Source organism: Caldivirga sp. (genome assembly GCF_023256255.1).
GTDB lineage: Archaea > Thermoproteota > Thermoprotei > Thermoproteales > Thermocladiaceae > Caldivirga.
This window is the reverse complement of record NZ_JAGDXD010000028.1, coordinates 1-57,671: the sequence shown is the minus strand read 5'-3', so window position 1 is coordinate 57,671 and position 57,671 is coordinate 1. Positions and strand designations below refer to the sequence as shown.

Annotated in this window: 51 protein-coding genes and 2 pseudogenes (1 of these 53 running past the window's edge); 25 read left to right on the top strand and 28 right to left on the bottom strand. The window is 43.4% G+C overall.

Going from position 1 to position 57,671, the window contains the following annotated elements; genetic code table 11:
• The 5 genes from Q0C29_RS04690 to Q0C29_RS04670 form a co-directional block, all read right to left on the bottom strand.
• Positions 1-242 carry the 5' portion of a 50S ribosomal protein L14e gene (locus tag Q0C29_RS04690; protein ID WP_291999500.1) on the bottom strand. 73 nt of this gene lie to the left of the window's left edge, so only the first 242 of its 315 coding nucleotides appear in the window; the start codon lies at positions 240-242; its stop codon lies beyond the left edge, outside the window.
• Between the two features lie 155 nt (positions 243-397).
• A complete protein-coding gene (locus Q0C29_RS04685) occupies positions 398-1,177 on the bottom strand; it encodes an HAD family hydrolase (protein WP_291999499.1) in 780 nt (259 codons plus the stop codon).
• A 24-nt stretch (positions 1,178-1,201) separates the two neighbouring features.
• Entirely contained in the window at positions 1,202-2,425 is a 1,224-nt protein-coding gene (locus Q0C29_RS04680; RefSeq protein WP_291999498.1) for a DUF1743 domain-containing protein, read from the bottom strand.
• Positions 2,426-2,503: 78 nt separating this feature from the next.
• Positions 2,504-5,284, bottom strand: coding sequence for an MMPL family transporter (locus tag Q0C29_RS04675; RefSeq protein ID WP_291999497.1), 2,781 nt, complete (start codon positions 5,282-5,284; stop codon positions 2,504-2,506).
• 59 nt (positions 5,285-5,343) lie between these two features.
• A complete protein-coding gene (locus Q0C29_RS04670; RefSeq protein ID WP_291999496.1) occupies positions 5,344-5,928 on the bottom strand; it encodes a hypothetical protein in 585 nt (194 codons plus the stop codon).
• Positions 5,929-6,100: 172 nt separating this feature from the next.
• Here Q0C29_RS04670 and Q0C29_RS04665 point away from each other — a divergent pair, with 172 nt between their 5' ends.
• Together Q0C29_RS04665 and Q0C29_RS04660 are read left to right on the top strand one after the other, a co-directional pair.
• Positions 6,101-7,681, top strand: a complete 1,581-nt coding sequence (locus Q0C29_RS04665) for a hypothetical protein (protein WP_291999495.1) — start codon at positions 6,101-6,103, stop codon at positions 7,679-7,681.
• 103 nt (positions 7,682-7,784) lie between these two features.
• Positions 7,785-7,970 carry a 50S ribosomal protein L37e gene (locus tag Q0C29_RS04660; RefSeq protein WP_291999494.1) on the top strand — a complete coding sequence of 62 codons (186 nt, stop codon included), beginning with the start codon at positions 7,785-7,787 and terminating at the stop codon, positions 7,968-7,970.
• A gap of 7 nt (positions 7,971-7,977) precedes the next feature.
• On the opposite strand, the gene map is transcribed toward Q0C29_RS04660, so the two are convergent.
• On the bottom strand, positions 7,978-8,892 hold the full coding sequence (map, locus tag Q0C29_RS04655) for a type II methionyl aminopeptidase (RefSeq protein ID WP_291999493.1): 915 nt from the start codon (positions 8,890-8,892) through the stop codon (positions 7,978-7,980).
• Positions 8,893-9,137: 245 nt separating this feature from the next.
• Complete coding sequence (locus tag Q0C29_RS04650; RefSeq protein WP_367173625.1) at positions 9,138-11,546, bottom strand: valine--tRNA ligase; 2,409 nt, start codon at positions 11,544-11,546, stop codon at positions 9,138-9,140.
• A gap of 306 nt (positions 11,547-11,852) precedes the next feature.
• Between Q0C29_RS04650 and rrp41 the strand changes: the two genes are divergently transcribed.
• Positions 11,853-12,581: an exosome complex exonuclease Rrp41 gene (gene rrp41, locus Q0C29_RS04645; protein WP_291999492.1), complete on the top strand. Its 729-nt coding sequence runs from the start codon at positions 11,853-11,855 to the stop codon at positions 12,579-12,581.
• A complete protein-coding gene (gene rrp42, locus Q0C29_RS04640; protein ID WP_291999491.1) occupies positions 12,578-13,417 on the top strand; it encodes an exosome complex protein Rrp42 in 840 nt (279 codons plus the stop codon). Before rrp41 ends, rrp42 begins: the two co-directional genes overlap by 4 nt.
• A gap of 23 nt (positions 13,418-13,440) precedes the next feature.
• Here the strand turns inward: rrp42 and dnaG are convergent, their stop codons facing one another.
• Positions 13,441-14,796 (bottom strand): DNA primase DnaG, encoded by a 1,356-nt coding sequence (gene dnaG / locus Q0C29_RS04635; RefSeq protein WP_291999490.1) that lies wholly within the window; start codon positions 14,794-14,796, stop codon positions 13,441-13,443.
• Positions 14,797-15,275: 479 nt separating this feature from the next.
• On the opposite strand from dnaG, the gene Q0C29_RS04630 reads away from it, so the two are divergent.
• Together Q0C29_RS04630 and Q0C29_RS04625 are read left to right on the top strand one after the other, a co-directional pair.
• The gene (locus Q0C29_RS04630; protein WP_291999489.1) at positions 15,276-15,659 is read left to right on the top strand and encodes a hypothetical protein; all 384 of its coding nucleotides are present in this window, start codon (positions 15,276-15,278) and stop codon (positions 15,657-15,659) included.
• 125 nt (positions 15,660-15,784) lie between these two features.
• Complete coding sequence (locus Q0C29_RS04625; protein WP_291999488.1) at positions 15,785-17,131, top strand: glycoside hydrolase family 57 protein; 1,347 nt, start codon at positions 15,785-15,787, stop codon at positions 17,129-17,131.
• A gap of 25 nt (positions 17,132-17,156) precedes the next feature.
• Here Q0C29_RS04625 and Q0C29_RS04620 read toward each other — a convergent pair whose 3' ends face one another.
• Positions 17,157-17,510, bottom strand: coding sequence for a DUF2175 domain-containing protein (locus Q0C29_RS04620; protein WP_291999487.1), 354 nt, complete (start codon positions 17,508-17,510; stop codon positions 17,157-17,159).
• Positions 17,511-18,015: 505 nt separating this feature from the next.
• Positions 18,016-20,700, bottom strand: a complete 2,685-nt coding sequence (locus tag Q0C29_RS04615; RefSeq protein ID WP_291999486.1) for an alpha-L-rhamnosidase — start codon at positions 20,698-20,700, stop codon at positions 18,016-18,018.
• A 138-nt stretch (positions 20,701-20,838) separates the two neighbouring features.
• Here Q0C29_RS04615 and Q0C29_RS04610 point away from each other — a divergent pair, with 138 nt between their 5' ends.
• Both Q0C29_RS04610 and rhmD read left to right on the top strand, forming a co-directional pair.
• Entirely contained in the window at positions 20,839-21,852 is a 1,014-nt protein-coding gene (locus Q0C29_RS04610) for a galactitol-1-phosphate 5-dehydrogenase (RefSeq protein WP_291999485.1), read from the top strand.
• 1 nt (position 21,853) lies between these two features.
• Positions 21,854-23,050 (top strand): L-rhamnonate dehydratase, encoded by a 1,197-nt coding sequence (rhmD, locus tag Q0C29_RS04605; RefSeq protein ID WP_291999484.1) that lies wholly within the window; start codon positions 21,854-21,856, stop codon positions 23,048-23,050.
• On the opposite strand, the gene rqcH is transcribed toward rhmD, so the two are convergent.
• Complete coding sequence (gene rqcH / locus Q0C29_RS04600) at positions 23,047-24,987, bottom strand: ribosome rescue protein RqcH (protein ID WP_291999483.1); 1,941 nt, start codon at positions 24,985-24,987, stop codon at positions 23,047-23,049. The two genes, rhmD and rqcH, sit on opposite strands and share 4 nt — an antisense overlap.
• Positions 24,988-25,320: 333 nt before the next feature.
• Here rqcH and Q0C29_RS04595 point away from each other — a divergent pair, with 333 nt between their 5' ends.
• Positions 25,321-26,337 (top strand): ATP-binding protein, encoded by a 1,017-nt coding sequence (locus Q0C29_RS04595; protein WP_291999482.1) that lies wholly within the window; start codon positions 25,321-25,323, stop codon positions 26,335-26,337.
• Between the two features lie 166 nt (positions 26,338-26,503).
• On the opposite strand, the gene Q0C29_RS04590 is transcribed toward Q0C29_RS04595, so the two are convergent.
• From Q0C29_RS04590 to Q0C29_RS04580, 3 genes and pseudogenes are all read right to left on the bottom strand, one after another.
• A complete protein-coding gene (locus Q0C29_RS04590) occupies positions 26,504-26,659 on the bottom strand; it encodes a hypothetical protein (RefSeq protein WP_291999481.1) in 156 nt (51 codons plus the stop codon).
• A 279-nt stretch (positions 26,660-26,938) separates the two neighbouring features.
• Positions 26,939-28,089: pseudogene (locus tag Q0C29_RS04585) on the bottom strand (MFS transporter).
• Between the two features lie 137 nt (positions 28,090-28,226).
• The gene (locus Q0C29_RS04580) at positions 28,227-29,978 is read right to left on the bottom strand and encodes a chloride channel protein (protein ID WP_291999480.1); all 1,752 of its coding nucleotides are present in this window, start codon (positions 29,976-29,978) and stop codon (positions 28,227-28,229) included.
• A 307-nt stretch (positions 29,979-30,285) separates the two neighbouring features.
• Between Q0C29_RS04580 and Q0C29_RS04575 the strand changes: the two genes are divergently transcribed.
• The 5 genes from Q0C29_RS04575 (at position 30,286) to Q0C29_RS04555 (ending at position 36,044) form a co-directional block, all read left to right on the top strand.
• A complete protein-coding gene (locus tag Q0C29_RS04575) occupies positions 30,286-30,699 on the top strand; it encodes a hypothetical protein (RefSeq protein ID WP_291999479.1) in 414 nt (137 codons plus the stop codon).
• 12 nt (positions 30,700-30,711) lie between these two features.
• Complete coding sequence (locus Q0C29_RS04570; protein ID WP_291999478.1) at positions 30,712-31,227, top strand: hypothetical protein; 516 nt, start codon at positions 30,712-30,714, stop codon at positions 31,225-31,227.
• Between the two features lie 66 nt (positions 31,228-31,293).
• Entirely contained in the window at positions 31,294-34,587 is a 3,294-nt protein-coding gene (locus Q0C29_RS04565) for a hypothetical protein (protein ID WP_291999477.1), read from the top strand.
• Entirely contained in the window at positions 34,577-35,164 is a 588-nt protein-coding gene (locus Q0C29_RS04560) for a hypothetical protein (protein WP_291999476.1), read from the top strand. The genes Q0C29_RS04565 and Q0C29_RS04560 overlap by 11 nt, the downstream gene beginning before the upstream one ends.
• Complete coding sequence (locus tag Q0C29_RS04555) at positions 35,151-36,044, top strand: DNA double-strand break repair nuclease NurA (protein ID WP_291999475.1); 894 nt, start codon at positions 35,151-35,153, stop codon at positions 36,042-36,044. Before Q0C29_RS04560 ends, Q0C29_RS04555 begins: the two co-directional genes overlap by 14 nt.
• Positions 36,045-36,106: 62 nt before the next feature.
• Here the strand turns inward: Q0C29_RS04555 and Q0C29_RS04550 are convergent, their stop codons facing one another.
• The 3 genes from Q0C29_RS04550 to Q0C29_RS04540 form a co-directional block, all read right to left on the bottom strand.
• Positions 36,107-36,523, bottom strand: coding sequence for a helix-turn-helix domain-containing protein (locus Q0C29_RS04550; protein WP_291999474.1), 417 nt, complete (start codon positions 36,521-36,523; stop codon positions 36,107-36,109).
• Positions 36,508-37,212: a hypothetical protein gene (locus tag Q0C29_RS04545; protein ID WP_291999473.1), complete on the bottom strand. Its 705-nt coding sequence runs from the start codon at positions 37,210-37,212 to the stop codon at positions 36,508-36,510. Before Q0C29_RS04545 ends, Q0C29_RS04550 begins: the two co-directional genes overlap by 16 nt.
• 318 nt (positions 37,213-37,530) lie before the next feature.
• The gene (locus Q0C29_RS04540) at positions 37,531-38,025 is read right to left on the bottom strand and encodes a peroxiredoxin (RefSeq protein ID WP_291999472.1); all 495 of its coding nucleotides are present in this window, start codon (positions 38,023-38,025) and stop codon (positions 37,531-37,533) included.
• A 116-nt stretch (positions 38,026-38,141) separates the two neighbouring features.
• Between Q0C29_RS04540 and Q0C29_RS04535 the strand changes: the two genes are divergently transcribed.
• From Q0C29_RS04535 to Q0C29_RS04515, 5 genes are all read left to right on the top strand, one after another.
• Positions 38,142-39,053: a dihydropteroate synthase gene (locus Q0C29_RS04535; protein ID WP_291999471.1), complete on the top strand. Its 912-nt coding sequence runs from the start codon at positions 38,142-38,144 to the stop codon at positions 39,051-39,053.
• Between the two features lie 11 nt (positions 39,054-39,064).
• Positions 39,065-39,244: a hypothetical protein gene (locus Q0C29_RS04530; RefSeq protein ID WP_291999470.1), complete on the top strand. Its 180-nt coding sequence runs from the start codon at positions 39,065-39,067 to the stop codon at positions 39,242-39,244.
• A 67-nt stretch (positions 39,245-39,311) separates the two neighbouring features.
• Positions 39,312-41,981, top strand: a complete 2,670-nt coding sequence (gene rpoA1, locus Q0C29_RS04525; RefSeq protein WP_291999469.1) for a DNA-directed RNA polymerase subunit A' — start codon at positions 39,312-39,314, stop codon at positions 41,979-41,981.
• Entirely contained in the window at positions 41,974-43,140 is a 1,167-nt protein-coding gene (gene rpoA2 / locus Q0C29_RS04520) for a DNA-directed RNA polymerase subunit A'' (protein WP_291999468.1), read from the top strand. Before rpoA1 ends, rpoA2 begins: the two co-directional genes overlap by 8 nt.
• A 163-nt stretch (positions 43,141-43,303) precedes the next feature.
• Positions 43,304-43,948, top strand: coding sequence for an acetate uptake transporter (locus tag Q0C29_RS04515; protein WP_291999467.1), 645 nt, complete (start codon positions 43,304-43,306; stop codon positions 43,946-43,948).
• A gap of 9 nt (positions 43,949-43,957) precedes the next feature.
• On the opposite strand, the gene Q0C29_RS04510 is transcribed toward Q0C29_RS04515, so the two are convergent.
• The 3 genes from Q0C29_RS04510 to Q0C29_RS04500 all read right to left on the bottom strand — a co-directional run bounded on the left by Q0C29_RS04510 (position 43,958) and on the right by Q0C29_RS04500 (position 45,061).
• Positions 43,958-44,191, bottom strand: a complete 234-nt coding sequence (locus tag Q0C29_RS04510) for a hypothetical protein (RefSeq protein WP_291999466.1) — start codon at positions 44,189-44,191, stop codon at positions 43,958-43,960.
• 149 nt (positions 44,192-44,340) lie between these two features.
• Complete coding sequence (locus Q0C29_RS04505) at positions 44,341-44,535, bottom strand: hypothetical protein (RefSeq protein ID WP_291999465.1); 195 nt, start codon at positions 44,533-44,535, stop codon at positions 44,341-44,343.
• A 22-nt stretch (positions 44,536-44,557) separates the two neighbouring features.
• A complete protein-coding gene (locus tag Q0C29_RS04500) occupies positions 44,558-45,061 on the bottom strand; it encodes a hypothetical protein (RefSeq protein WP_291999464.1) in 504 nt (167 codons plus the stop codon).
• A gap of 139 nt (positions 45,062-45,200) precedes the next feature.
• Between Q0C29_RS04500 and Q0C29_RS04495 the strand changes: the two genes are divergently transcribed.
• Positions 45,201-45,491: a hypothetical protein gene (locus tag Q0C29_RS04495; protein WP_291999463.1), complete on the top strand. Its 291-nt coding sequence runs from the start codon at positions 45,201-45,203 to the stop codon at positions 45,489-45,491.
• Between the two features lie 320 nt (positions 45,492-45,811).
• Here Q0C29_RS04495 and Q0C29_RS04490 read toward each other — a convergent pair whose 3' ends face one another.
• The 3 genes from Q0C29_RS04490 to Q0C29_RS04480 are packed head-to-tail and all read right to left on the bottom strand — an operon-like array spanning position 45,812 to position 48,898.
• Positions 45,812-47,326, bottom strand: coding sequence for an APC family permease (locus Q0C29_RS04490; RefSeq protein WP_291999462.1), 1,515 nt, complete (start codon positions 47,324-47,326; stop codon positions 45,812-45,814).
• Positions 47,323-48,477, bottom strand: coding sequence for an alanine--glyoxylate aminotransferase family protein (locus tag Q0C29_RS04485; protein ID WP_291999461.1), 1,155 nt, complete (start codon positions 48,475-48,477; stop codon positions 47,323-47,325). The genes Q0C29_RS04490 and Q0C29_RS04485 overlap by 4 nt, the downstream gene beginning before the upstream one ends.
• A 49-nt stretch (positions 48,478-48,526) precedes the next feature.
• A complete protein-coding gene (locus Q0C29_RS04480) occupies positions 48,527-48,898 on the bottom strand; it encodes a hypothetical protein (RefSeq protein WP_291999460.1) in 372 nt (123 codons plus the stop codon).
• Positions 48,899-49,053: 155 nt separating this feature from the next.
• Here Q0C29_RS04480 and Q0C29_RS04475 point away from each other — a divergent pair, with 155 nt between their 5' ends.
• The 4 genes from Q0C29_RS04475 to Q0C29_RS04460 all read left to right on the top strand — a co-directional run bounded on the left by Q0C29_RS04475 (position 49,054) and on the right by Q0C29_RS04460 (position 53,993).
• Positions 49,054-51,240, top strand: a complete 2,187-nt coding sequence (locus tag Q0C29_RS04475; RefSeq protein ID WP_291999459.1) for a sodium-translocating pyrophosphatase — start codon at positions 49,054-49,056, stop codon at positions 51,238-51,240.
• A 55-nt stretch (positions 51,241-51,295) separates the two neighbouring features.
• Positions 51,296-52,537, top strand: a complete 1,242-nt coding sequence (locus Q0C29_RS04470; RefSeq protein WP_291999458.1) for an enolase C-terminal domain-like protein — start codon at positions 51,296-51,298, stop codon at positions 52,535-52,537.
• Between the two features lie 31 nt (positions 52,538-52,568).
• Positions 52,569-53,270 carry a ribosome assembly factor SBDS gene (locus Q0C29_RS04465; RefSeq protein WP_291999457.1) on the top strand — a complete coding sequence of 234 codons (702 nt, stop codon included), beginning with the start codon at positions 52,569-52,571 and terminating at the stop codon, positions 53,268-53,270.
• Positions 53,271-53,336: 66 nt separating this feature from the next.
• Positions 53,337-53,993 carry a translation initiation factor IF-6 gene (locus tag Q0C29_RS04460; protein ID WP_291999637.1) on the top strand — a complete coding sequence of 219 codons (657 nt, stop codon included), beginning with the start codon at positions 53,337-53,339 and terminating at the stop codon, positions 53,991-53,993.
• Between the two features lie 147 nt (positions 53,994-54,140).
• Here the strand turns inward: Q0C29_RS04460 and Q0C29_RS04455 are convergent, their stop codons facing one another.
• From Q0C29_RS04455 to Q0C29_RS04440, 4 genes are all read right to left on the bottom strand, one after another.
• Positions 54,141-54,341, bottom strand: a complete 201-nt coding sequence (locus Q0C29_RS04455) for a 30S ribosomal protein S27e (protein ID WP_291765201.1) — start codon at positions 54,339-54,341, stop codon at positions 54,141-54,143.
• Between the two features lie 123 nt (positions 54,342-54,464).
• Positions 54,465-54,725 (bottom strand): 50S ribosomal protein L31e, encoded by a 261-nt coding sequence (locus Q0C29_RS04450; RefSeq protein ID WP_291999456.1) that lies wholly within the window; start codon positions 54,723-54,725, stop codon positions 54,465-54,467.
• Positions 54,726-54,729: 4 nt separating this feature from the next.
• Complete coding sequence (locus Q0C29_RS04445; RefSeq protein WP_012185271.1) at positions 54,730-54,888, bottom strand: 50S ribosomal protein L39e; 159 nt, start codon at positions 54,886-54,888, stop codon at positions 54,730-54,732.
• A gap of 5 nt (positions 54,889-54,893) precedes the next feature.
• Positions 54,894-55,244, bottom strand: a complete 351-nt coding sequence (locus tag Q0C29_RS04440; RefSeq protein WP_291999455.1) for a DNA-binding protein — start codon at positions 55,242-55,244, stop codon at positions 54,894-54,896.
• 300 nt (positions 55,245-55,544) lie between these two features.
• On the opposite strand from Q0C29_RS04440, the gene Q0C29_RS04435 reads away from it, so the two are divergent.
• Positions 55,545-56,801, top strand: coding sequence for a Glu/Leu/Phe/Val dehydrogenase (locus Q0C29_RS04435; RefSeq protein WP_291999636.1), 1,257 nt, complete (start codon positions 55,545-55,547; stop codon positions 56,799-56,801).
• A gap of 41 nt (positions 56,802-56,842) precedes the next feature.
• Here the strand turns inward: Q0C29_RS04435 and Q0C29_RS04430 are convergent.
• Positions 56,843-57,671 (bottom strand): annotated as a pseudogene (locus tag Q0C29_RS04430) (APC family permease); the annotation flags it as partial.

Sequence of the window (57,671 nt, the reverse complement as noted above, 5' to 3'; positions counted from 1 at the left end):
CCAGCTGCCTCAATGGCCTTAGCCACCTCCTCATCTGAGGCACCCTTACTTATCTCAATCTTATACTCAGTTGGCTCAAGGTGCTTAATGTTTGTTCTCCTCCTCTTAACGCCGGTCAGATTCCTGGGGCCTGTAACAATAACGAACCTCTCATCCACTATGTCGACGACAACGCACATTCTCCCAGCCTCCTTACCAGCCAGCTTAACGCACACCCTCCCAACATCAAAAACCTTAGGCATGATTAAGCCCTAGAGGCAAGCCTTAAAATGCTTTATGGTACTTGAACCACTTAAACTAAGCATAGTTCCCACACCACCTTAATGCACCGTGAAATGACTTAACCCAATTATGGTTATGCATAATGGGGCATGAGTATATTGGCCACACCTTATGCTTAACTACACTTGGCTAGGGTATCTACAAGTGTTAGGACATCCTTGGTTCTTCTTATTACATACGCCTTACACTTAATTGCCTCATATGGGCTTGAATTAACTGGGGTGTATAAGCCGCCTGGATCATAAAGTACCCCTACTATGCCGTACATTAATGCCCCAACGAAGTCCTCCTGAATATTATCACCAACGTGCGCAGCCACATCCGGTACCCTATCCCCAACCAGTGAGTTTATGAGGGTTTCAAATATTATTGGATGCGGCTTTGGGTAACCCACCTCATCGGAGAAGACTGCGTAGTCTATGAATCTCCATAGGCCAAACCTGGTTAAGAGTGCCCTAGATACCCTACCTGGCCAGAATATGACGTTCGACACAATGCCTACTAACCAATCCTCCTCCTTAAGTATACTGAACACTTCCTCAACACCCTCTATGACTTTAATGTTCTGTGAGTTGATCACAGTGTCGGCTATGATGCTTTGAAGATCATTAACCAACCTGTTTGAGAAGGGTATGCCGTACCTTTGCCCAATCCTCTTAACTAACCTCCTAGTATTCTCCATGGGTGGTGTGTATAGTAGGTTCATAACCCTATTAACCCTAACCTCCCTCTCCATTAACTTATAGTAGTCAGTAACTACACTTGAATCAACAGTATAACCTATCTCCCTATAATACCTACTTATGGCTTCCCCAATCTCCTTAATTAACGCATCCCCATACTCAAGCACTGTCTGATATACATCAAACGTTATTACCCTTGTTCTTTCCGCCACAGTTAACTCTCAATGAGCAGGTTTTTAAATTATCCATAAGGACGGTCTATTAAATACCTTAACTAAGCCCTCCAAGCCTACTCTAGTAATGGGCTTGTGAAGGTGCCTGACCTCAACGCTCCTCGGCTCCTCTAGAATAACCTCACTACTGTAGCTTACTTGCCTAGGTAACCCAGTGATTAGCCCACATTTAGGGCACTTAAGTAACCCAACCCTACCAGTGGATTCAAGGCTACCACCGCACCTAGGGCATTTTGGGTTCCTAGCAACACCTTTAATCATTAAAGCAACCCCACCCTCCATGTATAAGTCTAGGCCGCTGATCCCAGGTTTAACCCCACCGTAGGCTATTAGGTAAGTTGCCTTGTCAACACTCTTAAACCCATAATGCCTATAGGTGAACACTTGGGTTGAACCAACGTTAAGCTCAATATTACCACCCCCCACTTGCCTCATGCCGCTCACGGAACCCTCAATGTAACCAGTCGTGTACGGTTTATTTACAATACTGTTAAGATTATGGCCAGTAGCCTGATTTGTCAAGTAAATTAACCACTTTGGCTCAATGTCAATTTCATCAATTAGGAATGAGGCGAAGTGAATGATGTGATAGGGTGAATCACCCCTGATACCGAAAACCACTGGATCATTACCGTGGGGTTGTATTAGAATGTGCCCATCACTCATGTTCTCGAAGGTTAATGGACTTGTTGAATCATTCAACCTCTTAACGAGACTAAGGGGAATTCTCGGCTTAGGGGTTGATTCACTGTAGGCAAGCAGCTCCAGGGTGGAGTCTAGCCTTAAGTCAGCCATTACTGAGGCTAAGGCTCCAATAACTCCCCTGCCACCCCTGTGGATTACACCCAACCTGTTCATCCACCTAACTGCCACATCCATGGGGATGACGTCCGTTAAGGCCTTCCAGTATATCCAGTGTTCACTATTATTGGTTGAAATCACTATACCTGGACTCGTCTTACCAACCCTATGTGAATACGAGTCCACAGCCCATTCAGCTAGCTCCAATGCCTCCCCTGGTTCATCTACATTAAGGCCCACTGAAACTGCAGCATTCCCCCTTGTCTTAAACGGTATGTTTGGGTTAAGCCTAATTAACCTAGGGTAATCAATAATCCTCCACTCACCCCTGGTTCTGAGGAATTCCTTAAGCATATTGTACATTACGTAGGTTGTGCAACCCTTATCATACGTGTCAGTGTCATCAATACCAACCCAAATAATCATACCTTTAACCAGTGGCTTACTGGAGCACACTTGTTATTAACTTAACGCGACCCATGAATTAACGTGGATTAAGGTAAACTATTGAGCTGGGATTACACTGCCTTGATTTATCTTTATCCTTGATGGCCACCAATTATACTTACCTGCTAAAACCATTATAGCAGGCATTACAGCTGGCCTTATTAGGAAGGCGTCTATTAGGACGCTTAAACCAACGGTGAAGCCTATTTCCCTAAGTATGTATAGTTGGGAAACCATGAGGCTCATGAAGGCTATCGCCAACACTAAGGCGGCTCCAGTCACTATTGGGCCAGTGTTCTCGATGGCGGTCAATATTGCCTCAGGGTCACTCTTACCTTTAGTAACCTCCTCCCTAACCCTCGTTACTATGAATATATCGTAATCAGTACCGACGCTCGTCAGTAGAGCGAAGAGTATTATTGGCAGTAGCCAGTATGTCTCAACTCCAAGCAGCTTATAGAATATTAATTGGCTTATAGCCAGCGACCAGGAAATACTAATCATCACGGTGGCCAGTAACCTTAAGGGGACTACTATGCTCCTTAAAGCTAGGGATAGTATTAAAATGTTCAAAGCAATTATCAGTATCGCTATTTTACTGTAAAATTGATCCTCAAAAACCCTAACGAAGTAGTACTTGTTGGCTGCATCCCCACCAATAATTACCTTAATGCCATACTCGTCAGCGACCTGGTTCGCTAAGTTACTGAGCTTCACGTAAACTGGTATTAACTTATCTGAGAGGGCATTATAACTTGTGGTTACTTTAAGTATTGCTATTGTAGATGAATTATAAGCCACGCTGACGCTCCTGGTGAAGTTGAGGGAATTAATGCTACTTACCAGTGATTGCAGGGCATTGGCATTATTGGGTTCAAGGATCACGTACTGCGTCGACTCAACGTAATTGGGGAAGTAATGCCTCAGGATGCTGAATGCGTAAACTGACTTAGTGCTAGGCATTAGTAGGAGGGGGTCTGAGGTAATGGGGTTCTTAATGATGAAGAGTATTGAGAGTATGGTGGGCACTAGGGCAATTGCTATGATTAACCAAGGCCTTCTTAGGGAGGACCTGGTTAATTTAATAATCACTCTAGTACTTAATTCCCTTGTAGATGACTTAAGGCCCATTGGCCATAGGATCCTATCATTCATTAGAAGTATTAATGATGGTAGAACAACTGTTGTTGCAAGTATAACGAAGGCAACAGTGATAATGTATGATAATCCAATCACTTGAATGTACTGGTAATTAGAGACTATGAATGAGCCTAGGCCTGCGGCTACAACACTACCTGAGGTGAGTATGGTTGGTATTGTGAAACGCCTTATAGCACCTAATGCATGCAATGTATCAAAACCCCTCCTCCTCTCCTCTAAGTATCTCCCGATAACCAGTAAACTATAATCAACACCAATGCCGAACACTATGGGTGATATCATGTATACTGTTAAGTAATACACAGTTAACCCCATTTTACCGAGGAAGTAAACAACGCCAAGAACTGCACCATAGGATAGGATAAGCATCATCAATATGATTATAGGTGCTACTAATGTACCTAACACGAAGAGTAGCATTAATAGTACTGAGACTCCACTAACCTCATCAATCATAGGTACGTCCTTCTCTATTATCTCTGATAACTGGCTTAGAACTATACTTGTTGAAAATGGGTAAGCATAATCATAGTTAATGAACAGATTGTTAACTTCCGTATCATTAGTGGAGTCAACTATAACCAGTGCATATCCACCTGAGTATAGTGAACCATTAGTTATGTTGTTGGCGTAGGAGTATGATGGCTTCCTGTACGCTGACAAAACCACGAAGCTTAATGAGGAGTTAAGTTCACTAATAGTGACGTTAACCTGGGATTCATTAGCGCATGCCAGTTGAATTAAGTATGGTTTAAGTAATGGGGGTGTTGAGTTAATGAACTGAGAGGCCACTAGCCTAGCGGTAAGGGTTCTTGGGGGGTTGGGGCCAAGGGCAATCATGAGTGGGGCTAATGGGTTACTTTTAGTTAAGTTCCTTAGTATTGGCACGTAGGTGCCGTTTATCCTAGATAATGTTGAATAGTAAGATGCAGAGAGAGCCTTCTTAACTATACCTATGTTTAAACTGTAAATAGGTAAATCACCTATTGAATAGTTCAGGTACTTAATGAAGTAAACCAAGTATGGCTTAAGCCAGCTTGAGTAATTACCATTGCTAAGTAGGACTTGCCCAGTTTCATTTATAACATACCACACTGGGTATGAGTATCCTACTGTTGATAATTTCATGAAGAAAACCCTCATAAATGACGTGAAGAAGTTCCCGAATTCACTTACCGTTAACGTGTAGTTACTGAGCGTGGAGTAGTACTCATTACTGATATTGTATAATTCACTGCATAGTGATGATTCATTAACGTAGATCTCCCACACAACATCAGTATAGTTGCTTAAGTACTTCTTAACTGTATCATTGGTAATAGCGTAGTAGCGGCTAATAATCTCATCATAAACACTATTTAAGTCGTAGTAAGTTAAGTTAAGTGACCTTAATTCACCATCAATGTTACTGAGCACGTAATGCGAATTATTAACATCACCCACGTAGACCGGTATCACAACTAAGCCTGTTTGATTACCTAAATACTCGCTAACTATATTGGAGGCGGCCTTAGCCTCAGTCCACTGTGGAAGCACCTTACTATCGCTGTACACTAGTATCTTAAACGCTGATGGTGCGTATGGAATCAGAGCTAATATAAGTGTGATCCAAGCCACAATGATTACAATGCTTAACACAACCCTACGGTTACTGAAACACCAGAACCCATAACACATTGCTAATAAATAGTTTTCCACACAATGAAATGGGGAAGGATTAAATCACATGTGAACATTTAATTTAAACCATGACTTACCTGGGCTATTGAAGCAGCCTTCGCAATTTCAATTAATCCCCTTAAGGAATTATATAATGTTCCTGCACATACCGCAATTACGTATGTACCACAGGGGTATGTTGCCTTAATTCTTGATGCTAATTCAGGGCTGAAGTTCTCCACTGTTAAGCCAGTTAAAGGTATGTTAACGCTCATACAATCTACATGCATTATTAATACTGCGTCGCCGCCATTCCTTACGCCAACATCTCTCAACTCAACAATGTTAATTTCACCCGGCCACTTCAGTAACCCACCCATGACACAGTAGTTATACTTCTTGTTGAATACCGGTGTCAGATCAATTTCCTGTACATTAGCTATACCATAATTACTGAGCAGTTCATTCAATTTCCTAACCCCATCATTAGTTAGCACTGAACCAGATCTTGAGACTTGTATTAAACCTAGTTTCTTAAGTTCCCTTAACCTATCCTTAACTACGCCTTCCCCTATTCCAAGTAGGTTAACTAAGTGGTATCTGCCAGTTCTACCCCTTAACCTCAATGTAAGCATTATTATCATTAAATCTTCTGCACCCATACTTGATTAATCCTTTACTGGTTTAAAGACTTTTTCGCAATAGACTTATAATTAGTTTAAACTAAGTATAGGGTTTATTATCCTAGGAGATACTTCGGCAAACATTGATTAAATTCACCCAGCTGAGACTAAAGTTCCGCTTCATGCTGATTTTCAATATTTATTGATTCAATTGACGGAAACGCTTTTTACGATTCAGCATGCTACCTTAACTACGAGAATTCGGGTATTCATTAGGTTACTTAGCCTATATGCTAGGGAGAGGTACAGTAAGTGGAGTATGATAGTGATGTACACTTCAGCTGCCTTAATGCTAATGCTACTCATACTACCCCTCATATTTATTATCCACGGTGAATCAATTCGAATGCTTCAGGCTGCAGCGGAATCATACCCGGTTTACGTATCTCTGTTTCTTGCCGTAATGCTTACTGTTAATGCTTTATCAAGGAGATTAATTAGTAGGATTGTAATTCATGATCCTGGTTCGCAACCATTCTCAGCGTTATTAACTAGGACTGAGATTGACTTCATATTATCTAGTCCCTTTAACATAAATGCCTTAATTGCCATTAAACTTACAATCGATTACATCATACCTTACGTGCTCATTACTATGTTTGGTTCATTGCTTTCATTATTATTGAACCTAATGAGTATTCACAACACATTAATGCTAACTGCATATATCATAGTATACGTGATTAATGTAATATTATTATCAGCCTTGTTGGGTTTAGTTAACTTAGTGATTCCGAGGGATAATAATCACTACATTGATGTAGCCATACCTACTGCTGTTTCAACATACTTACTTGCTTCATCACTAATTAACCCAAGCCTAAATCCACTACTCAACATGAGTAACCCCATCCTAACCCCTATATTAATGCTGGTAATTGCACTCACGTTAATACCAACCCTGGATGCGATTAAGTTAATGTACATTGATGCTTATGGTTTACTACTACCTAAGGATAGGGTAAGTAGGCTTAATAGTTCATTCCCCCTTAATTCCTCAATCTTCAGAATCATACTTAATACTTCAGTTAGGCAAGGCTTCAAGATAGCGTTCTCTGCATCAATAGTAGCATTCATAGCCTTAACAAGCATTACATTAACCCTATACACCCACATAGTGCAGAGGCTAGAGTTCCTAGTTTACCTGCTGGGTTTCTTCATAGCCTACATACACACTTCAATACTTGGTGGTACACTTTCTCAGGAGAGGCCTTGGATTAACTTCATGGCTATGGATGGGTTAAACTACATTAGGCTTAGGATGCTTTCAAGGTTAATAGTAACCTACGCATCCTTAGCGCCAATCATCGTTTACTTAATCATACTACTCCTAGTTACAGGATCACCTTTGGTGCTGCTTGAAGTATTCTCCATAGTCTCAATGCCGACATTAACTGTCCCCACGTCATGGATAATAATGGCTGAGGCTAAGTTACCTCAGTCAAGGGGATTAATTGAGGATAACCTTCACAGGAGTAATGTTAAGGTTTTAATACTACTTGGCCTAATGTACGGCTTAGCTGGGTTATTCCTACTGCCGCTGGCTGTGGAGAACATAATGGTGGCAACCGGTTTGGTGCCCATTAATGAGGTTTCTAGTTTTTCCTTAATTATTGGTTTAATTGAATTAAGCGTATCAGCCTTATACTACCTATTCATCATGTATAGCGGCTTCTCGAGGATTATTTGGCGCTGGTTCATTAATAAGCTTACTGAGAATGGTTATGTTTAGTTCAGTTAACTCTAACCACATCAATCATCAGCCATGCCAGGTTTCATCAATCACTCTAGATCGCAACGTAAACCTTTAAAAACACTTACCCGAAGACAGGGTAATGACTAAGGGTACTCCATCATTCGGTAAGATGAGCAGGGGCAAGACGCACATTAGGTGTCCTAGGTGTGGTAGGCACTCCTACAATATTGTTAAAGGTTACTGCGCCGCCTGCGGCTACGGTAGGTCAAGGAGAATTAAACGTGGGTTAGCTAGGGTTCTTGGAAGACCAGTGGGTAATAGGTAACTGTGGTTCAACTGGTTAATTCAAGGACCCTCGCTAAGGGTTCTACACCATCCTCGGTTACTATTACTGTATCTTCGAATTGGGCTACAAAACCATTACCACTCTCCATTAGCACATTATAACCATATAGGGCACCCCTCCTAGTAAGCTCATCAATAATGCTCATTGTCTTATCCTTAAACTCCCCAACTAGCCATCTTGGGGTGAAGGGGAGCTGTTTGAAATTCCTTGAAATGTAATCTAAGGCTAAATTAGCCTCGGCAGTAAGCTTCTTAACGTTAGTCCTCAGCAACATGTATATGGTTACCTCCGGAGCATCAGTAACCATACCCCTCCCATTGGTTGCGAAGGGTTCTATGGCGTAGACTTCACCATTAAGCATCTTGACCCGGTTACCATCATCGTAATTAGGCACTGACTTACCCGCATGTAACCTATACCTACTTATTAAGTGACCTGTTAAATTCCTAATAGGCCTAAACCCAAAGCTGCTGATTGTCTTGTCTACAATGGCCCCAATCCTACTTAACTCAACACCAGCCCTAGCAGTATCAAGGGCATTCTTAAGTGCTGTCCAAGCGGCCTTAGTTAGCATTGAGTATGCGTTATTGAAGTAAACAGTAACAGCTGAGTCAATAATGTACCCATCGATGTGTGCCCCTATGTCAATCTTAACCACGGAGTTAGGCGGTATTACAGCTTCATCACCTATCTTAGCGGTGTAATGAGCCGCAACATTATTGATATCTATGTTAGCTGGAAAAGCCGGTAAAGCACCATTCTCCCTAATCTCACCCTCAATCATATTACACAGTTCTAAGATACCCATGCCTGGATGAACCTTATCTATAGCATGCTTAAGTACCCTATGAATAATGTCACCAGCCTGCCTATACTTCCTTAAGGCATCTTCATCCAGCATAATAAGCCATTACTAATGCATTTAATATAGTTAACCCGCTTCACAGCCTTAAACCATGCTGGGCATGCAGGCCTATTTACCTTAACTACCTCCTAAACTCTTACTGACCTCATGACCCCATTCCTTGAACAAGACCCCTTAAGCTGAATGGGAAACTCCCTAAAGGGCTTTAGGAAGGTGTAGGTTAAGGCAGTAGACTCAGTATGAAGAAGCAACTTAGCAAAATATGCAGTAGAGGCTGTGGCTTAGTTTTTAACCATGAGTATGTAAACGCCATCACCAATACTCATAGCCTCAGGTGGAGGATTAGTGAAGCTGAAGCTTACCTTATGCATTGCCTCAAGTTCCTTCCTTAATGGTTCAAGGTCAGGTTGAACATAGACAATGGCGTTAATTCTCTCCGCTAAGCTTACCCTCATCTTATTCTTGTACCCCCATATTGCACTGTTAACATTCATGAATAATCTAAGCACCTTGCCTAATGATTCATCGTAAGGCTCAGGGTCACTTATAGTCTCCTTATGAATACTCTTACCGTGAATCCCCCTCCAGATTGCATCGGTGACGAATGGCATTATTGGGGCAAGCATCCTGATTGAGTAATCCAGCACCCTATGAAGCGTAAACCAAGCCCCCCTCTGCTCGGCCTCGGTGAAGGAACCATCACGGTTGTATGCCCTCGACTTAACGGCCTCAATATAGTGGTCAGCGAAAACATGCCATAGAAATTCATACACTACCGTAGCTGGTTCGTAAGTGTCCAGGTTGCTTAATCCATTTATGTAAACCTTAATAACCCTATTAAGCTCATTTAGTATTAACTTATCTAGTAGTGTTAACTCGTAGTTACTGTTAACCTCTGGGAATTGGGAAATGAACCTTGCTATGTTCCATAGCTTAGTAACGAAGTCCCTACCCGTCTTAACAATGTGCTCACTGTACCTATAATCGTAACCAAGCCTACCTGCAATTGCAGCCCAGAACCTAACGGCGTCTGCACCATATCTTTCAGCTGGGGCTAGGGAGTCTATTACGTTACCCTTAGACTTATGCATTGCCTCACCTTTCTCATCAAGCCCCATGCCGTTAATCCTAACGTACTTAAACGGTGGCTTACCGAAGAGTAGTAGTGACCTTAACACTGAGTAGTATAGCCAACTCCTAATTATTTCATAGCCCTGAGGCCTAATTATCTTGTTTGGGTGGGCAACCTTGAATAATGACTTATCCCTAGTGTACCCTGAGGCATACATCCATGAAATTGATGAATCAAACCAAGTGTCAAGAATCCTATCATCACCTATTAGTTTACCATTTCTGCACTTCTCCTTAACCTCCTCAGGTGGTTCATCGACCCATGGCCTATAGTACCTGCCTGGGTTGGGTAGTATTGGCTTAGCATTACCGTTTGAGTCAACACAGTACCATATTGGTATCTCAGTTCCATAATACCTCCTCCTGCTTATGGGCCAATCAAATTCAAGTGAATTAACCCAATCAATAAGCGTCCTCTTGTACTCAGGTGGTATAAACGTCATTTCATCAATAATCTTAAGGAGCTCACCCTTAAACTCAAGCTGCTTAACAAAGTACTCCCTAGTAACTATTATTTCAATGGGTGTCTTACAACGCCAACAGACTGGGACAGTGTGCCTAAGGGGCTCCCTCTTAACTAATAGGCCGGCTGCCTCAAGATCCTTCACAATCCTTTCCCTCGCCTCCCTTATGCTTAACCCATCATACCTCCCGGTTCCCTTTATCTTACCATCTGGGGTAATAACTATCCTGGTTGGTAACTTAAGCTCATTAACTATGGCTAAGTCCCTAGTGTCACCGAAGGTACTTATCATCTCCACGCCGGTACCAAACTCAACCTTAACGGATTGATGAGGTATTATTGGAACCTCCCAGTTGAATAATGGAATAACCGCGTGCATTCCCTTTAACCTAACGTACCTATTGTCACCTGGATTATAAGCAACCGCCACTGTAGCTGCCAGTAGTTCAGGTCTGGTGGTGGCTATGATTAAGTCCTCGCCAGTCTCCTTAACCTTAAACTTAATGTAATTTAAGTGGGTGTCTTCCTCACGGTACTCCACCTCGGGTTCGGCTAAGGCTGTACCACACCTGGGGCACCATATTGTTGGTCTCTCAGTCTCGTAAATCAACCCCCTATTCCACATCTCTATGAAGGTCGACTGGGTCATTGTCCTATACTCAACGCTATCCGTCCCATTCGGTATGTACTCAGCCGATATACCCCACCTCCTAAGCACCTTAACCCACTCCCTCTCATACTCATCCAGCTGCTCCTTACATAACTTCAAGAAGTCAGCCCTCGGTATATCCTGCATTCTCTTATTGAGCCTCTTCTCAACCTCAACCTCCACTGGTAATCCATTCCTATCAGCGTACCATGGGAACACAACTAAGTATCCTCTCATCCTATGGAACCTCGCTATCATATCCATTTGAGCATAGGTCGCGAACTGCCCTATGTGAGGCCTACCACTCATGTAAGGTGGTGGAGTATCTATTACTATTACCTTCTCACCATAATTCCCCTTACCATTAGTACCCTCTTTAGCCCAAATCTCAAGTAAATCAAGCTCCCTCTTCACATCCCATGACTTCTCCTTAAGTTTAGGCTCCATACCAATAATAATCCCCGCATTGAGGGCTTAGGTTTAATTTTAAGCTTTACGTTAATGAAATTAAATCACACCACAGTGCTTAGATGCATGTGCTGATGCTTAAAACTACCTGCAGTTAGTGAAGGATTAAACACTATTAGAAATGAGCAGTAAACCACAAGGCATTAAAACATTAAAGGTAAGGAAACTAAGCATAAATAGTTAAAAATTAGCTAACCTTAAGGGAATTACTTCCCTATTAGGTCAATAGTATCGTTTAATTAATCCTTAAAAACGTTTAAATGCTGGTCAAAGAGTGGTTTCAAGATGGCAAAGCAGTCGCCCATACCTTTGTTAACTGATGGTAAGAGGGTTGATGGTAGATTACCTGAGGAGCATAGACCAGTTACAATGCAGGTTGGCGTATTGCCTAATGCTAATGGTAGTGCCCTAGTAGGTTACGGTAATACTATTGTTTTAGCAGCTGTTTATGGGCCTAGGGAACCCATACCACGATACATAACGGTACCGGATAAGGCTGTTGTTAGGGTTAGGTACCACATGGCTCCCTTCAGTACAGATGACAGGAAGAACCCAGCTCCAACTAGGAGGGAGATTGAGATAAGTAAGGTTGTTAAGGAGGCGCTTGAGACTGTTGTATTCCTGGAGCAGTACCCTAAGTCCACTATTGATGTCTTCCTTGAGGTGCTTCAGGCTGATGGAAGCACCAGAGTCACCTCAATAACCGCGGCTTCCCTTGCCTTGGCTGATGCGGGCATACCAATGAAAGACCTGGTTGTTGGGGTATCCGTGGGTAAAGTCAATGATACCGTTATCGTGGATTTAAACAAGCTTGAGGATAATTACGGTGATGGTGACTTACCCATAGCGATTGCGTATAGGAAGAATTGGGTACTCTTAATGCAGCTTGATGGTGTTTGGAAACCCAGCGAGGTTAAGAGGGGGCTTGAGTTAGCCTTTAAGGCTGCTGAAAACATTTATAGGAACATGAGGGAGGCTTTAAAGGGAAGGTACATGGCGGTGGTTCAACAATGAGTAGCTACCCATTCGAAATAATACCATCCCTCAGGAGGGATACCTTAAGGAGATTAATAAGTGAAGGTAAGAGACCTGATGATAGGCAATTAATCAGCATGAGGGACTTGACGATAAGGGTGGGGGTTGTTAAGACCGCTGACGGTAGCGCCCTAGTTAACCTAGGTAACACCAAGGTAATTGCCGGGATTAAGTTTGAGCTGGGTAAACCATTTGAGGATACACCAAATGAAGGTAACCTAATAGTGAACTTGGAGACTCCACCATTAGCGGCGCCAACCTTTGAACCTGGCCCACCTGACGAGAACGCGATTGAGATTGCCAGGATCATTGATAGGGCACTTAGGCACAGTAACTACATACCGTTAAAGGACTTAGTTATAATACCGGGTAAGTCAGTGTACTCAATGTGGGTTGACATATATGTGCTTAACCACGACGGTAACCTAATAGACTCCTCAATGCTGGCGGCCGTCTCAGCTATTGCAAATGCGCAGGTACCAAGGGCTATTATTGATGGTGATAATGTTAAACTGGATAAGACAAGTAAGATACCGTTAAACATTAACCCCCAGAACATGCCTTTAACCGTAACCTATTATAAGATTGACAAGTACCTTATAGTTGACCCAACCCTGGAGGAGGAGGTTATGAGTGATGGTAGGTTTACGGTTGCTTCAGATGGTGAAAACATTGTGGCGCTACAGAAGGGTGAGGGTTACTTCACGCCTGAGGAGATTGACTCAATGATGAATAATACGTTAAACATTGTGAAGGACCTTAAGGTTAAGGTACTTGAGATGGTTAAAACACCGGTTGGTTCACTAATGTTTTAAACTGTTTAATTATTAAAATCAACTTACTTGTTAATAATATCGTTGAACGTTAAGATAACCATATCCGACGGCACCTTGGCAATATTACCTATCCTAGTCATTACAAGAACCTTAATACCCCTACCCACTGCCGCATCAACAAGCCTCTGGGTACCCACACCATCGAACACAATAGCGTACGCATCATTGATTTGCTGAAGGGTATCAAGTAGATCCCTAACTGGAACCCTCTTTAGCACTGACCAATTCCTATCATATATTATAGCCTCCAGTGTACCTGATAGTTTACTAACCTCATCAACCACATTAGGCGGCAACTGGGGGGCCTGCTGAGTGGACTGTTGAATAGGAGTCACCTGTACTTGACTCTGGGTTTGGGCAGGAACTTCAATGACCTGAGCCTGCTGGGTAACTTGAGCCTGAGTAGGAGGCTGTTGCTGAACTGACTGAGTGGACTCAGGCTGAGGCTGTGGTGCTGCTGGTAATTGGACCTGAGCCTGCTCAGCCTGTTTCTTGCCTTCCTCAATTATCTGCCTATCTTTCTTACTCAACTGATTAATGTACTCCTCAACCGGTATCTTATTCCTAAGGGCCTTAGCTATCTCCTTGGCTGTCAACTGCTCAACCTCCTTACCTGGTGGAGCCCTAGCAACGTAATCTATGTCAGCCACCTTAAGTAGCTCCCTTAAGACCATTTCACCACCCCTGTCACCGTCAGTGAAGGCTATTGTAGTCTTCCTGCGGCTTAACTCAATCACAGTCTTGGGTATACCGCCGCTTGCCCCCTCTATTGCTATTACATTCCTGTAACCGTGCTTAATCAAGTTAATTACATCAGCCCTACCCTCAACAATTATAACCGTGTCGGAGGAGTCTACATCAGGCCCGGCGGGTAAGCCTTCTGAGCCATATGCCACAACCTCGCCCTGCTTAACCTCACTGAGGAACTTATCCATAAGCTCCTTGGTGTCCGGTATGGTTTCTCTCTCAACAAGCTTAATTAAATCCTTAGCTCTATCTATTATTAGCTTACGCTTCTCACTCCTCAGGTCCTTAATGGAGTTAACTTGAAACTTCGCATTATATGGACCAACCCTATCAACCGTCTCAAGCATTGCCGCTACCAGGGCGGTCTCATAGTGGTCTAGGTTTGATGGAACATAAACCTTACCTACAGTCTTATCACCCCTATGTTCAACCTCAACCTCAATCCTACCAATCCTACTTGTGTTTTGAAGTTCTCTTAAGTCCAGGTCTGAGCCCAGTAGGCCCTCTGTTTGACTGAATAACGCACCTATTATGTCTGGTTTATCCACGGTGCCCTGTACCTCGAAGCCAAGTTCTATTAGGTACTTGGCTGATATTGTTAATGCACCCATTAACACCACCCAATAGCAACCACATGGGTAGCTACCTTATTAACGTTTCTAGTAATAACAGAATATTAAACACAATGGGCAGCACAATAAGGATACATGAGGGGAGCAAAGGGGCCCCTTAACCCTTCACAGGCCTGAGCCTCAGGTCTCCAGGAGGAGTCCCCATTCACTATGCCTACTCATGTTTTTAAACTTATGCTCAAGTTTAAAATAGTCCAGTAAACCCCGTAATACTGATGATTAAGCGCGTTGGTCCTGAGGAATGATGAAAGACGGACGGAATGAGTACGCATTAAGCTAAGCCCAGTAACCTTTCAAGCTCAGTTCCCGAATAAACACACTCATTTCGATTCCTCACCCTGCATACGCTTAAGGTAGTGCATGTGAGCCACCGATTAAGCGCATTTCCCCATTAATGCTTGAATTGTGGTATTTAAGGGGCTAAGCATTTTTAAATAGTGGACTTGCAGTTAGTGAACGTGCAGTCAAAAGCCATAGTGCTTAAGTTCCAGAATGGTGAAGTAATGGTGAGGTTGGATATGGTGAAGTCCCCCATAACCGCAACTAGATTACTGAACGTGCTACCTGTCTCAACCCCGTTCACTAGGATAGGGTCATTAATAATGATACCTCTTGATTTAGGTTCATTACCGGAAACATTCGAGGTTAAGGCTAGGAGGGGGGAGTTGTGCTATAGGCCTAATACTAAGCAATTGATATTAGCTACTGAGGATACCCAGATAGGGACTAGGATTAACCCATTAGGCATTGTAGTCTCTAACATAGATTTACTCGACTCTGTTAAGCCAGGTATAGTTACTATAATTCCAGTTAACATTGAGAGCAAACCTAAGTCAACCTAGCCTTAATCACCCTTAAGCATTCCTAAGTTAATTTGAAAGATAAACCAATGCATTAATACCTATGAGGGAACCCTACATAGCTGCATATGCATAAAACACTAAACCACCAGTGAAGGGTACTTAACATGGTTAGAAACGTTGTATTCTTCATGGAGATGCACCAACCTAGGAGACTTAATAGGCTTCTTCATTACCAATCCTCAATGGAACCTTTAGATCTCCTATTTGATGATGAACTAGATAGGGTTATTCTAGGTAGGATTGCAGCAAGGTCGTACAGTAAGGTTCTTGACGCCATTAAGGAAGCTAATAGGGAGTATGGATTTAAGTTCGTAGTTAGTATAACTGGAGTATTAATTGAGCAATTGAGGAGGTGGGCTCCCCAAGTCCTTGATAAGTTAATTAACCTAATTAAGGATGATGCTGTTGAACCAGTTGCAGAGACCTATTACCACTCTTTAGCTTACCTCATTGATGAGGGTGAATTCAAGGAGCAGGTAATGATGCATGTTAAGTTAATTGAGGAGTTGACTGGAAGAAGGCCCGTCACAGTGCAGAATACGGAATTCATGTACAGTGATGATGTTGGTAGGGTATTTTCGGAGATGGGGTTTAAGGTTGCTTTAACTGAGGGTGTGGAGAGGGTTCTCGGGTTTAGGCAACCAACATACCTTTACAAGAGCCCAAGTGGCCTACTACTCCTTCTTAGGCATTATAGGCTTTCTGATGATGTTGGCTTCAGGTTCACTAATAAGTCATGGGATCAGTATCCCTTAACTGCGGATAAGTACGTTGCCTGGTTAAGGGCAACTTGGGGTGATTTAGTTATGATTGGGTTAGATATGGAGACGTTCGGTGAGCACATGCCTGAAGAATCAGGTATATTCGAGTTTCTAAGGTGGATGTTTAGGCATGCTTACGAATCCAACATAAGGTTCATAACCGCAAGTGAGGTTAAGGAGCATGTTCCATCATCCTATGAACTTAACGTTAATGAAGTAATATCATGGGCCGACGTTGAGAAGGATACGTCAGCTTGGATTGGTAATGAAATGCAGTGGACATCCTTTAACCAAGTTGCTATGCTTCACGGCTTAGTTAAGGAACTTGGTGACGAGTACTTAAGGAACTACGTTAGGCTACTTATGGTTAGTGACCACTTCTACTACATGTCAACTAAGCATGGTGCACCGCAGGATGTTCACAATTACTTTAACCCATACTACAGCCCCTATAGGGCATTCACCCTGCATCAATCCGCAGTACATAGGGTACTCAGTTACTTAGCTAGGACGTACGGTAATACCTCAATTACTAGGCTCCTAGCCCGGATTAAACTACCCAGTGAGTTAGCCACTTGGGTTAAGGGCGAATCCTTCACTAAGGCTCAATGCCCTAATGCCCAGTACACAGCAAGGCTTATTACAATTAATTACCCTAAGCTAACCCAAACCTGTAACACCACTGGATAAAGGGTTTTTCAAGCTATGAAGATTCCTAAATCGCTACATTGTACTTGCTCTGCGCCAGAGTGCTTAACTCCTTCATTAGCTTGGCCGCCTCAGCCTCAAGCATCTTCCTCCTGTTGATTAATGACTGCTGAAGATCACCATTAACCCTATATTCACCCTCCTTAATCTTAACAATACCCTCGTTGAGGTAATCCACCAACTCAAGTAGTACTTCAATATCCTCAGGTATCCTATTGTTGAAAGCATTAGCCACCTCAACCCTGAAGCAGCCCCAGTGAATAGGCCCCCTACTGGTGAAGGTAAACCTCTGACCCTCCACTATTTCGGAACCACAGAAGTAGCATTTCCAAGTCCTCCCCTGAGCCTGCTTAATTGACATTGACTTACCATGATTGTTGAGACTGTTTTTAACCTTACTTTAATGTTCATTTAAAATAAGGCCACCGGGACCTTACTATCTCCTCCCCAACCTTGAAAAGGCTAGGTTTGTCTCCTTCTCTATAAGCCGGTTACTACGTTACCCAATATTACAAACTCTACCCATGTTTGAACACTTAAAGTGAACGCCATCATGGTAACTTGGATGAATCGCGATGCCCTAAGAGGAAGTGAAATGATGGGCATGATTAAGAATGTAAGATATCGTATTAGGTAAAAATGTGAATTAGGGGAATTAACATTGAACATGGATTTATGCTATTTGGTCATGGTTAGGGAACATGGACATTGTTATTTAAATCCCAGAGCATAATCCTTCATTATAGGGTATAGATAGTGTTACTCCGTAAAATTAATGCGATAACTAGGACCACAGGGGACCTTATATAAAACTTATATAAAAATGGAGGGAATTCATTATGAGAGTATCTATAAGGCTGGTTACATTAGTTAATAGTTTTAACAGTGAGTACGTATCTTCCTGAACCAACCTCAATGACTACGTGGTCGCCAGTGTCCTTAACCGATAATACACCGGCGCTAGTCTCAGTTACCTTACCTTCACTCCAAAGTACCTTATCACCCTCCTTCACCACTGTTGATTCACCAAATTTAGGTAAGTGAACCTCAGCTGTTGAATTAACAGGCACGGTAACTGTAACAACTAGTTCATTATCAGCCTTACTCCACTCAACTGAGGCGAGTCCCCTAACCGTGTATAATGATGCTGAACAGTGCCTTAACCCACTGGGTATGTTTGGCTTAATTAATATTCTTGAAAAGCCTGGCTCCAGTGCAACTAACCCCGCTAGATTCCTGTAAAACCAAGCATCAATGCTTCCAAACATGTGGTGATTATGAGAATTCATGCCGGCGCCAGTTAGCTTCTCCCACCTCTCCCAAAGTGTGGTTGCACCCTCCTTAATCATGTAGCCCCAACTTGGATATGATTCCTGGGTCACAGCCCTATAGGCTAAGTCAACGTAACCATACTTAACCAGCACCTCAGGCACATACTTAGCCCCAAATATGCCCACCACCAGGTGCCTGTCCCAGTCCGCCTCAATGTTATGAGCCAAGGCCTTAGCTAAGTCACTAGCCCTATTACCAGGAACCATGTCTAGGTACAGGGGTAGTGCGTTGCATGTCTGTGAACCACCAAGCATCCTAACTGTGCCATCAGGAGCCGTGTACTTTGAGTAGTAGCCGTGCTCCGTTAGGAATAACTTATTGAAGGCATCCCTAATTTCCTCAGCCCTCTTAGTGAAGAAGCTGGAGTCCTCACCATGGCCAAGTACCTTGGCTACTTGAGCCAAGGTCACCGTATCCCTATAGAGTATCCACGTTGATAATATTTCAGGTGGGCAATACTCCACTGAGAAAACCCTACCAGGTGGTACCCATTCACCATACTTACTGAAGTAAAGTATATTGTCCTTAACCCTCGAGTTCAGGAAATTCCACCACTTCTTCATGGCCTCATAGGCTTCCTCAAGGATTTCAACATCACCATAATGCACGTAAAGTAGCCAGGGAATGTAAATGAGGGCTGTTCCCCAAGCTGGATCCGCTGGGTAAGTGTTCCAGTATGGTGGTACAGTATCAGGTATTGAGCCGTCGTCCCTTTGCGAATCTATAATATCCCTAATGAACTTCTCGTAGTACTTAACCATGTTGAAGTTAAGTACTGCTGAGTCTGAGGATAACCAAGCATCCCCAAGCCAACCCATGCGTTCATCCCTCTGTGGGCAGTCTGTTTGAATACCATTAAGTAGGTTAGCCCTTAGGCTCCACCAAGTGATCCTATGAATATCATTTATTATTTTACTCGACGTAGCTATTGACCCAGTTGGCTCAAAATCGGTTTGAACAATAACAGCCTCAACATCATCAATAGAAGGCACACCTGGGTAACCAGTTACCTCAGCGTACCTGAAGCCATGGAAGGTGAATTTAGGTTCAAGAACCTCAACGCCCCTACCGCTTAATATATATGTGTCAGTAGCCTCAGCACCACGTATGTTTTCAACGTTGAGTGAACCATCTGGGTTAATAACCTCACTATGCCTAACCTTAACCTCTACACCACTACTTCCCCTAACCCTTAACCTAACCCAGCCGGTTATGTTTTGGCCGAAGTCAAACACGTGAACCCCTGGCCTTGGATTGTAGTATTCCCTGGGCTTTAAGGTGCCTTTAACCTTAGTTCCAGGTATTGTAGCCGTGGACCTAAGCCTACCACCCGGTGGCTTAACTACACTGCATTGTACCCAATTAGAGTCATCGAAGCCTACCTTATCCCAACCGTAAGGCTCCAGTCTAGCATCATACCTGAACCCATTGTATATATCATCGTAAAGTATAGGTCCCTTGCCTAAGCATTTCCATGACTCATCAGTTGCAATAACCACAATTGATCCATCACTCAGCCTTATCCTAATCATGGCGCTTGCCTTAGGTTCATCATAGTATTTAAGGCCTGGGATTTGCGCACGATTAGGTGAAACAGGCCCATACCTCCCCCTACCGAGTATTAGGCCAATGGTGTTTTCCCCACTCTTAACCAGGTTCGTTACATCATATACGCTGTAGTAAACGGTCTTATCGTACTCACTCCAAGGTGGGTCAAGGGCCCTATCCCCAACTCTCTCACCGTTTATCCTAAGCTCATAGTACCCTAGGCCAGTTACGTAAACCCTAGCCTCAACCACATTACCCTCAACCCTGAAGCTCCTCCTCAGTAATTGACCTCCACCAATCCATTTACCAACCCACTCCTCAGGCTTAAGTACTGCAGTTTCAAACCACTGAACATCACTCCAATCCCCCTCAACACCATTTGAGTCCCATGCCTTAACCCTCCAGTAGTACCTCGTGAAACTGCTTAAGGATGGCCCATTATACTTTACAACCTGATCCCTTGAATTAACCTTACCACTATCCCACACATCCCCAATACCCTTAGCCGCATTCTCAATGCTACTGCTCACTATTACCCTATAGGCCGATTGATACTGACCCCTCTCCTCATGCTCAAGGATCCAGGAGAACCTGGGATTACGCTCATCAATACCAAGGGGGTTAACCGTGAATTCAACCCTAGCATCTGCGATTCTTAAGCCATGAACCATACTATTAAATCAGCAAACCAGTATTTAACTAATCCGCTTAACAGGTTAGAGCACCCAGCTTACTCTTCCTAACTGCAGCGTATTGGTTGTGAACAGGTTCACTAGTATGTTTAAATCCCAGGAGTAGGTGGTGGAATCATGAAGGCTCTTGTTTGGACTGCTGTAGGTAAGATGGAGATTAAGGATGTTCCTAAGCCAATTCCCCAACCGGGCTGGGTCATCATGAGGGTTAAGTACACTGGGGTATGTGGCTCAGACATTGGTGGATTCCTAGGTAAGAACGAGCTTCGTAGGCCACCGTTAATAATGGGTCATGAATTCACAGGCATTGTTGAGGAGGCTGGGCCAGGGGTGCCTAGGGAGTACGTTGGCAAACTCTTCACCGTTAACCCAATAATTGGATGCGGCCACTGCAGGTATTGTAGAAGTGGGCTAAAGAACCTATGCCTAATGAGGAAGATAATAGGCATTGATTACCCAGGAGCATACGCTGAATACGTTGCAGTACCAGCAGATAACCTATACCCTGTAAGTGACCCAGTTAAAGGTGCCTTAGCTGAGCCCTTAGCCACCTCTCTAAGGGCCGTTAGGCTATCGGGGGTTAGCCTAGGGGATTCAGTGCTGGTTATTGGTGCTGGCCCAGTGGGTTCACTAGCTATTAAGCTTCTTAACGCAGGCGGCATTAAGGATATTACTGCAGTTGACATTAACGCCCATAGGCTTGAGTGGGCTAGGAGGTGGGGTGCTTCAAGAACCCTAAACGCTACTGGTGAGGAGGCATTAAAGGCCATTAAGGAACTTTACCCTGAGGGGGTTGATGCCGTTATTGATGCTGTTGGGTCAACTGATACTAGGAGACTGGCCATTAATACTGTACGTAGGGGTGGTAGGGTAGTGTTCGTTGGTTTACACGATAATGAAGTCTCAATACCGGGTAACTTAATTGTTAGGAGTGAAATAGAGATTAAGGGATCCTTCTCCTACACTGATGAGGATTTCCGCAGGGCCGTGAATATTATTGAGTCTGGGTTACTTGACCCAAGGGAGGGGTGGGTTGATGTTAGGCCTCTTGAGAGGGGTCAGGAAACCTTCACTGAGTTGGCTGGAGCCGAGACAAGGTATGTTAAGGTAATGTTAACTCCCGGTGAGTAGCATGAGTAATGTTGAGGCCTCAATTGAACCTAAGAGGATTAAGGAGGTTAGGGCATACGTGGTTAAGGGTGGTGGCGCTGATTACCATGACCAGTCCAGTGAACACTGGATACTGGGGTACATAGCAACCCCCATTTCAATATACCCTGAGTACAGGGCTAGTAGGGCTTCCTGGGGAATTAATGTACTGGGTTCAGTGGTTGTTGAGGTTGAGTCAAGTGACGGCGAGGTTGGATTCGGCATAAGCACTGGTGGTTACCCAGCTGCTTGGATAATTGAGAATCACCTATCCCGGTTCGTGGTTGGTAAGCGTGTTGGTGAGGTTGAGAAGACTTGGGATCAAATGTTCAAGGCTACAATATACTATGGAAGGAGGGGGATAGTTATGAACGCTATTTCAGCCGTGGATCTAGCTCTATGGGACCTAATGGGAAAGGTTAGGGGCTTACCGGTATATGACCTACTTGGTGGGCCTGTTAGGGACGAGTTGACCTTCTACGCCACCGGCCCTAGACCCGACGTGGCTAAGAGCCTTGGTTTCATAGGTGGTAAACTACCCTTAATTCATGGACCAGCCGACGGTATTGAGGGGTTGAAGGAGAACGTGAGGGTTTTCAAGGAGGCTAGGGAGAAGGTTGGTGATGACTTCCTGCTAATGTACGACTGCTGGATGAGCCTAGACTTACCCTACGCTCAAAGGCTCGTAAGTGAACTAAAGCCCTATGGCTTATTCTGGATTGAGGAACCCTTCATTCCTGATGATTACTGGTCCTTTGGGGCATTAGCCGATTTTGCCCCACCAACCCTAGTGGCTAGTGGTGAACATGAATCCACTTTGCATGGGTTTAGGCTACTTCTTGAGCTTGGTAAGGTTAACGTTATTCAACCAGACATAACGTGGGTTGGTGGTGTGACTCCAATGATTAAGATTGCCGCATTAGCCGAGGCCTATGGTGCATGGGTTATCCCACATGGATCAAGCGTATACGGTTACCACTTCATAGTGACTAGGGTTAATAGTCCATTCGCAGAGTACATAGTCACATCCCCAGACGCCACCAAGGTAGTTCCTCAATTCCACCCACTCCTAAGGGAGGAGCCTATTCCCCAGAATGGTAAGGTTAAGCTCAGTAGGAGACCAGGCTTCGGCGTCGAGTTGAATAGGGAATTACTGGTTAGGCCCTTTAAACCAACTTAACCAGCAACCTTACTGAAGACCCCCTTAACAGTATTCCAATCAATTGGGTTACCTGCATTAGACTCAGCTATTAATGAGGGGCCGGGCACATGTTCAATAATGTGCTCCACAGGTATTTGCCTAGCCTCAGGATACCTCTTAGTGAACAACTCCTTAATCCTACCGGCAACCTCGCTCCTATCACCATTGCCCGGCTTAAGTGTGACATAGTAATTGGTCAATGAAGCGGCAGCTGTTGGCGGTGCTGAAACAAGTCTAACCACATCACCGTCAATCCTTAAACCCACGCTAATAATCAACTCCACACCCCTAACCCACCCCCTTTGCCCATAGATCATGAACCCACCCTTAGTTAAGTACTCACCACTAGGTGCCCTCTTACTAACTTGCTCACCCTTAACATAGTATACGTCTATTGAATTAGCCCCAAGCTTCCATGCCTTAGAGTAAGCCGCAGCGTACTGGGCTGCTTCAATTAAGTCCTGTTGATTAACCTCCTGACCCTTAGTCACCTTAATTACTGTTACTGGGCCGCCTTGAACATCAGCATGCAGGAAGAGGTCCCATGGATTCATGTACCTCTTCACAAGCGCCTCATTCTGCCCAGCATCCTTACCAGCTAGGACTGGTGAACCACCACTGGTTATGAACCACCTAAACTTCTCAAACCACTCCCTACTAGCCACGAACCTAACAGTTGCCCTAGTCTCCTCAGTGGTCTCATTAATCCTACTCCTTAATTCATCCACCTTGCTTCTTAATTCAGTTAACTTAGCCTCAGCCACCTTAGCCTTCTTCTCCAGTCTCTTAGCCTCCTCAAAGTACTTGGCGGCTGTTTCCCCAGGGCTCTCCCCTAATGTTAACTCAACCTCATTATTATTAACCGTAACCTTCACAGTCTTCCTTAATGGATCATAGTCAATCACCTTAATGCCACTATACTCAATGCCCCTAACCTTAGCTCTGAATGAATCCTTATTAGTCATGTAGGCGCGCAGTAGTGCCTCATGCAATTCACTGAACTCGTAGAGCCTACTCATGATTAACTCACCCCTCCTCCTAAGGTTCTCAGCCTCCCTTAGGTACTTGCCTACCGTATCCTCAAGTTCCTTAATGGATGACTCAAGCCTAGCAATCTCATCCTCAATACCCTTAACCCTCTCCTCAGCAACCCTCTCAACCTCAATTGAGGTGAAGTAATCGTCAACAGCCCTATTGAAGCTCTCAACCTCCCTGAACTCACCCTTAATCGAATGGAGGGGTATGGGGGATACGTATGATGGTGAAGTGTATATGACCGGCTTAAGCCTACCTAGGTGAAGGGCCTCAAGAATACTCCTAATGCTCCCCCATGCTAGGACTGGGTCACTGCACCCAGACCTTACGCAAACTTCCCTGGCCCAATCAATACCTAACCCAAGACCCTTAGCTAAGGCTTCATCACTTAAGCCTGTATCCTCAATGAGCTTAAGTAGATTATCGAAGAACCTTGGATCCAGGAACCTCCTCGGGGGTTCACTGTAGGTTGACCCAACCTTAATCTCCCTATCCTTACTTCTATACTCATGTAGAAGCCACTTAACATTACCATTAACAGTGAACACCATGTTGAAGGGTGGTATTAACTCAATGATGAGTCTACCACAGTTTAAATCAATACTCATTACCCTATCTAAGTTAGCCTCAAACCTATTTATTACACAGTCCTCAATGAACTTCCTAAGGGGGCTGGGGGATAAGTCTTGAGGTATCCTCCAGGTTTGGCTAATTCTCCTTGGGTTAGCGATAAGATAGGCTACATCAGATACCCTAATCTTAAAGTAATGCGAGTCACCAAGCCTATAAACCCTAATCACCCTCCCACCACTTAGTGCGGCGTTAAGCTCAGCCGCTATGGCTACTAAGTCAAGTGCATTAAGGGCCTTCTTAACTGGCACAGGCTTAGGAACTATTCCCCTTATTAAACACACCACTTAATGGAATTTAATCGGCATTCATTAATGATACTGAGATACTTAGCGATTACTCAATCATTTACTGGACATTAGGGTTTCTCAATACTCAATCTAGGTTTAAATACTTAACATTAAATACTTTACTAAATAAGTACGGTACTAGTGATTACCATAATCCTATTCATAGAGATCGGTGACTTAAGGCTAGCCCAGAGGCTGGCGGGCCTCGACCTTGAGGACTTCGTAGACATCCTCAAGAGGGCCAGGGTCTGGATCACTTAAGGTTATTTAAAGTACTCAGTAGGGTGTAAAACCGTGAAGAGGGTTAGGTTGAGTTTTGCCCGTGGTGTTGAGGTGGGCTTCGTTGATAGGGACCTTGCCCTTAAACGTGTAGAGTATTGGGCCGAGCATGGGATGAACGTAGTACACGTGGTTTATGGTCCTGAGGGCTGCGGCAAGACGGCTTGGCTCCTACAGTCCGTAGAACTCCTCAAGGAGTTAGGCTTCGAGGTTATTTACGTTAACCCGATTAATAAGGAGGTTCTTGCCGAGTTTGGTATCAGGGAGTTGAGGGATGAGTTAATGAGGCTTGTTAAGGATGCCTTAAGCCAAAACGCATTAACCAGGCTCACCTGGCTAGCCTTCGACATGGCTAAGGAATTGATTAAGGAAACCAGAGGCAAGGTGGCTATTATTGTTGATGACGCATTTCAAATACTTGGGGTGAAGGAATCAGCAATATATGTGAAAGCTCTACTAAACCTCATTGAGTACCCGCCCGAGCATTATGAAAATATCGTCACTATAGCAGCCACTAGTGAGGGTGTTTCGAGGCATGAAATTGGGCACCATAGGTGGGCGAATCTACGGGTAATGTGGAACATGACCAGGGAAGGGCTCAAGCAACTCTACGAACAAATACCCGGCAACAAACCAAACTTCGATGAGGTTTGGAGACTAACGGGAGGAAACCCAAAGCTGCTAAGCCAATTATATGAGACTGGTTGGAACACTGATGAGGTTATCAGCGATGTAATCAATAGGAAGGAGTTAAGGGCCTTTGCGGCAACCCTCTCAAGTAGCGAGAGGGCTTGGCTTTGGGAAGCCATCGATGACCCAGACGCGTTATTCACTAGGGAGAGGATGGGTCTCCTGGGCAAACTCACCGAACTAAACCTGGTGATAAACGACGTACCCGAGAGGAAGGAATTCCTCTGGATCGACCAACCACCGGCTGAGAGGGATCCTGAATTGGGTATCGGTAACTACGTTGCTTGGCAGACGCCATTGCATAGGGAGGCCGTTAGGAGGGCTCTTCAGGACGTTAAATAATCGGTCACGGCTTTGCGTCAAGCCACATGGGTAGTAGCTTGGTGGGTTTTAGGGTTTTGTTTACTGGGTTAATCTCTAGGCTGAGCTTCTTAAGGGTTGTTGAGCCTAGGAGGTATATTCCCTCATTACCGAAAACGACTATCGTATGCGTCCTTACCCCTGAACCTCAATACCAGCAACACCAACGTCCTCTCAATAACCCTACCATCAGCAGCCTAAACCTCCTAACCCCAATGGGGTTAACACCCAACTTCCTAAGTAATCCGCTTGGTAGCACAGCATATACTGAGCCCGTAGCCACAGGTAACTCAATCTCTCTCACGTCACTGGGCCTATCTAGGCTCCATACCCTGGCTTTAATCCTAACGAAGCCTATACATTATCAATCCCTTTTCCGCTTTTAAGCCTTAATGACTGGAAATTAGCTGATCGCCATCCCCGTGAAAATTCGTGAAGCATAATATATTATGAGAACTGACCCCCTTCCCTGCCCTTTAGGGCGGGGGTTTCTGGGATCTTGGGGGCTACTGAAAATAGCCAGTAAACTTCATGAGAAATACGCTTACCTATTTAATTAAGTATCTGTGTAGGAAGTAATGAATCACTGGGGATAGGGCCTGCTCATGATTATTGATAGGACTATTATGAAGGCTATGAGGGATGAGGCCGAGGCGAAGTAGTAGGCGTAGGTGTAGTGTATTTGGTATAGTAGGCCCATTACTGCGTTTCCGAGGAATACACCCATACTCCTACCGAAGGTTAGCAAACCCATTCCCAAGCCCACGGACTCCTCCGGCATTAACTTTGACATTATGGTTGGCTCGAAGACCTCGGTTGCGGCCACGGCGACGCCCAATACAAAGGCCGTTGGATAAAGGCCCAATGCGCCCAGGGGCGCCATTAATGCGAAGCCTAAGGATGCTATGGAGGCGAGTAGGTACCCGAGGAATGCCAAGCCCCCATACTCATTAAGTCTTAACTTACCAAAGACGTAGCCGAACAACGCTGAGGCCACTAGGAATATGCCATATGTAATCACCGCCAGATAATCCTCATGCGTGAACTCAGCGGTTGTTATTACTGGAAAACCGAAGCTGTATTGCGAGAATCCGAAAAAGAGTGTAGATAGTACGATTAACCACGCGAATCCGTGAGTCGCCCTTAAACCCGCGATGCTGAGTCTTGAACGTGTCCTTGCCTTGCCTACGTTGACCATCGTCAGTATTAATGTTGATATCACCAGGGGTATTGCCGTGATTGCGAGTAGGTAATCAATGGGGAATTTAAGGTAAAGTAGTACTGCCGTGTACGTTATGGCTAACACGGCACCCGTTATGTCGAGTGCATGAAGTATCCCAAAGGCTTCGTTCCTTTCGTTGGGATCCGTTACCTCGCTGAGCATGGCTCTCCTTGGCGGTGTCCTGAGGTTCCTCGCCCACCAACCAGCCAGGAATATCAACCAAGCCTCCCACCAATATCTGGAGAAGCCGAGTAATGCCACCACTGTTATCATGGCGTTGCCAATAACAGCAATCCTCTTCCTGCCATAGGCATCGCCAAGGAACCCGCCTAGGAAGCCTATGAAGCTTCCCAGACCGTAGTTAACGGCCTCCGCAATGCCGTAAAGCCACATTGGTGCTCCTAGGAATACAACGAATATTAGTGGAAACATAACCACGGCTGTTTGATACCCAAGATCAGCAAAAACGCTGAGAATGATATCCTAAGGACCTCTTCGCGATTCCTCATGATGCTTCCTGAACAAGCCAGGTATAAAAGTATTCCACAAGTATAAGACTGTGAATGGTGTCAAAGATGCAAGCACTAATGCGGTGTTAAGCTGGAGTTTAGTTCCACCGCATGGACCTAACTCCCTGCAGGGGCTTGGCTTAGTTTAACCCCTTAATTTTTCTCAATCTTTCAGTGTAAGCCCTATTTACGTTCTCCATGGTTAGTATCCCTAGGAGTTTGCCATTATTAACAACTGGTGCCCACGTTATGCTTGCCTCACTCATTATGCTCATTGCATCGTATAGTGTTGAGTCAGGCGTTACGTAGCGTATTGGCTTTACGTAATCACTAACCCTACCTTTACCCCCACCTACATCGTATAAGCTAATTACACCAATGAACCTATCCTCATTATCAATAACAGGCAATGCAGTATACCTATACCTAAGCATCCTGTTGAGCACCATGGATGCGTTCTCATCGGCTCGGGCAATAGGTTCCCTAACTAATCTGCATTCACTAATCTTAATCTCCATTAGTAGTGGTTCACTGTACTCATCTGCATGGACAGGTGAGTCCCTTCTAGTTGGGACTTGAGCCCTATAAATCGTGTAGTCACCGGATACTATGTAGGCTATTGCCACGGCCATCATAGCGGCAGGCAGTAGTTGATAACTACCAGTCATTTCAATAACCATGAACATTACCGCCAAGGGGGCTTTAGCGGCAGCCCCAAAGAGTGCAAGCATACTAACTATTACGAATGGTGCAGGATTAGGGGTTAATCCTGGTGTTAAGTAATGGAAGAGGAGCCATGTGTCAAAACCTGTGAATGCCCCTATAACTATGCCGGGCGCGAAAACACCGCCACTACCGCCTGAACCTATTGTGAATGATGTTGCAATTATCTTAAGGAATGGTAACAGTATTAGAATCATAAGCGGTGGCATTAGTATCAATGATGTGAAGGCATTAACATTATTGAACTCAGCTAAGTCAACCCAACCATAACCAGTGCCTAGTATTTCAGGCATTAGTAAGCCTATTAAGCCGGTGGCAAGACCACCAATCACAGGTTTCACGTAGTTGCTAATCCTCCACCTCTTGAATGAGTCATGCATGAAGTAGAAGGTCTTCACATAAAGTATCGCTATTAATCCATCCACTATACCGAGCACTGCATACAATGGTAGCCTTAATGGATTAAAGACACCGGTGTAGTATCCGAATATTGGGGTGAAGCCAACAACAGAGCTAAATATTGAGTAACCCACAGCCGACGCCACTAGGGCTGGGAATATGACCTTAGTCTCCATATCCCTCTTATAAAGCACCTCAGCCGCCAATATTGCACCACCCATGGGCGCCTTAAATATTGAACCAATACCGGCACCAATACCAACAGCAACGGCAATCCTCCTATCCTCAGTGGATAAACCCAATAGGTCGGCTATAAGTGACCCAATACCAGCACTTAACTGGGCCGTGGGCCCCTCCCTACCTGCACTACCGCCGGACCCGATTGTTATGGCTGATGCTATGAGTTTAATGGGTGGTATCCTCCTCCTAATCCTGCCTTGAAGCCTATGGAAAGCGTTAATTGCAGCATCGGTTCCATGACCCTCAGCCTCAGGGGCCCAGGTATACACTATTAAGCCTGAAAGTAAACCACCTAAGGCAGTGGACACTGGTATTAACCATGGTCTCCTTACATTAAGTACATAGTTTAATGAACCACCCTCCCCAAGAGGCAGGGGTGGTTTAAAGGCGATTAACTTAACCATGAATAAGTACTCCATGAACTTCAAAGTGAAGTAGAAGGTTAATGCCGATAACCCAGCAACCACACCAACTATAATCCCTAGAATGAACCACTTGATATAATACGGTAACTCACTAATGTTATTCATTAATACCTTGAAGGAACTAGACTTTTTATAAAACTTACCATACGGTACCACTACCCTTAAACCCAGCATAGTTGATTCTCATTTAATTATATGGAATTATGAGGAATGTAGTAAGGTATTTAACCCGGTACCGGTATGAAATTCATCTTTGGTAGAGAGATCCTTGATCCATTGGAGTTCTATGATAGGAAGGAAGAGCTTAAAGCACTTATTAATTCCTTTAAGGTTAGGTAACCAATTGCAGTTATAGGCTATAGGAGAATGGGGAAGTCATCATTGATTAATGTTGCCTTTAGACTAATTGATGATGAAAAATACAGTAACTGTTAAGGTTAAGGTGTCTCTAGAGGGGGTTAGGGGTATTAGGCAGTTTCTCGACCTTTACGTTAGTAGTATTCTTACGGAGGCCGTTAGGAAATCAATTAGGCTTAGGTTGAAAGTAAGCCTAATTAACATTAGGGATATGTTGCATACATTACTCGACGCCGTTAGGGAGACTGGGCTTAGGTTTGATGGATTAGACTTCTATGTTAAGCTTTACACTGATGTGGTTGATTATAAGGTTAACATGATTAAGACATTGGATGAGTTTCTTCAAATACCTCAGAGAATTGCTAAGAAGTTAGGTAGGAACACGGTGATAGCGCTTGATGAATTCCAGCAAGTTAGGTTCCTTAAGCAACCATATCCTGACGTATTAAGGGTCATGAGGAGGATCTGACAATCCCACAGTATGGTTGAGTACGTGATTGCTGGGTCTGAGGTGGATATTATGAGGGAACTACTGAGTAGGAATGATCAACCCTTCTTCGCCTTCTTTAGGGTTATTGAACTGAAGCCCTTTAACAAGGACACCAGTATATCATTTCTAAGGGAGGGGCTTATGGAGAGTGGAGTAGATTGTACAGTGGATACCTTAGAGAAGGCTTATGAGTTGACGGGTGGTTTCCCAGCTTGGCTTAACCTAGCTGGCTTAAGAATGGTTGAGGGAGGATGCGATAAGTGGTTCATACTAAGTGGCCCATCAGTAAAATTCGTTATAGAATCCGAGTTAAGTAACCTTAACCCTAATCAACTTAGGCTCCTTAAGGCGTTAGCCGTGGGCACTAGGTTAAATAAGTCAAGTGTTAGGAAACCTAATAGGGTTTTAACTGAATTAATTGCTAAGGGGCTTGTTGAGAAGCCTGGGTGGGGTAGGTACAGGATCGTTGATCCATTACTGGCGAATTACTTGAAGATTAATGGTTGAGGAGCCTTAAGCACGCAATAATTTAACTGTTCCCTTAATTTAGGGGAGCCTTAACTCTACCTTAAGATGGGGAATCCTTATGAGGCATTAGGCTTCGTGGATAGGCCGCTTAACCCAAGTGGACTTCCACCTGTGGCTAGGCGTTACGTTACCATGGGGCTTGAGAGGGAGGTTAGTGAAGTTATGAGGGCTATTGAAGTCTTCCTAAGGGGTAATGATAACATACTGCTAGTGGTAGTGGGCCCATATGGTTTCGGTAAGTCGGATCTACTTGATGATGTTGAGGAGAGGCTTAGGGGACTTAATGTTGATGTGATTAGGGCTGCCCTCAGCTTAAGCATGAACATTAAGGATTACTTAATCAACAGGTTCATGAATAGGGACTCCAGTAGGCCGATGATTCTGATGTTTGATGAGGCTGATGAATTGACCAGGGCAGTCTCAATATCAGGTGGGGTGAGTAGTGATGTTAAGAATTCAATAATGCAGGTTACTGGGTTAATTAGGGCTATTTTAGAACCTAGGAGCTACGCCTCACTGCTTAACTTGAAGCCAAGCAACCTAGGCAGGGTAATGATAATAGCAGCCTTCACCCCTCAGCTATACTACAGTATATTGAAGAATAACGTACCCGACGTGTTTGACATTGCTAGAGGTAGGGTTTTCAAGGAGGTTGTCATTGATGATAGGATACCCTACTGGCTTTATGAAGCAATTATTGAGAATAGGCTCCTATCCTACTCAAACCCTGAGAGACTTAAGGCAATTAAGGAGGGTAGACTTAACCCCCTACACCCATTCAATAGAGAGTCATTATCCTTAATTTACCTCATAGCCAGGAGGATGGAGAATGGTCAAGCCTCACCTAGGAATCTAATTAAGTTAACCTCCAAGTTGTTTGAAGTGATCATTGAGAATAATGGGCAGTTAAGCGTGGATTTAATGCTACGTTTCCTAACATCCGAATTAGGTAAGTACATTAACCTTAACCTTCTCAATGAATTGAAGACTTACGGTGATGACTTAATGCACATAGCCTTATCCGGCATACCTGTTAAGGCTAATCCAAGCGTTGAATTAACAGGACTTGTTGAGAGAGTTAAGGTTGTCGAGGTTAATCCAGAGAATGCCAGTGAATTACGCGCCATTAATAACGTGAGGATGAGCTACGGTAAACCACCCATAGTTGCTGATGATTTAAGGAATCTATCCATAGAGTATGGCTCATACTATACAATACCCATGGATAAGGGTATTAAGTTAATAGTTGTGCTTCCAGCGGAAGCCAGTACTGAGGGTTTCATCAGTCATGATGCTTACATACTGAAGAAGAGTATCCACGATAAGCTACTTGGCTTAGCTAACCCGGAGGCAAGCAGCCTTGATGAATTAAGCAGCTTCATAAAGCAGGTAGCTGCCGCTAAGCCAATTGACGTAGCCGGTAGGATAATAAGCATGATAACTAAGGGTGAGCCTATTAAAACCCAAGACGGTTTAAGAGTAGTCATTGCTGATAATGCATTAGACGCCAGGTTAGCCTATGTAGTGCTTACAAGCCCTGATGGAGCATTAGGCATAGCGGCTAACTGTGGGGTTAGGATTAATGGGCAGGTTAAGCATGTTGATGGTTTAATAGGGCTCGTTGTTAATGATCAATTATTAACAAGTCAGCTTCAAGGTAACTTAAACATGAAGTGGTGTGGGGTTTACGATTCATCCCAAAGAATCCTACTAATTAATTATGGTTCAGATAACATAGAGGAATTAAGAGGGGTATTAATAGGTCTCTACGTCTTATCTAAGTTCAGTAAGATACCTAGTGAATACGCCAGCCAGGTTCAAAGCGCCACGAGGTTCATTGAGAAGGTTAGTGCCTTTAGAGATTCACTGAGGAATCAACTACTCCAATACACATTAGGCTTACCTAGAAGGAGGGAGGGTAAGAGGGATGCAATTAGGAGCGTGGTTAAGAGTTGGGTTGAAGGTACTGTTGACCAGTCAACGCCTACAGTCTTCAAGTGTGGGGATAAGCCATGCATATCTAGGGTTGAGACAATCCTAGTGAATTACCTGAGTAACCTTAGTAAGCCAATTGATGAGAAGGAACTGGAGTACGTGATAAGGGGGCTTTTCCCTGTTCAATTATGGAGAGACTTCAGGGAACATGATCTAATTGATCTAATGAAGTTAAGGGGACTACTTTTTGAACATAATGGGAAATACATCGTAACCATTAATGGAGGGTTCAATGATGCTGTTAATGATGTATGCTCTAGGGTGAGGGAGTTGGCTAAGTTATTCAATGGGAATGTCTCAATAAGCATTGACAACATTAACTTAACTCTTCAAACAGGCTTCAGTGCACTTCAAGGAGAGGTTAAGGAACTCGAGGAGGAATGTAGGCTACTTGCGACTGTAATAAGGAACCCTACTGAGGATGAATTAAAGAGACTGGCTAAGGTTAACCTAAGCCTAATGGCCCTTCAAGACAAGGTAAGCGAGGTTAAGGAAAGCGAGGGTAAGTTAATAAGTGAGATGAAGAGCACTATAAGTAGCTTAAATTCCCTTGTGAATTCATTAAGTAACCCTGAGGTTAACGTTGACAACGCTATCAAGGACGTTGTGAGGGGAAAGGTTAAGGAACTTCAGGAAACAGTAATGAGGGCGGTAAGTAACTTAAATGGTTTAAGCATTGATAAGGCCTATGAGGCTTTAAAATCTCTAAGCGATAACGTCTCCAAGGAGGTTAATAGGCTTAGGAGGGAACTGGAGCTTTCAGCCTCAATACTGCATTACGCTCATGAGCACGCAATCATATCGCTAATATTGACTAAGGCCTTTCAATTAATTGGCAGTAATGAGGAAGCACCCCCGGAGGATAATATAGTTGATTCAATTATTGAACTGCTGAGTAAGGATGCCTTAGATGACTTAGAGATAGTCCTAAGTGAATACGAGAGTAGGGTTAAGGAGGCTAGGGGGAGGCTGGTTGATGTTATTAGTAAGGTTAAGACTAAGGCTATTGAGGTGTATAACTCAGTTAATTGGCTTAGGCATAAGGGGTTGCTTAACCAGGACTTTAAGAAACCGAACCTGGATTCAGTTAACTTGAGTGAACTTAAGGCGGGAATCGATGAATTAGTCGCTGTCAATAATATTGTAACTAGTAAGCTTAGTGAATTATCCAGTAAACTTAATGTACCATTAAACCTACTAAGGTACATTGCCTCAATTGGACCTAATGTTGGCCTTGATGAAGTGATTATGGCTAGGGAGTTAGGCATGGAATCAAGGGAGGTTATCAATTATCTTGAAGCATTATGGCGGGCTAGACTGGTGGAGAAGCGCTATGTCTCATGAAGCCCCAATAATAGTAGCTGTGGATGGTGACTCAGGGAGTAGGCTATGTAGACTCATTAGGTGCTTAGATAGCTACAATGGTCACGCTGATGTAGTAATATGCTTTAAGCAATGCCAAGACATTAAGGCACCCATAATCATTAGGACTATTGACTGTAATTGGGGTGGGGCTGTGGTTTACGGTAATGTAACACTTAAGTCCATTAAATGCTGCAATACGGACTGCATTAAGGTAACTGACAATGGCATAGTCATAACAGGTTACATACCTAAAGTGTACATGGGACCCATGGCTGAGATACTAGTGAGGGATATTACTGCACTATGGAAAAGTACGCTTAGTGACGGAGCAGTTAGCAGGATTAGTAGAAAAATACTTACGGAGAGGAGTACAATGGGCTTATCTAAGACGCTAATGGGCCTAGTTAGGATGCTTAAGATTGGTGATGCCTCGGGCTTAGATGAAGAGACTTTAATGATTCTTGAAACCCTGGGGGTGGTTAATTCAGGAATATTAATAGATAAGGAGAGGTTAAGGAACCTAATAGAGGAGGTGACTAAGATTGTATACCCTTGAATCCTTAATAAGCGGTGTATATAAGTTAAGTGAAGTTGAATTAGCTCAGATAGGGGTGGAGCTTGAGAATATGGATACTGATGGAATCATAATTGAGATTAATGGTAATCCAAGCGATTACAGTACTGCAGCAGTGGATTCAGGCTTCATACCCATAAAGTACCTTGGGGTAATTATTGGTTTAATAAATGTCGCAATCGTAGTGCTTCCAAGCGATTCAAGAAGCAGATTCATTGTAAGGGTGGTTGATAACGTTGAGTCCCTTGAGGAGAACGCTAAACTTGAGGAGTTTAATTCGGCAATTGAGTTACTGAAGGACCATGAATTAGTCCTAATGGATGGACCATTAGTGGCTAATGATGGGGAATCAAGTAAGTTAAATGAATTAATTAATACCGCATTAAGCACTGGGCATTACGTGTTATCCTTCACGAAGGAGGTGCGTATTAACCGCATTACCGGTAGGTTAATGGGTATTGAGAAGCCCATAAATGAGGTAGCATTATTCTTCACCCTATTTGAAAGGTTCAGAGAGAAGGGTATGGATTCCATTCTAATCACAACACCAGTTAATATACGTAGTGGGGTAGTGGGATTCTACATGCAGGTTAATGGTGGTAGTCCCCCAATTTACGTTGAGGCCGGTGAGAATGTACTCAAGAACCCAGATGTATTGAAGACCGTATCGCTAATGATGAGTAGGGAAAATTACCCAATGCCGCTTTACGTTGCTGATAAATTATCTAAGGTCAGTGATGAGGTTAGGAAGTGGTTTATAATGGCACTACTCAGGGTGAGTGAGAAGGGGGAGATGGATCCACTACTGTATAGGTATATTAGAGATATGCTTGGTTACGCTAGGGGTAGGAGTCTTTACTAATTTAATGATCCTTCACAGTATTCATACTGGAGATTAACAACCAGGGGTAACGCCTAGGGAACCTAGGAGGAGTCCTCATTAATTGACTTAAGTATACTTAAGACGTCTTGAGTCCTCTGAATATAAACATAATTATACTTACCCTTCTTCTCAACATTAATTAACCCTAGTTCACTCAGTCTCTTAATTATCCTAAAGAGGGTTGACTTAGGTATATTAAGTTCCTTACCTATAACTGATTGAATAACAGGCTTGCCTCTACTCATAAGGTACTTAAGTACCTTAACCTCATCAGTGTTCAGCCTCGGTCTACTATCATTGGTAGATGAGGAATCAATCTTAATACCCTCGTTAATTATCTTCATCATTCCTTTAGTTAACCTAGCCTTAACATCATACATCATGTAGCCCAACACCATTATTAGAAACGCCTCCATCATTACGATTACTATAACCACGTTACCTAAAGGCGGCTGCACTCATTAATCACCCTAGTCACGGCGTTTTCAAGCTTATCAGTTAGTATTGTTAATAAGCCAAGAGTTCTTATTGATCCACTAGCCAGTATCACGTAACCGTAGTTCTCTATATTGTTTAAGCCAAGTTCAGAGATACCCTTAACCACACAGTCACTATTCCTTATTTTCCCAATCACACTAATGCTTACGTTAGCCGAACCAACAGTTAATCCACCACTCAAGTTTATTGATATTGTTGAGGCAATATCATTAATCCTAATTACCTTATAAGCCTCATTATTATTACTGCTTACTAACCAACCCTTGTCACTCAGCATTAACGCAATCTCTATATTTGAAATAGGAGTATTAGTCATATATGACATCTCCTCTATAAGTTCACTTAACGCATTTAGCAGAACCTTTAAATCATTGATGCTCTTAATGCCCTTAAGCGTGACTGATGGTATGAGTACAGCCATTTTCGAATCCTTAACGTAATCAGCGTAAAAGCCAAGTGAACCAACCGCTGGGGCTATTATTGAAAACTCCTCCTCATTAACTGGAGTTATCGTTGCTATCTTAAACTCAATTAAGCCAGTACTAACCATTCTATTAAAGGATAATTCAATGAGCTTTCCATTAACCATTGAGTAAACCTTTGATTTCTCCACACCACCACTGAACTCCTCAACAATAACACTATCCATTACAAGTTTACCATGTATAAGGTACTTATATGCATTACTGTCAAATATAGGCGCCTACTCATGGTGTAGCTCCTAACTCTTCTATATCAGTTAAAAATAGTCACATATTATGCATGCGAACAATGCCTTATTATTCAATAGAGTATAGGGTTACTAGTTCGCCTAAACGTAGATTACATTTAAGGTTACTTTAGGAAAGTGAATTTACTTACTCCAATATGATTACTGCTTGCAATGGATTACCTAACCCAATATGAGATAATGACTGCGTTTAACCAGTAGATCACTAGTCAACTCTATTGATAAAATACTGGGACGTCATCCACATCCGCCACTTTTACCAACACTCATGGCAGTGACTATATTCAATATCTCCTTATAGGGTGGCTCATTTCTTGGATCATCACTAACCCACTTGTATTTTATAATACCTTGCTCATCAAGTATGAAGGCTGCCCTCTTAGCTAGCTTCTTTAATCCAAGCAAGTCCTCAAGTACTAGACCATACTTTTCAATGAATTGCCTATTGAAGTCGCTCAGTAGTGTGAAGTTTAACTTATTGGCCTCCTTAAAGGCCTTTAATGCCCATGGCTGATCGACGCTTATGGCTATCACCTCAGCATTAGCCTTATTCAATAGACTCATGTTATCTCTTATTGTGCACAACTCCTTAGTGCATACTGGGCTGAACGCTGCTGGGAAGGTTAATATAACTACAGGCCTCCCCTTACCTAGAAAATCGCCTAGCCTTCTTACCTTTAGGTCTGTGTCCAAGAGCTCGAAGTCAGGCGCCTTCTCCCCTACATCAACCATAGCCGCATCAATGGCTATTTAATTTAAATATTATGCATATATTCGCAAATTCTGAACACTGCTTGGTTAAATGTTAAGGGTAATTTTTAAATCGACCCATTGAAAAATCATATTTAATGAAACTTAAGTTAAACACCCCTGAGGTTATGGCTGTCATTAATGTAAGCCCTGAATCATTCTACTTAACCAGCGTTAAATCAACCGAGGAGGAATTACTAAAGTTCGCTGCGGGGGCGTTCAAGGCTGGTGTAAGGATCTTTGACATTGGGGGAATGTCCACTGCACCGTTTAAGAGGACTTGGGTTCCTGAGGATGTTGAGTTAAGTAGGCTTAAGTGGGCTGTGAACCTGCTAAGACGGGAATTGGGCGATAGGGCAATCCTATCAGTGGATACCTTTAGGCCCCGTGTTGCTTCTGAGGTGGCTAAATTGGGCATAGACATATTGAACGATGTGACTGGCCTAAGGTACAGTAATGAGTTAGCAATGGTGGCTAAGGAGCATGGGTTAACTATGATACTTTGCGCACGGGAAAGGACACAGAGTAGTTTAAATCCCGTTGATGCGGTTATTAATGAGGCTAAGTGGAGTATTAATATGGCTGAATCAATGGGTGTTGATGACATTATAATTGACCCATGCATAGGTTTCCCACCCCTTGATAGGGATCAAAACCTGGAGCCTAATAGGCAAGTAACCAATACGCGTTACGATGACTGGCCCTATAGGGATATTTACCTTGTTGCAAATGTAGCCAGGATAAGGATGGAACTTAATCGGCCCATTTGCGTTGGTGTGTCTAGAAAGGGGTTCATTAGGAGGCTACTGGGTGTTGATATTGAGGACTCCATTTGGGGTACACTGGGGCTGCATGCATACTTAGCCTACGTGGGTGTAGATATCATTAGAACTCATGATGCCGTGGAGACCCTTCATGTTATTAAGATCATTAACATGGTGAAGGAGTGCGGTGGGGATTATTTAGGTTGTGTTAACAACGTGAGAAAAGCTTATAAGGAGGCTAGTTAATCAGTGGACGTATGTCCATTAACATTATTCAGGAATATAAACGATATAGGGCTATCAAGCAGCTTAAAATGCTCCGTACAATAAAGGCTACTAGGGAGGTTATACTGATGGCTGTGGCCATGAAACCATTACCCATCGAGAAGGGGATTAAGAGAAACATGATTGAGGTTAAGGCAAGCATTAAGGCATGAAACCTGGAGTACCCTTAATTGGGAGAAAAAGTTTTATAAACCCGACGGGTACTATGGTGATCTTAGAATGTCTTATTCTAATCAAGCAGGCGGTGAGGATAATATTCCGCTTAAGGTAATTAAGGAAATAAGCTTCAATGTCCTTTCACCTGATTTAATACGAAAAATGTCTGTAATGGAAGTAACAACCTCAGAGACATATGATGAAGCCGGTAACCCAGTTAAAGGCGGGTTAATGGATAGGAGGCTTGGTGTTGATGAACCTGAGGCTAGGTGTGAAACCTGTGGTAATGACTGGAGGAGGTGCCCTGGACACTTTGGTAGAATTGAGCTAGTTAGGCCCGTTGTTCATCCTGAGTTCGTCAAGCCTATTTACGACATACTGAGGGCAACGTGCCCTAATTGCGGAAGATTAAAGTTAACTGATGAGGAGTATAAGAAGTACTCGGAAAGGATTAGGAAACTTAAGAAGCATTGGAGGGCTCTCTCAGATAGGTTAATTCTTAGGGTTAAGAAGAGGGCGGCTGCTAGGTCAACATGCCCACACTGTGGTGCCCCTCAGCCTAAGATTAGGCTTGATAAACCATTCAAGTTCTACACCGAGTCTGAGGATGGTAGGTTAACTAGGCTTGATCCAGTTAACATAAGGGAGTGGCTTGAGAAGGTGCCTGATGAGGACCTTGAGTTACTTGGCTGGAATCCCTCAACGGCTAGGCCTGAGTGGGCTGTCTTAACAGTACTACCTGTACCACCACCTCAGGTTAGGCCGTCAATACAGTTACCTAGTGGCCAAACCAGTGCAGATGATTTAACACACGCGTTAACAACAATACTTAGGTATAATGAGAAGCTTAGGAATGCCATAGAGTCTGGTTCACCCACAACCTCAATACTTGATCTTTGGGACTCACTTCAAGCTAACGTTGCGACATACATTGATAATGAGTTACCAGGTGGTATTCAGGCTAGGCATAGGAGCAAGAGACCACTTAAGGGTATTGCCCAGAGGCTTAAGGGGAAGGAGGGTAGGTTTAGGGGTAGTTTATCAGGTAAGAGGGTTGAGTTCTCGGCTAGGACTGTAATTAGCCCTGACCCTAATTTAAGCATTAATGAGGTTGGTGTACCCATTGATATAGCTAAGGAGCTTACCGTTGTAGAACCGGTCACTGAGTGGAACATTGATTTAATGAGAATGCTCGTAGTTAATGGACCTGAGACTTGGCCTGGGGCTAATAGGGTTATTACACCTGATGGTAAGAAGATTGAGCTTAAGGTTAGGAGAGATAGAAGTGAGCTAGCTCAGCAAATTCAACCTGGTTGGATGATTGAGAGGCATCTAATGGATGGTGACTACGTCCTCTTCAATAGGCAGCCAAGCCTCCATAAGATGTCGATAATGTGCCACATAGTTAAGGTACTGCCTGGTAGAACCTTCAGGCTTCACTTAGCAGTATGCCCACCATACAACGCTGACTTCGATGGGGATGAGATGAATCTCCACGTCCCCCAAACCCCTGAGGCTAGGGCTGAGGCTAGGACAATAATGCTTGTTCAGAACTTCATAGTAACCCCAAGGTACGGTGGCCCAATAATAGGGGCTAGGCAAGATTACATAACTGGAGGTTATTTACTCTCAAGGAAGGGTAATGTATTAACTAGGGAGAAGGCATTATTCATACTTGGTGCGGTTAGGGAAAATGTGCAACTTGAGGAACCAGCCATAATGCACCCTGTGGAGCTTTGGACAGGTAAGCAATTAATATCAACCCTACTGCCTAAGGACTTCAACTTCACTCAAGCAACATCATTCAAGTCAACGTGCAGTGATCCATATAGGTGCGATACTGATGAATACATCGTGGTAGTTAATGGTTACCTAGCCACTGGTGTACTGGATAAGAAGTCCATTGGCGCTGAGCAGGTTGATTCACTACTTCACGTATTGGTTAAGAGGTATGGTAATGAATTCGGTAGGAGGTGGATTGACTCAATGTTTAGGTTAATAATAAGGTTCATTGACATAAGGGGCTTCACAATGGCCCTCGATTCCCTTAACCTACCTGAGGAGGCGATGAGGAAGCTTGATGAGGTTAAGAACACTTACATTAAGGAGGCCTATGAATTACTCAATAGATACTACAAGGGTGCGCTTGAGGCTGAGCCCGGTAAGACAATTGAGGAGACCCTTGAGGATAAACTTGCTGAGACATTATCGAAGATTAGGGAGGAGGCATCCAAGATAGTTGATGATTACATGAATAAGGAATCTGAAGTTTACATAATGGCTAAAACAGGCGCTAGGGGGAGTCTACTAAATGCCGCACAAATGACCGCTGCCCTAGGTCAACAGACAATAAGGGGTGAGAGGTATAGGCGTGGTTTTACTGACAGGACCCTACCGCACTTCCTACCTGGTGATAAGGGTCCTGAGGCCAGGGGTTTCGTTAAGAGTAACTTCAGGGATGGGTTATCTCCAATAGAGTACTTCTTCCACGCAGGTGGTGGTAGGGATGGGTTAGTTGAAACTGCAGTGAGGACTTCCCAGAGTGGGTATGCGCAGAGGAGGCTGATTAACGCAATGCAGGACATCTACGTGGCCTATGATGGTACTGTTAGGGATTCACAGGATGCAATAATTCAATTCAGGTATGGTGAAGATGGTATTGATGTTTCTAAGAGTGACCATGGTAGGTTAAACATAGATGAGATAATAAGGAGGGTGATGACAAGTGGCTGAGCAGTATTTGAGCCAGGAGGAGGTTAAGTCAAGGATTGAAACCCTTAAGGAAGTGTTACCCAGTAGGCTGGTTAATGAACTGCTTAATAGGTTGAATAATGTTAAGTTATCTGATAGGCAACTTGAGAGGGTTATGAAGGCTATCGTCGCTGAGTACTATAAGTCGATTGTTGACCCAGGTGAGGCAATAGGCATAGTTACGGCTCAAAGTGTTGGTGAACCATCAACCCAAATGATACTGAGAACATTCCACTACGCTGGGTTAAGGGAATTCTCAATGGCTCTAGGCTTACCTAGGTTAATTGAGATAATTGATGCTAGGAGGAAACCCCAGGTACCTAGGATGACTATTTACCTTAAACCAGAGTACGCTCATGATGAGGAGAAGGCTCATGATGTTGCTAAGAGGATACAGGTAATAACTATTGAGAATTTGGCTAAGAGCGTTGATGTGGATTACTTCAACTCAACAATAATAGTAACCCTAGATGAGGATGCGTTAAGGTACAGGGGATTAACGGTCAATGATGTTAAGAAGGCGTTAGATAGAATTAAAGGTAAGGCAGGGGAAATAACAGTTGAGGGTAATACGATTAGCATAACTGTTAATGCCCAGGAGGTGTCGGCATTAAAGAAGATGAGGGATAAGATTCTTCAAACTAAGGTAGCTGGCATAAGGGGGATTAAGAAGGCCTTAGTCATGAAAACCGATAACAATGAGTACGTAATATACACTGAGGGAACAAACCTGGAGGCAGTACTACTACTGGATGAGGTTGACTCAGCAAGGACAATATCACACGATATACATGAGGTGGCTGAAGTTCTCGGTATTGAGGCCGCTAGAACCATGATAATGAGGGAACTAAAGGCTGTGTTAGATGACCAAGGCCTAGATGTTGATACTAGGCACCTAATGATGGTTGCGGACGTAATGACTTGGGATGGTAAGGTTAGGCAAATTGGAAGGCATGGTGTGGCAGGCCAGAAGGTTAGCCCATTAGCTAGGGCAGCCTTTGAGGTAACTGTGAAGAACCTGATTGAAGCAGCCTACATGGGTGAAAGTGAGAAGTTTAAGGGGGTTGTGGAGAACATTATATCAGGTAAGTATGTGCCAATAGGCACTGGTTACGTTGAGTTAATGCTTGAACACCCATAGGAATCTTCCCTATTCATAGGTTTTATTGAATTAGATTAAAGTCTCATAATCTATATGCTTAATGATAATAAGGTTTACTAAATAATTAACTTAACTAGACTTTCATTCATTTCACTATTGTTTTGAAATAAATCTTATAAGCATTTAAATTTATAAAAGTGGTATGGCTTCCACTATGGTTACGATTAAGAAGGCTGATCCAACAGCACTTGGAATATTCTCCTACGGGTTCAGCCTGTTCATACTATCAATATACGCCATGGGCTTCTACCCATGGAGTGAAAGCATAGTTATGATTGCCCCAGCGTTAGTATTTGGAGGGGTCTTTCTACTCGTTGCCGCTAATTGGGAGTATAATAATGGTAATACCTTTGGTGCTACGGCGTTTGGCACGTACTCAGCGTTCTTTTTAACATTCGCAGTTGCCCATATGGGTATTGTAGCCGGTTGGTTCTCCTCATTGGAGGTTGCTCACCTAGTTGGATTACTTGCAGTGGCGTTTGCAATAATGACATTCTTCTACTGGGTAGGTAGCTTTAAGATGAACCTGGCATTAAACTTAACTCTACTACTCCTACTAGTAACCTTCATACTCTACGCAATACCACTCACATCCCTATCATCATCAATGACTACTGTAATGGGTAAAATACCTGGTGCTCTTAAGCCTGCAGGCTACATTGGCTTCATAGATTCGTTATTCACAATGTGGGTTGGGGCAGCAACAGTAATAAATGATAGGTGGGAATTAGCAGGATTGAAAGGACCCATACCAGTCTATCCATTTGCTAAAAGAAAGGGTAAGTAAACGCCTAATTCATGAGAACCTGCTTAAAACCCTCATTAATCCCTTACTGGTTAAGAAAACATTATTATCCTTCAGAGACACATAACCCTGATCAATCAGTGATTTCAAGATGCTATTCACTAGACTTACCTCACTATTAATTATCTTAGCTAACATACTCACGCTTATGGCCTTATTTTCACTAACCGCGGACTGCATGAATAATGCAAGCAGTACCCTCTCCTCAGGCCCAGCCACACCCATACCTAGTTTCTCTAAAACCCCTTTATAACTGTTTAAACAAATCGTTTCTCCCACTGTAAATGATGGGGGATATTAAATTAATGCGCTTAGCTTACATTAATGAATATTTGCCTACTTAACCTACTTCACCCTTCATTAATTATAGTGAATTAACGTAGTACCTTAGCTGCCTCACGGTGTATTGGATCAAGGAATTGATAATCCTTAATAATACTTAATTCCTCCAGTCTATTAACTACCCGCGTTAATGATGACTTAGGTATAGTTTCACCAGTCTCCTCCTCTACGAAACGCCTAACACCACTCCATGATTTAGCACCATTAGCTATAGCCCTTAAAACCAATTTACCTCTCCTAGCTGACCTCCTACCTCCTGAACCTCATCAAGCACGATAATAAACCGCCAAGCTCCTCCAGTAGGCCTAGTAGGTTAATGGAATTCTGCCCACGCCACTTAAGACTAACACTAAAACCCATGATACTTACACCTCTTATACTCATTAAGTAACCCTTAAGTTTACTTAAACCCTCAGAAAGACCTTGAGCTAACCTCTCATATAAGTCTAATTGAGTGTTAACCCCACGAAGATCAACATAAAAACCATTATACGGCTCAAGAAAAGCCTTTATTAAGGAAGTTTTACCAATGCGCCTAATACCAAGAACTAATGTAAGCGGTCTATTCATCATTTTATCTAAAAAATCAAGTTCCTGCCTCCTATCATATAGTTCATTCCTGGAGCTTTTAGGCCTTGGGTCAAAAAGGTTCCACGCCGGAACTTTAAACCTATCCTCATTAAATATTGAAAATTCACATAAATATTGTAAATAAGGACTAAACACCTTAGCAAGGTTTAATAATAACCTCATTAAATTAGCCCCCATAAAGGAACCCAGTGAACTACATAGCCTAGGAAATATGCATTAAGATGCAATGGTTATTGATGCTTGCTTCCAATGCGAAAGGTTTTTAAATTGCGTGTCTAATTTTCAGACACGCAGACCTCTAATGCCTGTGGGCCCCTTAGCAATCATCAGGCTACTAATGGCTATTGATGATTTTGAGCGGGTTAAGGGTAGGTCACCGTATACTAGGGAGGTCCTGGATTTAATCCATGAGTGGGGGTATGGTGAGTGGATTATTCAAGCTGCTTATGATCTTGGCCTTATTGAAAGGTATGATGATTACTGCAGTAGGGATGTTAAGAGGGTTTGTAGATTTAATAAACTGAGTGATAGAGGTAGGAGGTTCCTAGAATCTGTTTCATTAATAATGTCATTGAGTGGGGTTAATGAGTGATGGTTAATTTCCTATATTTAATGTATTAAAGGTTTAAGGATTCTACATTTAAGGTAGGTCTGTAGCGCTTTTGCATTATTATTCGTCGTTTTTAATTTCTCTTAGTGTTGTTAAGTGGGTTGATGCTGTATGTGTAAGGCTTATGTACCTTGTGGTTAATGCTTGATTAGAGAGTGCTACTGTGAGCAGTTGTGAGGTAAAGGGAAGCACCCAATGAAAACCCCCATACCCCCAAAGAGAATTAACCCCATAGACTACACGAGGAGGAAAGAAGAAGTAAAGAAGTCAAGTAACTAACAACCACAATGAAGGCTGAACTCTTACTCTGGTGGGATTTCCTCGTAAACTAGGCTTAGTGGTATTCCCTCCTTATCCCTAATGTACTTAGCTATAGTGAATATTACCAAACCAATCACGAATATTACTGATGACTCAGCCAGCAGTTGCATTGGATTTCCTGTCACGTAAAGGTAGTACTGGGGTTGCGTTAACCAGTAGTATGCGAATATTAGTAGGAAAGCTAGGTAGATTGCCGTTAGGGGAATTATGAGAGCTTTACTTACCTTAAGTTTAGTGGCACCCTTAATGTATATGATTAAGGCCAGGAGCACTGAGACTATGAATGTGAAGACCAGTAGAATTAAGGCGTCAAGATCTAAGGCGTAAAGGAGCGCTGAACTGAAGGGTGTTAGGATTAGAATATACATTAAGGCTACCGTTACTGCCAAGTCAAATAAGTGGGCTACAATAGGTGAGTGGGTCCTTGGGTTAACGTAGGAGAATACTCCTGGTAAAACCCTATCCATTGAGAAGGCTAACAGGTACCTTGATACCTGAATAATGACCCCTGTGACTGGGGCAATATACCAGAGTACTGATGAGTATGCTAATGCCACTGCTATGGGCGTGTGTATTAATGCTAAGTCGGCGCCTGGGTTAACAAGAATGAAGCCATCATCTATCCCGTATGCATTCATGTAGCTTGCACCAATGTAGAAGTTGACCCCAAGGCTCCTTAGAAACGAGACAACGAATAACGTGAAGAATAAGCCACCCATTACGAACATTCCAACAACACCAAGTAATGCCGTCACCCTATCCCTCCTAATCTCACCACCTATTGTGGCTGGGAAGTTAACGTATGCCCAAACAGCCGTTGTGAACGAAGCCATACCAAGTACACCATACACCCCACCCACTGGTGAAGCCTTATTGGCGTTTACTAAAGCCTCAACGTAAGCTGACCCTAGGGAACCTTTAATTAGGCTTTCTGGAAGTAAGGCAATGTACACTGCTGAGGCTATGAAGGTTAATAGGGCTACGGCCGATATAACCATGAATATTGTTAAGCCAGCCCTGGCTGACGCAACATTCACCATTATCAACACTACCACTAATGCCACGGCTATGGCAAATTCATACCTTGGACTCACTATGATGCTTGCAAGTGGATTACCTAATGCTTGAAGGACCATGCCTAATTGGCTTATTGAGAAGTACACTAATACTGCATCGTAAAGCATCTCGCCAATAGCGAAATTAAACCAAGCTGCGAAACCCACTGGTGGGTTAAGCCTGGAGAAGTAAACGTAGTCGCCGCCAGTCCTTGGGTATTGGCGGGTTATTAAGTACCACATAATTACCCCAGGTATGAACATTAGCCATGAGGCAATTAATGCTACATAGGCTGCATTACCCCCACCGTATAGGTATATTCCAGTTAAGTACACGAATGGTACTATTAGGAAGCCATTATAACCCATGCTTACTAATAATGCCTTAAGCGGCCCAACCTCCCTTACCAAGCCTGTGCTTTCCCTTGTGAAGAGGCTCATGCACCGACACCGCTTAGGAAGGCTTCAATAACATCCCCAATTTTAACCCTGTACCCTGAATCATTAAGGGCCTTGGCAAGCGCCGTTAAGGTACTGGTCATTATGCTTAAGGAGGCTGTGTAGCCCATGTGCCCAATTCTAAGCACCTTCCCCCTTAATGGCCCCCAGGAACCAGCAATGAATGCACCATACTTTAATGCAGCTTCCCTAACCTTAACGTCACTTAAGCCGTTAGGTGCATAGAACGCCGTCACCGTTGGACTTGAGTAATCCTCTGAGTCTGGCACTAGCTTAAGGCCCATGGATTCAATAGCCTTAACTACACCGTGCGCTATTGACCTATGCCTACTATATACGTTGCTTAACCCCTCCTCATTAATCATTTTCAATGACTCTACTAGACCATTTACTAACGGTTCACTGTGGGTATAGGGGAATTCCATTCTCTCCACTGCATCTTTCCAATACCTAATGTTTAGGTAGAAACCCTTGTAGTTGACTTTCTCTATTTCACCCCAAGCATCATCACTAATTGCCAGTATTGTTAAGCCTGAGGGTAGGTTAAGTACCTTTTGACTACCCCCAATGAGTATGTCAATACCCCACTTAACGTCTATGTTAACGCCACCCATTGACGACACTGCATCAACAATTAGAAGTTTACCCTCAGATTTAATCACCTTGGCTAATTCCTTTAAATTATTCAATGTACCACTTGGGGTTTCACAGTGAACCATTGTAACTACCTTAGCCTCCTTAGCCTCATTTCTAAGGAATGAAGCAACCTTATCTGGGTCAAGAACAGTACTGTAGTTAACTCTGTGGAGTAATGGAATGCCACCGTATGATGAGACCAGGTCTGAGAATGCGTCGCCGAAGAAACCGTTACTTAAGACAGCTACCTTATCATTACCCCTTATTAAATTAGCCACCGCAGCCTCTAGGCCGCTCATGGCTTCACCAACCCATATGACAATGTTCCTCTTCTCAGTACCAAGCATGTTAGCTAGCATTAACCTAGCCTCATCATAAAGCTTGAAGAATCCTGGATCAAGGTCAGGATTAGTGGTGCGTTTAGCTATAGCTAGGAGTATTCTGTGGGGTATTTCAGTTGGTCCAGGTGTTACTATTAGGGTGTCTGTTACTAGCATTAAAATGGGTGCAGCAGAGCTAAGTTAAGTGTTGTTTAACGTTAAACACTCAGCCCTTTAATTCAATTTTATAAATCCTTAATGGCTCCATGGCCTTAGCATCAACATAGATGTAGAAGATTAATGAACCAGGCACTATATACCTTATGTCCTCTACCGACATCTCAACTCTATCACTTGGCACCTTAGCTCCCGCTACTCTTAATGCTATTTCTGATTCCTTATTATTAAGCATGTTGAATATTTTAAGGCCTTGAGCGACGTAATCATTGAACTCATTGATGAAGGATTTAATGGGAACCTCAGTGAACTTTACTAGTGAGGTTTCCTCTTCAGTTAATATTGCGGGTGTGAACCAGTCTATTAGAAGTATTCTGCCCGTCTCCTTACCTGACTTCTTCTGCCTCTCCTCCAGTAACATTAGTTAGATATCTAATTGATTTGTTTAAAAGCTTTAAGCAGTGGTCTAATGAGTGTTATTGGGAAATATGATATCACTTTTATAATTATGAATATAGTGCACTCAGTATATTGTTATAAATAATCCTTATAAGACCTATTTACTAATCCATAGTCATGGTAGTTTCATTAAATCCCCTAAACCTACCCTTAGTAATACCATTAATTGGATTAGCCTATGCATTATATAACACTTACTGGGTTCTCTCAAGGGATCCTGGAGATGAGAAACTGAAGGAGATAAGTGACCTAATAGCCAAGGGTGCAGGGGCATTCCTTAAGAGAGAGTACAAGGTCATTTTCCCAACAGGGCTTATCCTAATGCTGACGATAGGTGCAACATATTACCTACTCTTTCACTCATTATCATTAACCGCTTTTTCAATGATGTCATTCGCCCTCGGAGCCTTGGGTAGTGGATTAGCGGGTTATATTGGAATGTACGTTACGACTAGGAGCGCCTCAAGAACTGCCGCCGCGGCTAAAAGGGGTATTAACGAGGCCCTTAAGGTTTCCTTCAGGGCTGGGAGCGTCATGGGTATTATACTAGCTAGCATAGCAGTATTAACGGTTTCATCACTTTACATAGCCTACTCCACCTTAACTAGGGATTGGGCCATTGCAATAGCTCCTGTAGCCCTTGGTGCAAGCCTAATGTCACTCTTCATTAGGGTTGCAGGGGGTATTTACACTAAGGCTGCTGACTGGGGTGCAGACATGGTTGGTAAGGTTGAGTCAAACATACCTGAAGACGACCCAAGGAACCCAGGAGTCATAGCTGATAACGTTGGTGATAATGTGGGTGACGTCGCAGGCATGGCTAGTGACGTTTACGAGAGTTTCATAGTTGTGCTCACTGGGTCACTTATACTTATTTCAGTGTTTAATATACCTAAGGTGTTCGCGTCACTGATGTTGTCAATAACATCACTCGTACTCCTCTCAACGCTAATAGGCATACAGGCAGTGAGGGGTAGGGTTAATGGGAGGGACATTGCCTTAGCATCAATGAGGAAGCTGGGTAACTCCCTAATAGTGACTGTACTCATTAGTTCAATACTCATTATAGCGTATTCAATGTTAATAGTTAAGCCACCGGAGGCCATGGCCCTTTCAGTTAGCGTAATAATGGGCTTCATAACTGCAGTAGCGGTACTATACATAACCCAGTACTTCACCCACTACACTTACGAGCCCGTTAAGGATATTGCTAGGCAAGCATCATTATCAGCATCAAACGTAATAGTTGCAGGTTACTCATATGGCCTACTGAGCGCCACACCAGTTATACTGATAGTTGCAGTGGCACTTGGGGTATCGTTTTACCTCGGCTACATCTACATACCAGCCTCAATGCCTATTGAGGGGGGCATAATGGGTACTGCCTTAGCGTCTGTTGGATTACTGAGCTTAGCTGGCATAGTTATTTCGCTGGATTCGTATGGGCCAGTTAGTGATAATGCTAACGGGTTAGTGGAAATGGCTGGACTTGGCGGTGAAACGAGGATGGTGACTGATGCCCTTGATGCAATAGGGAACACTTATAAGGCTACAACAAAGGGTTATGCAATAGCCAGCGCTGGCTTGGCCTCACTGGTCTTATTCATAGGCTTCATTTACGAGGCAATTAGCTACAGTACCCCAAGTGATAATGGTGTTTTAACAGCTGCATTAAACTACCTAAACGTGATTAACCCACTGCTACTAGTGGGTATATTAATGGGCGCTGTCTTGGTTTACGTATTCTCATCAAGATTGCTCATAGCCGTGGGTAAAGCTGCCTCGGAGCTTGTTGAGGAGATTAGGAGGCAATTCAGGACGAAGAGGATTCTTGAGGGTTTAGATAAGCCTGACTACGATAAGGCAATAGACATTGCTACTAGGCATGCCTTAAGGGAATTCATGGCTCCAGCATTACTGGCTGTAGCAATGCCCATAGTGGTTGGCTTAACCCTAGGTTGGGTTGCCTTAGCCGGCTTAATACTAGGTACCATAATAGTTGGGTTCCCTAGGGCTTTACTAATGGCTAATGCTGGTGGCGCATGGGATAACGCTAAGAAACTTATTGAAGCAATGCTTGACCCTGAACTTGGAGGTAAGGGTAGTGTAGCCCATAAGAACGCTGTCATTGGTGACGTAGTGGGTGACCCATTTAAGGATACTGCAGGCCCATCCCTAAACCCATTAATAAAAGTAGTTAACACAGTATCAATAGTGTTTGCACCGGCGGTGGCAATAGTGAGCGCCGTAAACCCAGTAGCCCACCTAGGCTACCTAATACTACTGCTTATCCACCTAGCTTAATGACCGTTAATATTTGTTAGAAATACATTTTAATCCTGAACCAGGTGGTGAACCCATGGGGACTAGGATAAGTAAACTGGGTATTAGAAAGGTTTTCACAGGTAGGGGTGATTTAACGGTTGAGGTTGAGGTGCATCTTGAGGATGGGTGGGGTAGGGCTATTGCACCAGCAGGCGCATCAAGGGGTAAGCATGAGGTTAAGTACTTCCCGGATGATGGCGTTGATGCAGCGATAGACGTATTCAAGAGGTGGGTTGAACCAAGCCTAATAGGTATGGATGCGGTTAACCAGGTTGCGGTTGATAAGAAACTTGAGGAGGTTGATGGAACCTGGGACTTCTCTAAAATAGGGGGGGCTGTTGCTGTAGCAACCTCAATGGCTAATGTAGTGGCGGTGGCTGATTCAAAGGGGTTATGGCCATATCAAGTTATTGGTGGTTCACTGGCTAACGTAATACCATACCCATTAGGCAACACTATCGGTGGTGGTAAACACAGTAGGGGTCTTGGGCCTGATTATCAAGAGTTTTTAATCCTACCCTATGGTGCGCCGGACATATACACTGCCGTGTACACTAACATGGAGGTTCATAGGGAGGTTGGGAAGATACTTGCTAAAGAGGACCCAACATTTGCTGGTGGTAGGAATGATGAGGGTGCGTGGACGGCTAAAATATCCACTGATAAGGCCCTTGAGGTGCTTAGTTCAGCGGTTAAGGAGGTTTCAAGGAGATTAGGTGTTGAGATTGGTTTAGGTATTGATGCCGCATCATCAAGCATGTGGAATGGTAAAGCCTACGTATACACTAATGAGGGGAGGGAACTAACGCCAAAGGAGCATTTTGAGAGAATAAGGGGCATAATTGAGAAGTACAACCTAATGTACGTTGAGGATCCATTCCATGAGGAGGATTTCCAATCCTTCGCTGAATTAACGGCCTTATTTAAGGATAGGTTAATTGTTGGTGATGATTTATTCACAACAAACCCAGATAGATTAGCAATAGGTATTCGTGAGAAGGCTGCTAATGCCGTTTTAATTAAAGTTGACCAGATAGGTACAGTGACAAGGGCTCATGAGACCGTTAGGCTCGCATTAAATAATGGATACAGGATAGTGGTTTCACATAGGTCTGGTGACACTGAAAGCGGATTACTAGCGCACATAGCAGTTGGCTTTAAGGCCCCTATAATCAAGACTGGTATAATGGGTAGTGAACGTGTCGCCAAGGCTAATGAACTGCTTAGAATATGGGATCATTTAGGCGGCGTAGCCAGGATGGCTAAAATTAAGTAATGTTTTTAACTAACTGTGTGAGTTAGTTCTCATGTCAAGTAGGAGAGTGGTTACAGTTAAGTATGATGCTAAGGGTGAGCATTTCGAGATAATCGTTGACCCTGACCACGCCCTTGAATTTAAGCTAGGTAAACCAATTAGTTTAGATAAAGTCCTCATAACTGACACCGTATTTAGAGATTCAAAGAGGGGATTAAGGGCATCTGAAATAGCCCTTAAGAGAGTCTTTGGTACAACTGATCATAGGAAGGCTGCTGAGATAATACTAAGGAATGCTGAAATACCGTTAACTTCAGAACAGAGGAGGAGGCTTATTGAGGATAAGAAGAAGCAGATAATAGACTGGATTAGTAGGAATTGCATTGACGCTAGGACTAAGGCCCCCTTACCACCCCAGAGGGTTGAGTTAGCCTTAAATAATGTAGATGTAACCATTGATCCATTTAAGGGTGTTGATGAGCAGATTAATGATGTGTTGAAGGCCCTTCAAAGAGTCATACCCATAAAGGTCGCTGTAGCCACCATGGAGGTAACCGTTGGTCCTGAGCATGGGCAGAGGGTTAAGTCAGCCTTAGCCAGAATGGGGAGGATACTTAAGGAGCAGTATGATGATTCAGGCAACTTAATTCTCCAATTGGAGGTACCGGCGGGACTACAGGATACGGTTATCGGAAAGGTTAATGAGATAACCCATGGGGAAAGTGAAGTTAAACTACTGGGTGTATCAACTTAACTTTGAATATGGTTTATAAAACGGCTTAATTAAACGGTCTCAGTGTCAGTCAGTAAGTTTGACATAATGCCCATTAGGATTTATGGTACAGCTAGTATAGGCGTCTACATGGCAACTAACGACGAGTACGCATTAATACCCATGGATTCCCCTGAGAAGATTGATAAGCATGTTGAGGATACCCTCAAGGTTAAGGTAATTAAGTTGACAATAGGCAGATCCCCACTCCTAGGGGTCTTCACGGTCATGAACAATAATGGCGTATTAGTACCCTCAATAATTAGGGATGAGGAGCTTGACCAGTTGAAGAGGTCATTAGGGGACTTAAACATTGCTGTTTTACCATCTAAGTATACCGCTATAGCTAACTTAATCCTGATTAATAACAAGAGGGGGCTAGTGTCGCCAATAATTGAACGGGAGTACGTGAACTTGATCAGAGATAACTTAGGTGTTGAACTTGAGATTAGGGATATTAGGGGATTATACATAATCGGCTCCCTAGCGGTGGTGAATGATAGAGGCGTGTTAATCTCCCCTGAGGTTGATGAAGAGGATGTTGGCTTCCTAAGGGACTTCTTCGGTTTAAGGGTAGGCGTAGGTACAATAAATAGGGGTATTAGCCTAATTAGGAGCGGCATGATTGCCAATAATAAGGGTGCGGTAGTTGGTGACTCAACCACAGGTTTTGAAATGATGAGGATAACGGAGGTTTTGGGTTGATTACTACATTTATTCAGGACGCCCATTAATCTTCACTTCCTCTGACTACCGTCATCTCATCATCAATCAACACTACCTAACGCCTCGATTTAAACCTTAACTATACGCGCGGAATTAAAGTAGTTATAATGAGTGTGTAAAACCCATTTAATCAAGTACCCTAACAACAGTACCAAGTATTTCAGCCCTTCCCCCCGTTGGCCTAGCAAGTAGGTTACCGCAGACTAGGCACCTAACCTCCACTGTGGCGTGATCGAATATTATCTGCTCATTACCGCATTGGTTGCACCTAACTCTAATGAACCTTGACCTAGGTGCTGGTATTAGCACACTCCTGAAGTTGGGCATATCATCCATGTAGCCCCATGGGTTTATAAAGATTACTTAACAGCTCTACGTGGCCACACTAATGGTGGTTCATGATTAATTTGCATCATTATTAGCTTAAAATCAACATTATTTAAATGGAGATTAACCTTGATACTCAACCACTACTGAACCATCCTCACGCTTAGTTACCTTAACCTTAATTTTCAATGGAGGCTTTTGAATACCCCTACTCCAAAGTATGTTGTTTAGGCTTTCATTTAACTTAACCTTATCCTCATCAACCTTAACATGCCTAGCCACCACTCTCTTAATGAACCTAGCCGCGTAGGGTGCCCTTATTCTTCTTGATGCATCCTTCACATCCTTTAGGTTTATTGTGAGTATAACCTCGTTAGTTGACATTCAATCACCCTAACTTAAGCTTAACCCTCCTCCAATTCCTACGCTTAGTGTTGTACGTAACCTTTCTGTCTGTTTTAACCATAACCCAGGCTGGCGGATTCCTATTTGACTTCCCTGCGGACGCCAGCCTGAGCTTGAAGCCAAGTGGCTTATGGGTTGCCATATCATTCACCTAAACCTTATCCTGTACTCCCTCCTGGTTTGGCTGTAGACCGTTTCCAGTATCTTTTTAAGTTCTTCGTCAGTTATAGGAACCTTAATCCTACCTGACTGGGCTAGGGCAATTAACTGATTCTCAATGGACTCAACGAGCTCAGGTTTAACAAGCCTAAGGTTATCAAGCCTACTCCTAGCCTCAGGAGTTAAAATAACCCTTATAATAGCCCTCTTCTGAGCCTCCTCAGCTCTCTTCCTTTCCTCTTCCTCTGCCTTACGCTGAAGCTCCTCAAGCTTCCTCCTTCTAGCCTCCTCAAGCTCATCCTCACCCTGAATATTTTCCTCATCGTCGTAGTAACTCATACATCACTAAGTTGCGCATTGGCTTTAAAAACCTACTGCACCATTAAGTTAAGGTTCCATGACCAGTGTTCTGAATCTAAGGATTTTTCAATAGTAAAGTACTTCCCAATTTTACTAACTAAAAAGCATAAATAATAATTATGGCTATAGTAATTCACTCTAAGGATGTGTATGTTTACATACTTAAACACAAAATATATATTATATATCAATATAGTGTGTTAAATAAAGTAATTAGAAAACTTTATAAAGCCATATCAATAATACCCTCTGGTGAACTATGTGAGTTCCATATTTGGAATGCCGATGCAGTCAATATTCTTGCAGGATACATTAAGGATCCTTAAGAGAGCAATTGAGATAGGGGGTTTCGACAAGATTATTTACGATTACTTATCCAGGCCAATGAGGGTTATTGCAGTATCAATACCAGTTAAGGTTAATGGATCAGTTGAAATCTTTGAAGGTTATAGGGTTCAACACAATAATGCCCTTGGTCCATTTAAGGGAGGCATTAGGTTCCACCCAGAGGTTACCTTAGAGGATGACATGGCATTAGCAACCTTAATGACCCTTAAGAATAGTTTAGCCGGGATACCATACGGTGGTAGTAAGGGCGCCGTTAGGGTTGATCCAAAGGCACTTAAAACTAATGAACTGGAGGAGCTGTCCAGGGGGTATGTTAGAGCATTATACAGCTTCATAGGTCCTGACATTGACATCCCTGCACCGGACGTTGGCACAAACCCGCAGATAATGGCTTGGATGGTTGATGAGTACAGTAAGATAGTTGGAAAGAATGTACCTGGAGTCTTCACGGCTAAACCAGCTGAATTATGGGGTAATCCTGTTAGGGAATACGCCACTGGCTTTGGTGTAGCCATTATGGCTAGGGAAGCGTGGAAGAATCTGTTTAACGGAGATTTAAATGGAGTTAAGGTGGCTGTTCACGGCTTTGGCAATGTCGGCAAGTGGGTAGCCTACTGGGTGAGCAAAATGGGGGCTAAGGTTATTGCAATAGCAGACATATCGGGGACTGTCTATGATCCTAATGGTATAGATGTTGAAAAAGCCATGGAAATCGTAAGTAAGACTGGTAAAGTAGTTAATTACCCCAATGGTCAAAAACTATCACCAGAGGATGCATTATACGTGAATGCGGACGTACTGATGCCATGTGCAATAGAGGATACGATTAGGGCTGACAACGTATCTAGGGTTAAGGCTAAGTTAATAGTGGAGGGCGCTAATGGTCCAACAACCCCTGAGGCTGAAGAATACTTAACGAAGAGGGGGGTAGTGATAGTACCTGATATTCTAGCTAATGCAGGTGGTGTAATAATGAGTTACCTTGAGTGGGTTGAGAACCTTCAATGGGTTACCTGGAGCGAGGAGGAGACGAGGAGTAAACTTGAAGGTATTCTTACTAATAACTTCAAGAGAGTCTTTGATGAATACGGTAAGATAAAGAGAGAGGGAATAACCATGAGGGATGCTGCAATAGTCACTGCAATAAGTAGGATAGAGAAGGCAATGAAGCTTAGGGGATGGATTTAAAAGAGCTTTTGATTTGAATTTAAGAATAAAATAATTCCTCATTACTCAGGCGGTATCTCCATGAATATTAACGAAATGTCTAACCCCTTTCTTGAGTTAATGTGCTTAGCTACGAAGTAAATAGCAACACCCACTAATACGGCAGCTATTTCAACGCCGTAAGCCAGCCAGTTACCACCCCATATTGATGGGTATTCTAGGAATTGGTAAGATATGTAACCCATGACCCCAACCATCAGTATGCTTGCCACAGCCAAGGTTACCCTAACACCCTTACTCAGTTTAATCCTGTTAAGGATGGCTGCTATTGCCGCTGCTGCACCAACCAGGGCAAAGTATATTAGAGCCTCAACTACTGCACCGTATAGGCTTGAAAAAGTATTATACAATGCCTCAGCTGCGGCTATTAATATAGCCGTTATGGCTAAGTCAAATAAATGCGCGTAAACTGGGCTCCTGAGACGTGGACTTACGTATGAGAAGAATTCCGGCAGTAGCCTATCAAATGATAATGCAAACAAGTAGCGCACTATCACTATTGCCCCATAAGCCAACACCGCTAGATACCATAGTACTGACCCCACTCCTATTATCCATGCTAATGCAGCGTTACCTGAAGCTACCATGGCAGCAGACCAGAAGTTAATGTAACCGTTAGTCATAGCCATTGTGGAGAATTTAAACCCCATTGAGTAGTACATTGCTGCGAAGCCGAGGGTCACCATGATCATTGATAAGACTGCGGACGTTGGTAAATTCCAGTTAATGGCGCGCTTAGTCTTTATCTCTGATGCTATTGCGGGCGCTGCCTGAAGCCATGGGTATATGTATATTGCGAAGAAGGGTAGCATCATTATTGTTGGGCCGAGT

Bases quoted from the DNA above. Each gene is read 5' to 3' on its own strand.
- Q0C29_RS04625 (WP_291999488.1), top strand. From the start codon at position 15,785: ATGGTTAGAAACGTTGTATTCTTCATGGAGATGCACCAACCTAGGAGA.
- Q0C29_RS04485 (WP_291999461.1), bottom strand. From the start codon at position 48,477: ATGCTAGTAACAGACACCCTAATAGTAACACCTGGACCAACTGAAATA.
- Q0C29_RS04575 (WP_291999479.1), top strand. From the start codon at position 30,286: ATGAAAAATACAGTAACTGTTAAGGTTAAGGTGTCTCTAGAGGGGGTT.
- Q0C29_RS04560 (WP_291999476.1), top strand. From the start codon at position 34,577: ATGTCTCATGAAGCCCCAATAATAGTAGCTGTGGATGGTGACTCAGGG.
- Q0C29_RS04615 (WP_291999486.1), bottom strand. From the start codon at position 20,700: ATGGTTCATGGCTTAAGAATCGCAGATGCTAGGGTTGAATTCACGGTT.
- Q0C29_RS04620 (WP_291999487.1), bottom strand. From the start codon at position 17,510: ATGTCAATTAAGCAGGCTCAGGGGAGGACTTGGAAATGCTACTTCTGT.
- Q0C29_RS04445 (WP_012185271.1), bottom strand. From the start codon at position 54,888: ATGGCAACCCATAAGCCACTTGGCTTCAAGCTCAGGCTGGCGTCCGCA.
- rrp42 (WP_291999491.1), top strand. From the start codon at position 12,578: ATGAGTAGCTACCCATTCGAAATAATACCATCCCTCAGGAGGGATACC.
- Q0C29_RS04660 (WP_291999494.1), top strand. From the start codon at position 7,785: ATGACTAAGGGTACTCCATCATTCGGTAAGATGAGCAGGGGCAAGACG.
- Q0C29_RS04490 (WP_291999462.1), bottom strand. From the start codon at position 47,326: ATGAGCCTCTTCACAAGGGAAAGCACAGGCTTGGTAAGGGAGGTTGGG.
- Q0C29_RS04545 (WP_291999473.1), bottom strand. From the start codon at position 37,212: ATGGATAGTGTTATTGTTGAGGAGTTCAGTGGTGGTGTGGAGAAATCA.
- Q0C29_RS04510 (WP_291999466.1), bottom strand. From the start codon at position 44,191: ATGGGTGTGGCTGGGCCTGAGGAGAGGGTACTGCTTGCATTATTCATG.
- Q0C29_RS04495 (WP_291999463.1), top strand. From the start codon at position 45,201: ATGCCTGTGGGCCCCTTAGCAATCATCAGGCTACTAATGGCTATTGAT.
- Q0C29_RS04475 (WP_291999459.1), top strand. From the start codon at position 49,054: ATGGTAGTTTCATTAAATCCCCTAAACCTACCCTTAGTAATACCATTA.
- Q0C29_RS04435 (WP_291999636.1), top strand. From the start codon at position 55,545: ATGCCGATGCAGTCAATATTCTTGCAGGATACATTAAGGATCCTTAAG.
- Q0C29_RS04610 (WP_291999485.1), top strand. From the start codon at position 20,839: ATGAAGGCTCTTGTTTGGACTGCTGTAGGTAAGATGGAGATTAAGGAT.
- Q0C29_RS04675 (WP_291999497.1), bottom strand. From the start codon at position 5,284: ATGTGTTATGGGTTCTGGTGTTTCAGTAACCGTAGGGTTGTGTTAAGC.
- Q0C29_RS04680 (WP_291999498.1), bottom strand. From the start codon at position 2,425: ATGATTATTTGGGTTGGTATTGATGACACTGACACGTATGATAAGGGT.
- Q0C29_RS04460 (WP_291999637.1), top strand. From the start codon at position 53,337: ATGCCCATTAGGATTTATGGTACAGCTAGTATAGGCGTCTACATGGCA.
- map (WP_291999493.1), bottom strand. From the start codon at position 8,892: ATGCTGGATGAAGATGCCTTAAGGAAGTATAGGCAGGCTGGTGACATT.
- Q0C29_RS04565 (WP_291999477.1), top strand. From the start codon at position 31,294: ATGGGGAATCCTTATGAGGCATTAGGCTTCGTGGATAGGCCGCTTAAC.
- dnaG (WP_291999490.1), bottom strand. From the start codon at position 14,796: ATGGGTGCATTAACAATATCAGCCAAGTACCTAATAGAACTTGGCTTC.
- Q0C29_RS04530 (WP_291999470.1), top strand. From the start codon at position 39,065: ATGTCCATTAACATTATTCAGGAATATAAACGATATAGGGCTATCAAG.
- Q0C29_RS04455 (WP_291765201.1), bottom strand. From the start codon at position 54,341: ATGCCCAACTTCAGGAGTGTGCTAATACCAGCACCTAGGTCAAGGTTC.
- Q0C29_RS04470 (WP_291999458.1), top strand. From the start codon at position 51,296: ATGGGGACTAGGATAAGTAAACTGGGTATTAGAAAGGTTTTCACAGGT.
- Q0C29_RS04670 (WP_291999496.1), bottom strand. From the start codon at position 5,928: ATGGGTGCAGAAGATTTAATGATAATAATGCTTACATTGAGGTTAAGG.
- Q0C29_RS04540 (WP_291999472.1), bottom strand. From the start codon at position 38,025: ATGGTTGATGTAGGGGAGAAGGCGCCTGACTTCGAGCTCTTGGACACA.
- Q0C29_RS04465 (WP_291999457.1), top strand. From the start codon at position 52,569: ATGTCAAGTAGGAGAGTGGTTACAGTTAAGTATGATGCTAAGGGTGAG.
- Q0C29_RS04450 (WP_291999456.1), bottom strand. From the start codon at position 54,725: ATGTCAACTAACGAGGTTATACTCACAATAAACCTAAAGGATGTGAAG.
- rpoA1 (WP_291999469.1), top strand. From the start codon at position 39,312: ATGTCTTATTCTAATCAAGCAGGCGGTGAGGATAATATTCCGCTTAAG.
- Q0C29_RS04570 (WP_291999478.1), top strand. From the start codon at position 30,712: ATGGTTGAGTACGTGATTGCTGGGTCTGAGGTGGATATTATGAGGGAA.
- rrp41 (WP_291999492.1), top strand. From the start codon at position 11,853: ATGGCAAAGCAGTCGCCCATACCTTTGTTAACTGATGGTAAGAGGGTT.
- Q0C29_RS04480 (WP_291999460.1), bottom strand. From the start codon at position 48,898: ATGTTACTGGAGGAGAGGCAGAAGAAGTCAGGTAAGGAGACGGGCAGA.
- Q0C29_RS04580 (WP_291999480.1), bottom strand. From the start codon at position 29,978: ATGAATAACATTAGTGAGTTACCGTATTATATCAAGTGGTTCATTCTA.
- Q0C29_RS04440 (WP_291999455.1), bottom strand. From the start codon at position 55,244: ATGAGTTACTACGACGATGAGGAAAATATTCAGGGTGAGGATGAGCTT.
- Q0C29_RS04500 (WP_291999464.1), bottom strand. From the start codon at position 45,061: ATGAGGTTATTATTAAACCTTGCTAAGGTGTTTAGTCCTTATTTACAA.
- rhmD (WP_291999484.1), top strand. From the start codon at position 21,854: ATGAGTAATGTTGAGGCCTCAATTGAACCTAAGAGGATTAAGGAGGTT.
- Q0C29_RS04535 (WP_291999471.1), top strand. From the start codon at position 38,142: ATGAAACTTAAGTTAAACACCCCTGAGGTTATGGCTGTCATTAATGTA.
- Q0C29_RS04650 (WP_367173625.1), bottom strand. From the start codon at position 11,546: ATGGAGCCTAAACTTAAGGAGAAGTCATGGGATGTGAAGAGGGAGCTT.
- Q0C29_RS04515 (WP_291999467.1), top strand. From the start codon at position 43,304: ATGGCTTCCACTATGGTTACGATTAAGAAGGCTGATCCAACAGCACTT.